At 66.3% G+C, this 55,499-nt stretch carries 54 protein-coding genes, 1 pseudogene and 1 riboswitch; of the genes and pseudogenes, 34 read left to right on the top strand and 21 right to left on the bottom strand.

All coding sequences use genetic code 11. The annotated features are described in order from the left end of the window. The first annotated feature begins 49 nt into the window (after positions 1-49). The 8 genes from SOM28_RS13185 (at position 50) to ruvB (ending at position 6,968) form a co-directional block, all read left to right on the top strand. Positions 50-715 carry a YbhB/YbcL family Raf kinase inhibitor-like protein gene (locus SOM28_RS13185; RefSeq protein ID WP_320468392.1) on the top strand — a complete coding sequence of 222 codons (666 nt, stop codon included), beginning with the start codon at positions 50-52 and terminating at the stop codon, positions 713-715. Positions 716-764: 49 nt separating this feature from the next. Next, on the top strand, positions 765-1,445 hold the full coding sequence (locus tag SOM28_RS13180) for a histidine phosphatase family protein (RefSeq protein ID WP_320468391.1): 681 nt from the start codon (positions 765-767) through the stop codon (positions 1,443-1,445). A 149-nt stretch (positions 1,446-1,594) separates the two neighbouring features. Beyond that, entirely contained in the window at positions 1,595-2,620 is a 1,026-nt protein-coding gene (gene dusB / locus SOM28_RS13175; protein ID WP_320468390.1) for a tRNA dihydrouridine synthase DusB, read from the top strand. Between the two features lie 94 nt (positions 2,621-2,714). After that, positions 2,715-2,948, top strand: coding sequence for a helix-turn-helix domain-containing protein (locus SOM28_RS13170; protein ID WP_005667930.1), 234 nt, complete (start codon positions 2,715-2,717; stop codon positions 2,946-2,948). 95 nt (positions 2,949-3,043) lie between these two features. Continuing rightward, positions 3,044-4,630: a bifunctional phosphoribosylaminoimidazolecarboxamide formyltransferase/IMP cyclohydrolase gene (gene purH, locus SOM28_RS13165; RefSeq protein ID WP_320468389.1), complete on the top strand. Its 1,587-nt coding sequence runs from the start codon at positions 3,044-3,046 to the stop codon at positions 4,628-4,630. Positions 4,631-4,748: 118 nt separating this feature from the next. Continuing rightward, positions 4,749-5,288, top strand: coding sequence for a crossover junction endodeoxyribonuclease RuvC (gene ruvC / locus SOM28_RS13160; RefSeq protein WP_123069998.1), 540 nt, complete (start codon positions 4,749-4,751; stop codon positions 5,286-5,288). 18 nt (positions 5,289-5,306) lie between these two features. Continuing rightward, positions 5,307-5,885 (top strand): Holliday junction branch migration protein RuvA, encoded by a 579-nt coding sequence (ruvA, locus tag SOM28_RS13155; RefSeq protein WP_123069999.1) that lies wholly within the window; start codon positions 5,307-5,309, stop codon positions 5,883-5,885. A 15-nt stretch (positions 5,886-5,900) separates the two neighbouring features. After that, on the top strand, positions 5,901-6,968 hold the full coding sequence (gene ruvB / locus SOM28_RS13150; protein WP_123070000.1) for a Holliday junction branch migration DNA helicase RuvB: 1,068 nt from the start codon (positions 5,901-5,903) through the stop codon (positions 6,966-6,968). Positions 6,969-6,977: 9 nt separating this feature from the next. On the opposite strand, the gene SOM28_RS13145 is transcribed toward ruvB, so the two are convergent. The 5 genes and pseudogenes from SOM28_RS13145 to SOM28_RS13125 form a co-directional block, all read right to left on the bottom strand. Next, on the bottom strand, positions 6,978-7,379 hold the full coding sequence (locus SOM28_RS13145; RefSeq protein WP_320468388.1) for a hypothetical protein: 402 nt from the start codon (positions 7,377-7,379) through the stop codon (positions 6,978-6,980). A 167-nt stretch (positions 7,380-7,546) separates the two neighbouring features. Then, positions 7,547-7,903 carry an AraC family transcriptional regulator gene (locus SOM28_RS13140; RefSeq protein ID WP_320468403.1) on the bottom strand — a complete coding sequence of 119 codons (357 nt, stop codon included), beginning with the start codon at positions 7,901-7,903 and terminating at the stop codon, positions 7,547-7,549. Positions 7,904-7,930: 27 nt separating this feature from the next. Then, positions 7,931-8,035 (bottom strand): annotated as a pseudogene (locus SOM28_RS13135) (AraC family transcriptional regulator N-terminal domain-containing protein); the annotation flags it as partial. 18 nt (positions 8,036-8,053) lie between these two features. Further along, positions 8,054-9,295, bottom strand: coding sequence for an RNA-guided endonuclease InsQ/TnpB family protein (locus SOM28_RS13130; protein WP_320468387.1), 1,242 nt, complete (start codon positions 9,293-9,295; stop codon positions 8,054-8,056). Between the two features lie 197 nt (positions 9,296-9,492). Then, a complete protein-coding gene (locus tag SOM28_RS13125) occupies positions 9,493-10,461 on the bottom strand; it encodes an IS1595 family transposase (RefSeq protein WP_320468386.1) in 969 nt (322 codons plus the stop codon). 182 nt (positions 10,462-10,643) lie between these two features. Here SOM28_RS13125 and SOM28_RS13120 point away from each other — a divergent pair, with 182 nt between their 5' ends. From SOM28_RS13120 to SOM28_RS13110, 3 genes are read left to right on the top strand one after another with little or no spacing between them, the layout of a single operon-like run. After that, positions 10,644-12,458: a CIA30 family protein gene (locus SOM28_RS13120; RefSeq protein WP_320468385.1), complete on the top strand. Its 1,815-nt coding sequence runs from the start codon at positions 10,644-10,646 to the stop codon at positions 12,456-12,458. Beyond that, a complete protein-coding gene (locus SOM28_RS13115) occupies positions 12,455-13,585 on the top strand; it encodes a sensor histidine kinase (protein WP_320468384.1) in 1,131 nt (376 codons plus the stop codon). Before SOM28_RS13120 ends, SOM28_RS13115 begins: the two co-directional genes overlap by 4 nt. Further along, the gene (locus SOM28_RS13110) at positions 13,582-14,187 is read left to right on the top strand and encodes a response regulator transcription factor (protein ID WP_123070004.1); all 606 of its coding nucleotides are present in this window, start codon (positions 13,582-13,584) and stop codon (positions 14,185-14,187) included. Before SOM28_RS13115 ends, SOM28_RS13110 begins: the two co-directional genes overlap by 4 nt. Here SOM28_RS13110 and SOM28_RS13105 read toward each other — a convergent pair. The 4 genes from SOM28_RS13105 to SOM28_RS13090 all read right to left on the bottom strand — a co-directional run bounded on the left by SOM28_RS13105 (position 14,182) and on the right by SOM28_RS13090 (position 15,950). After that, positions 14,182-14,649: a hypothetical protein gene (locus SOM28_RS13105; protein WP_320468383.1), complete on the bottom strand. Its 468-nt coding sequence runs from the start codon at positions 14,647-14,649 to the stop codon at positions 14,182-14,184. The two genes, SOM28_RS13110 and SOM28_RS13105, sit on opposite strands and share 6 nt — an antisense overlap. A gap of 168 nt (positions 14,650-14,817) precedes the next feature. After that, positions 14,818-15,159 (bottom strand): SMR family transporter, encoded by a 342-nt coding sequence (locus SOM28_RS13100; RefSeq protein ID WP_123070006.1) that lies wholly within the window; start codon positions 15,157-15,159, stop codon positions 14,818-14,820. Positions 15,160-15,198: 39 nt separating this feature from the next. Then, a complete protein-coding gene (locus SOM28_RS13095) occupies positions 15,199-15,648 on the bottom strand; it encodes a DUF2147 domain-containing protein (protein WP_320468382.1) in 450 nt (149 codons plus the stop codon). A gap of 104 nt (positions 15,649-15,752) precedes the next feature. Further along, positions 15,753-15,950, bottom strand: a complete 198-nt coding sequence (locus SOM28_RS13090) for a hypothetical protein (RefSeq protein ID WP_123070008.1) — start codon at positions 15,948-15,950, stop codon at positions 15,753-15,755. A 144-nt stretch (positions 15,951-16,094) separates the two neighbouring features. Here SOM28_RS13090 and SOM28_RS13085 point away from each other — a divergent pair, with 144 nt between their 5' ends. Beyond that, positions 16,095-17,576, top strand: coding sequence for an alanine/glycine:cation symporter family protein (locus SOM28_RS13085; RefSeq protein WP_320468381.1), 1,482 nt, complete (start codon positions 16,095-16,097; stop codon positions 17,574-17,576). Position 17,577: 1 nt separating this feature from the next. Here the strand turns inward: SOM28_RS13085 and SOM28_RS13080 are convergent, their stop codons facing one another. From SOM28_RS13080 to SOM28_RS13070, 3 genes are read right to left on the bottom strand one after another with little or no spacing between them, the layout of a single operon-like run. Further along, on the bottom strand, positions 17,578-19,986 hold the full coding sequence (locus SOM28_RS13080) for an ABC transporter permease (RefSeq protein ID WP_320468380.1): 2,409 nt from the start codon (positions 19,984-19,986) through the stop codon (positions 17,578-17,580). Between the two features lie 10 nt (positions 19,987-19,996). Then, positions 19,997-20,677 carry an ABC transporter ATP-binding protein gene (locus SOM28_RS13075; protein ID WP_123070011.1) on the bottom strand — a complete coding sequence of 227 codons (681 nt, stop codon included), beginning with the start codon at positions 20,675-20,677 and terminating at the stop codon, positions 19,997-19,999. A 40-nt stretch (positions 20,678-20,717) separates the two neighbouring features. After that, a complete protein-coding gene (locus SOM28_RS13070) occupies positions 20,718-22,001 on the bottom strand; it encodes an efflux RND transporter periplasmic adaptor subunit (protein ID WP_123070012.1) in 1,284 nt (427 codons plus the stop codon). 181 nt (positions 22,002-22,182) lie between these two features. On the opposite strand from SOM28_RS13070, the gene SOM28_RS13065 reads away from it, so the two are divergent. Further along, a complete protein-coding gene (locus tag SOM28_RS13065; RefSeq protein WP_320468379.1) occupies positions 22,183-23,517 on the top strand; it encodes a sigma-54-dependent transcriptional regulator in 1,335 nt (444 codons plus the stop codon). Further along, a complete protein-coding gene (locus tag SOM28_RS13060; RefSeq protein WP_320468378.1) occupies positions 23,507-24,718 on the top strand; it encodes a sensor histidine kinase in 1,212 nt (403 codons plus the stop codon). The genes SOM28_RS13065 and SOM28_RS13060 overlap by 11 nt, the downstream gene beginning before the upstream one ends. Here the strand turns inward: SOM28_RS13060 and SOM28_RS13055 are convergent. Beyond that, entirely contained in the window at positions 24,715-25,326 is a 612-nt protein-coding gene (locus SOM28_RS13055; RefSeq protein WP_320468377.1) for a TetR/AcrR family transcriptional regulator, read from the bottom strand. The two genes, SOM28_RS13060 and SOM28_RS13055, sit on opposite strands and share 4 nt — an antisense overlap. Before the next feature lie 129 nt (positions 25,327-25,455). Between SOM28_RS13055 and SOM28_RS13050 the strand changes: the two genes are divergently transcribed. Beyond that, entirely contained in the window at positions 25,456-26,481 is a 1,026-nt protein-coding gene (locus tag SOM28_RS13050; protein WP_320468376.1) for an MBL fold metallo-hydrolase, read from the top strand. A 46-nt stretch (positions 26,482-26,527) separates the two neighbouring features. Here the strand turns inward: SOM28_RS13050 and SOM28_RS13045 are convergent, their stop codons facing one another. Further along, positions 26,528-29,326: a valine--tRNA ligase gene (locus SOM28_RS13045; RefSeq protein WP_123070062.1), complete on the bottom strand. Its 2,799-nt coding sequence runs from the start codon at positions 29,324-29,326 to the stop codon at positions 26,528-26,530. Between the two features lie 673 nt (positions 29,327-29,999). Continuing rightward, positions 30,000-30,106: riboswitch (TPP riboswitch) on the top strand. Positions 30,107-30,180: 74 nt separating this feature from the next. Between SOM28_RS13045 and thiC the strand changes: the two genes are divergently transcribed. The 7 genes from thiC to SOM28_RS13010 are packed head-to-tail and all read left to right on the top strand — an operon-like array spanning position 30,181 to position 36,077. Further along, a complete protein-coding gene (thiC, locus tag SOM28_RS13040) occupies positions 30,181-32,106 on the top strand; it encodes a phosphomethylpyrimidine synthase ThiC (protein ID WP_123070018.1) in 1,926 nt (641 codons plus the stop codon). After that, positions 32,107-32,310 carry a sulfur carrier protein ThiS gene (gene thiS, locus SOM28_RS13035; RefSeq protein WP_123070019.1) on the top strand — a complete coding sequence of 68 codons (204 nt, stop codon included), beginning with the start codon at positions 32,107-32,109 and terminating at the stop codon, positions 32,308-32,310. 13 nt (positions 32,311-32,323) lie between these two features. Then, positions 32,324-33,127: a thiazole synthase gene (locus SOM28_RS13030; RefSeq protein WP_123070020.1), complete on the top strand. Its 804-nt coding sequence runs from the start codon at positions 32,324-32,326 to the stop codon at positions 33,125-33,127. Beyond that, positions 33,124-33,873 (top strand): bifunctional hydroxymethylpyrimidine kinase/phosphomethylpyrimidine kinase, encoded by a 750-nt coding sequence (gene thiD, locus SOM28_RS13025; protein WP_320468375.1) that lies wholly within the window; start codon positions 33,124-33,126, stop codon positions 33,871-33,873. Before SOM28_RS13030 ends, thiD begins: the two co-directional genes overlap by 4 nt. Before the next feature lie 20 nt (positions 33,874-33,893). After that, positions 33,894-34,508, top strand: a complete 615-nt coding sequence (thiE, locus tag SOM28_RS13020; RefSeq protein ID WP_320468374.1) for a thiamine phosphate synthase — start codon at positions 33,894-33,896, stop codon at positions 34,506-34,508. A gap of 38 nt (positions 34,509-34,546) precedes the next feature. Further along, positions 34,547-35,260 (top strand): ion channel, encoded by a 714-nt coding sequence (locus SOM28_RS13015; protein WP_123070023.1) that lies wholly within the window; start codon positions 34,547-34,549, stop codon positions 35,258-35,260. Position 35,261: 1 nt separating this feature from the next. Continuing rightward, positions 35,262-36,077 carry a transporter gene (locus SOM28_RS13010; protein ID WP_320468373.1) on the top strand — a complete coding sequence of 272 codons (816 nt, stop codon included), beginning with the start codon at positions 35,262-35,264 and terminating at the stop codon, positions 36,075-36,077. Positions 36,078-36,238: 161 nt separating this feature from the next. On the opposite strand, the gene SOM28_RS13005 is transcribed toward SOM28_RS13010, so the two are convergent. The 4 genes from SOM28_RS13005 to SOM28_RS12990 form a co-directional block, all read right to left on the bottom strand. Continuing rightward, positions 36,239-38,434, bottom strand: coding sequence for a xanthine dehydrogenase family protein molybdopterin-binding subunit (locus SOM28_RS13005; protein ID WP_320468372.1), 2,196 nt, complete (start codon positions 38,432-38,434; stop codon positions 36,239-36,241). Continuing rightward, on the bottom strand, positions 38,431-39,435 hold the full coding sequence (locus SOM28_RS13000; protein ID WP_320468371.1) for an FAD binding domain-containing protein: 1,005 nt from the start codon (positions 39,433-39,435) through the stop codon (positions 38,431-38,433). Before SOM28_RS13000 ends, SOM28_RS13005 begins: the two co-directional genes overlap by 4 nt. Continuing rightward, the gene (locus tag SOM28_RS12995) at positions 39,436-40,059 is read right to left on the bottom strand and encodes a (2Fe-2S)-binding protein (RefSeq protein ID WP_320468370.1); all 624 of its coding nucleotides are present in this window, start codon (positions 40,057-40,059) and stop codon (positions 39,436-39,438) included. Between the two features lie 270 nt (positions 40,060-40,329). Then, positions 40,330-41,202 (bottom strand): AraC family transcriptional regulator, encoded by an 873-nt coding sequence (locus SOM28_RS12990; RefSeq protein ID WP_320468369.1) that lies wholly within the window; start codon positions 41,200-41,202, stop codon positions 40,330-40,332. 149 nt (positions 41,203-41,351) lie between these two features. On the opposite strand from SOM28_RS12990, the gene SOM28_RS12985 reads away from it, so the two are divergent. The 7 genes from SOM28_RS12985 (at position 41,352) to SOM28_RS12955 (ending at position 48,197) form a co-directional block, all read left to right on the top strand. Continuing rightward, positions 41,352-41,957: a TetR/AcrR family transcriptional regulator gene (locus SOM28_RS12985; RefSeq protein ID WP_320468368.1), complete on the top strand. Its 606-nt coding sequence runs from the start codon at positions 41,352-41,354 to the stop codon at positions 41,955-41,957. A 95-nt stretch (positions 41,958-42,052) separates the two neighbouring features. Next, positions 42,053-42,742 carry a type 1 glutamine amidotransferase domain-containing protein gene (locus SOM28_RS12980; RefSeq protein ID WP_123070029.1) on the top strand — a complete coding sequence of 230 codons (690 nt, stop codon included), beginning with the start codon at positions 42,053-42,055 and terminating at the stop codon, positions 42,740-42,742. Positions 42,743-42,754: 12 nt separating this feature from the next. Beyond that, positions 42,755-43,903, top strand: coding sequence for an alkene reductase (locus tag SOM28_RS12975; protein ID WP_320468367.1), 1,149 nt, complete (start codon positions 42,755-42,757; stop codon positions 43,901-43,903). Beyond that, positions 43,900-44,640 carry an SDR family oxidoreductase gene (locus SOM28_RS12970; RefSeq protein WP_123070031.1) on the top strand — a complete coding sequence of 247 codons (741 nt, stop codon included), beginning with the start codon at positions 43,900-43,902 and terminating at the stop codon, positions 44,638-44,640. Before SOM28_RS12975 ends, SOM28_RS12970 begins: the two co-directional genes overlap by 4 nt. Before the next feature lie 77 nt (positions 44,641-44,717). Beyond that, a complete protein-coding gene (locus tag SOM28_RS12965) occupies positions 44,718-46,172 on the top strand; it encodes an aldehyde dehydrogenase family protein (RefSeq protein ID WP_320468366.1) in 1,455 nt (484 codons plus the stop codon). 54 nt (positions 46,173-46,226) lie between these two features. Then, positions 46,227-47,471 (top strand): MFS transporter, encoded by a 1,245-nt coding sequence (locus SOM28_RS12960; protein WP_320468365.1) that lies wholly within the window; start codon positions 46,227-46,229, stop codon positions 47,469-47,471. 39 nt (positions 47,472-47,510) lie between these two features. After that, entirely contained in the window at positions 47,511-48,197 is a 687-nt protein-coding gene (locus tag SOM28_RS12955; RefSeq protein WP_320468364.1) for a glutathione S-transferase, read from the top strand. Between the two features lie 67 nt (positions 48,198-48,264). Here SOM28_RS12955 and SOM28_RS12950 read toward each other — a convergent pair whose 3' ends face one another. Next, on the bottom strand, positions 48,265-48,618 hold the full coding sequence (locus SOM28_RS12950; protein ID WP_320468363.1) for a nuclear transport factor 2 family protein: 354 nt from the start codon (positions 48,616-48,618) through the stop codon (positions 48,265-48,267). A 116-nt stretch (positions 48,619-48,734) separates the two neighbouring features. On the opposite strand from SOM28_RS12950, the gene SOM28_RS12945 reads away from it, so the two are divergent. From SOM28_RS12945 to SOM28_RS12930, 4 genes are all read left to right on the top strand, one after another. Beyond that, a complete protein-coding gene (locus SOM28_RS12945) occupies positions 48,735-49,265 on the top strand; it encodes a GNAT family N-acetyltransferase (protein WP_320468362.1) in 531 nt (176 codons plus the stop codon). 137 nt (positions 49,266-49,402) lie between these two features. Continuing rightward, complete coding sequence (locus tag SOM28_RS12940) at positions 49,403-50,050, top strand: ANTAR domain-containing response regulator (RefSeq protein WP_320468361.1); 648 nt, start codon at positions 49,403-49,405, stop codon at positions 50,048-50,050. 79 nt (positions 50,051-50,129) lie between these two features. Next, entirely contained in the window at positions 50,130-51,236 is a 1,107-nt protein-coding gene (locus tag SOM28_RS12935; protein ID WP_123070066.1) for an S-(hydroxymethyl)glutathione dehydrogenase/class III alcohol dehydrogenase, read from the top strand. 200 nt (positions 51,237-51,436) lie between these two features. Continuing rightward, positions 51,437-52,276 (top strand): hypothetical protein, encoded by an 840-nt coding sequence (locus SOM28_RS12930; protein WP_123070035.1) that lies wholly within the window; start codon positions 51,437-51,439, stop codon positions 52,274-52,276. Positions 52,277-52,284: 8 nt separating this feature from the next. Here SOM28_RS12930 and scpC read toward each other — a convergent pair whose 3' ends face one another. Next, entirely contained in the window at positions 52,285-53,793 is a 1,509-nt protein-coding gene (gene scpC / locus SOM28_RS12925; RefSeq protein WP_320468360.1) for a succinyl-CoA:acetate CoA-transferase ScpC, read from the bottom strand. 52 nt (positions 53,794-53,845) lie between these two features. Further along, positions 53,846-54,787, bottom strand: a complete 942-nt coding sequence (locus tag SOM28_RS12920; protein WP_123070037.1) for a bestrophin family protein — start codon at positions 54,785-54,787, stop codon at positions 53,846-53,848. A 159-nt stretch (positions 54,788-54,946) separates the two neighbouring features. Between SOM28_RS12920 and hpaR the strand changes: the two genes are divergently transcribed. Continuing rightward, the gene (gene hpaR / locus SOM28_RS12915; protein ID WP_123070038.1) at positions 54,947-55,435 is read left to right on the top strand and encodes a homoprotocatechuate degradation operon regulator HpaR; all 489 of its coding nucleotides are present in this window, start codon (positions 54,947-54,949) and stop codon (positions 55,433-55,435) included. Positions 55,436-55,499 lie beyond the last annotated feature (64 nt).

Genomic DNA, 55,499 nt, shown 5'->3' with positions numbered 1-55,499 from the left:
TGGCGCCAAGGTCCAATTTAGTAGCCAGGTTAGTAGCCACGGAGGTCACATGCGAATCTGGAGCGACTCATTCACCGACGGGGCCGACATTCCCGCCGCCTGCGCGTTCGCGGTCAGCGATCCTGCTACCCACGTCAAGCTGTCGAGCAACCGCAATCCCCATATCGCCTGGGACGACGTGCCGGCCGGCACGCAGTCGCTGGTGCTGATCTGCCACGATCCCGACGTGCCGTCCGAAGGCAGCGACGTCAACAAGGAAGGCCGCATCGTACCGGCCGCCTTGCCGCGCGTCGATTTCTTCCACTGGACGCTGGCCGACATCCCGGTCTGCCTCAAGTCGCTGGCAGAAGGCATGTTTTCCGACATGGTCACGCCGCATGGCAAGCCCGGTCCCGAAGTCGCCTTCACCATCAAGAACGGCACCGAACACGAGTTGCGCCACGGGGTCAACGACTACACCGGCTGGTTCGCGAGCGAACCCGACATGGCGGGCGAATTCTATGGCTATGATGGCCCGTGCCCACCCTGGAACGACGAGCGCGTGCACCATTATGTGTTTACGCTGTATGCGCTCGACATCCCGCGCCTGCCGCTGGAGGGGCGTTTCACCGGCTCCGAGGCGCGCCTGGCAATCCAGGGACATATCCTCGATGAGGCGCGCATTTTCGGCACGTATTCGCTCAATCCCCAGGTCGCAGCCGACCTTTTAAAATAATCAAGCATCTGATTTTTTCACTGCCCCGAGGTTCGGGTGCAAGGACCTCATGACATTGAACGACGCGCCTGCTGGCACGACCACGATCCTCCTGATCCGCCACGGCGAGACCGCCTGGAATGCCGAGCGCCGGCTGCAGGGCCATCTCGATATCGCACTCAATGCCGAAGGCGAGCGCCAGGCCGCGGCGCTGGGTGCAGCGCTGGCCGGCGAACAGATCGACCTGGTCATTTCCAGCGACCTGGCGCGTGCGCGGCAGACGGCCGAGGCGGTCCATCTCGCCCGTGGCGCGCCCGATGCCGGCCGTGTCCAACGCGATCCCCAACTGCGCGAACGCTGCTATGGCGGCTTCGAAGGCTTGTTGTACAGCGAGATCGCGGCCCGCTTTCCGCTCGAGTTCGCAGCCTGGCAGGCGCGCAACGTCGATGCGGTCCTGCCTCTAGGCAAGAATCAGGGCGAGACCTTCCGCAGTTTCTTCGATCGGGCCACGCAGGCGATCCTGGGGCATGCGGCGCGCCATCCCGGCCAGACCCTGGCGCTGGTGGCGCACGGCGGTGTGCTCGAGTGCGCCTACCGGGCCGCCCTCGGCCTGCCGCTGGAAACGCCGCGCGACTTCAAGGTGCACAACGCCAGCATCAACCGTTTCGTGGTCGAACAGGGCAAGCTCAAGCTCGTCAGCTGGGGTGAAATTGACCACCTGCGCCAGGTGGCGCTGGACGACTTGCCGTGACCGCCATGTGAGTAAAACAGGCGCGACAACGCCTGTTTCAGCGGCCTGCCAATATCGCACGCGCAACAATCACATTAATTTTGCTGATAATTTGAGCAGCGCTTGGGGTAAAATAGCAGGTTCCCAAGAAACTTCTGAGTTTTTCTGCTGTGCAAATCGGTCCACATCACCTGCGTAATAACGTCTTTGTCGCCCCCATGGCTGGAGTGACGGACCGTCCGTTCCGGCAACTGTGCAAGCAGCTCGGCGCGGGCTATGCGGTGTCCGAAATGGCGGCGTCGAACCCGCGCCTGTGGGCCAGCGAGAAGACGTCGCGCCGCATCGACCATGCGGGCGAGATGGAGCCGAAGGCGGTGCAGATCGCCGGCGCCGATCCTAAAGACCTCGCCGATTGCGCGAAGTTCAATGTCGAGCGCGGCGCCCAGATCATCGACATCAATATGGGTTGCCCGGTCAAGAAGGTGTGCAATAGCTGGTGCGGTTCGGCCCTGTTGCAGCACGAAGACCTGGTCGAGCGCATCCTGCACGCCGTGGTCGAGGCGGTCGACGTGCCGGTCACCCTGAAGTTCCGCACCGGCTGGGATCGCGAAAACAGGAACGCGCTGCGCATCGCGCGCCTTGCCGAGCAGGCCGGCATCCAGATGCTGACCTTGCACGGCCGCACCCGCGCCGATGGCTACAAGGGCGAGGCCGAATACGACACCATCCGCGCCGTGAAGGAAGCCGTGAGCATCCCGCTGGTGGCCAATGGCGACATCACGACGCCCGAGAAGGCGAAGTTCGTGCTCGACTACACGGGCGCCGATGCGGTGATGATCGGCCGCGCGGCCCAGGGCCGTCCCTGGATCTGCCGCGAGATCGACCACTACCTGCGCACCGGCGAACACCTGCCGGCGCCGCTGGTGGACGAGGTGCGCGAATTGATGAACGAGCATTTGCCGGCCCATTACGCCTTCTATGGCGAATACGTCGGCGTGCGCACCGCGCGCAAGCACATCGGCTGGTATGTACAAGACCTGCCTGGCGGCGAGGAATTCCGGCAGCGCATGAACCTGCTGGAATCGACGGCCGAGCAACTGGCGGCGGTCGACGACTTTTTCAAATCGCAGCACAGGCATGGCGAGCGGTTACAATACCGCCCCTCGCATCCGGATGTCGACGCGATCGCGGCATAAGCACCAGGAATAAGCACCACACCACAAGAAGAACACGGGGACGCGCTGTGCGTGAGCGCAGCAATCATTAAACCAGGATGAAGCAGCAGAAGACATGAGCAAAGAAAGTATCCAGGAAGTCGTCCAGAAGAGTCTCGAAGACTATTTCAACGATCTGGGCGAACAAAAGCCGACCAACATCTACGACATGATGGTGTTGACCGTCGAAAAGCCCGTCCTCGAAGTGGTCATGTCGCGCGCCGACGGCAACCAGTCGCACGCCGCGCAGATGCTGGGCATTAACCGGAACACTTTGCGCAAGAAACTGCAGGAGCACGGGCTGCTCTAAGCGTGACCCACGTGGCCGCGCACCTAGCGCGCGGCCACGGCCGGATCCCCGATCCGCCTGCCCGCCGCCAGGAATTCTCAACCATAGGCCACACCATGATCAAACAAGCTCTCATTTCCGTATCCGACAAGACCGGCGTGCTCGATTTCGCACGTGCGCTCTCGGCGCTCGGCGTCAATATCCTGTCCACCGGCGGCACCGCCAAGCTGCTGCAGGATAATGGCGTGCCGGTGACCGAAGTCGCCGACTACACCGGTTTCCCGGAAATGCTGGATGGCCGCGTCAAGACCCTGCACCCGAAAGTGCACGGCGGCATCCTGGCGCGTCGTGACTTCCCCGAGCACGTCGCCAAGCTGGAAGAGCACGGTATTCCGCAGATCGACATGGTCGTGGTCAACCTGTATCCGTTCCAGCAAACCGTCGCCAAGCAGGAATGCTCGCTGGAAGACGCGATCGAGAACATCGACATCGGCGGCCCGACCATGCTGCGTTCGGCGGCCAAGAACCACCGCGACGTGGTCGTGATCGTCGACCCGGCGGACTACGGCGTGGTGCTGGCCGAAATGAAAGGCCAGGGCGAAGCCACCGGCCCGGTCAGCTATGAAACCAAATTCCGCCTGGCCAAGAAAGTGTTCGCGCACACCGCGCAATACGACGGCGCGATCACCAACTACCTGACCAGCCTGGGCGAAGACCGCGCGCACGCGACCCGCTCGAGCTTCCCGCAGACCCTGAACATGGGCTTCGAAAAAGTCCAGGACATGCGCTACGGCGAAAACCCGCACCAGGGCGCGGCCTTCTACCGCGATCCTGTAACGATCGACGGCGCGCTGGCCAACTACACCCAGCTGCAGGGCAAGGAACTGTCGTACAACAATATCGCCGATGCTGATGCGGCCTGGGAATGCGTCAAGTCGCTGGGCGGCATGCAACAGCCGGCCGGCTGCGTGATCGTCAAGCACGCCAACCCGTGCGGCGTGGCGATCGGCGTCGATGCGCTGGACGCCTATTCGCGCGCGCTGCAGACCGATCCGACCTCGGCTTTCGGCGGCATCATCGCCTTCAACGTCGAAGTCGACGGCAAGGCGGCCGAAGCACTGTCGAAGCTGTTCGTCGAAGTGCTGATCGCGCCATCGTTTACCGCGGAAGCACGCCAGATCATGGCGGCCAAGCAGAACGTGCGCCTGCTCGAGATCGCCCTCGGCGCCGGCCAGAACGCGTATGACGTCAAGCGCGTCGGCGGCGGCCTGCTGGCGCAGTCGCCGGATGCGAAAAACGTCGGCCTGGGCGACCTGCGCGTGGTCACCAAGAAGCAACCGACCCCGCAGCAACTGCAAGACATGATGTTCGCATGGCGCGTGGCCAAGTTCGTGAAATCGAACGCGATCGTGTTCTGCGCCAACGGCATGACGCTGGGCGTCGGCGCCGGCCAGATGAGCCGCATCGACTCGGCCCGCATCGCCTCGATCAAGGCCCAGAACGCCGGCCTTTCCTTGAGCGGTTCGGCCGTGGCGTCGGACGCTTTCTTCCCGTTCCGCGACGGCCTGGATGTGGTGGTCGATGCGGGCGCGACCTGCGTCATCCACCCGGGCGGCTCGATGCGCGACCAGGAAGTGATCGACGCCGCCGACGAGCGCGGCGTGGTGATGCTGTACACGGGCACCCGTCACTTCCGTCACTGATCTGGTGACACCATCGGGCCGGTGAAATTTGCCGGCCCGATGCGATCCAACCGTGGTGAACTGTGTTTTTGCACAGTATTTTTCCCACGAACACCCCCAGCCGGGGTAACATTCCATCATGATTATTCTCGGCATCGACCCGGGCCTGCGCACGACGGGGTTCGGCGTCATTGAAAAACACGGCGCCAAGCTGCGCTACATCGCTTCGGGCACCATCAAGACCGGGCTGGAGGGCGCTTTGCCGCCGCGGCTCAAGGTCATCCTGCACGGCGTCAGCGAAATCATCGCCACTTACCAGCCAGCCTGTTCCGCCATCGAAAAAGTCTTCGTCAACGTCAATCCGCAGTCGACGCTGCTGCTGGGCCAGGCCCGCGGCGCGGCGATCACGGCCCTGGTCAGCGCCGACCTCGACGTGGCCGAGTACACGGCGGTGCAAGTCAAGCAGGCCGTGGTCGGCACCGGCAAGGCGGCCAAGCCGCAGGTGCAGGACATGGTGGCGCGCCTGCTCAAGCTGCCGGGCCTGCCGGGCACCGATGCCGCCGACGCCCTGGGCGTCGCCATCTGCCATGCCCACAGCATCGACACCTTGTCGCTGCTAAATGGCTTGTCCCCTGCCGGTCAGGCGCTGCGCATGAAGAACAGCCGCCTCGTTTCATAAAATAGTTAAGGAAAACCGATGATCGGTCGCCTCTCTGGAACCCTGCTCGAAAAAGCGCCGCCGCACGTGCTGGTCGATTGCAATGGCGTCGGCTACGAAGTCGACGTGCCGATGAGCACCTTTTATAACTTGCCGCATACCGGCGAAAAAGTCGTGCTGTTCACCCACCTGGTGGTGCGGGAGGACGCGCACCTGCTGTTCGGTTTCGGCGCGGCTTCCGAGCGCGCGCTGTTTCGCCAGCTGATCAAGATCACCGGCATCGGCGCGCGCATGGCGCTGGCGATCTTGTCCGGCATGACGGTGGCCGAGCTGTCGCAGGCCGTCACGCTGCAGGAAACCGGGCGCCTGGTGAAGGTGCCGGGCATCGGCAAGAAGACCGCCGAACGCCTGCTACTCGAACTGAAAGGCAAGCTCGGCGCCGACATCGGCATGGTCGCGGGTGCGGCCCGTGACGACGCGCAGGTGGACGTGCTCAACGCGCTGGCCGCGCTGGGGTATTCTGACAAGGAAGCGCTCCTCGCGATCAAGAACATGCCGGCCGGCGCGAGCGTCTCGGACGGCATCAAGTTCGCGCTGAAGGCGCTGTCTAAAGGCTAATGTAGAAAACACGTCATGAGCATCCAGACCGACAGCTTTACCGAACAGCGCGTGATCGACGCCGCGCCGGCCTCGCCCAACGAAGAGGCGATCGAGCGCGCCCTGCGTCCCAAGCAGCTTGACGAATACGTCGGCCAGGTGAAGATCCGCGACCAGCTCGAGATCTTCATCAGCGCAGCGCGCAAGCGGCGCGAAGCGCTCGACCACACGCTGCTGTTCGGCCCACCGGGCCTGGGCAAGACCACGCTGGCCCACATCATCGCGCGCGAGATGGGCGTCAACCTGCGCCAGACTTCGGGCCCGGTGCTCGAGCGTCCGGGCGACCTGGCGGCGCTGCTCACCAATCTCGAGCCGAACGACGTGCTGTTCATCGACGAGATCCACCGCCTGTCGCCGGTGGTCGAAGAGATCCTGTACCCGGCGCTCGAGGACTACCAGATCGACATCATGATCGGCGAGGGCCCGGCCGCGCGTTCGGTCAAGCTCGACCTGCAGCCGTTCACCCTGGTCGGCGCCACCACCCGCGCCGGCATGCTGACCAATCCGCTGCGCGACCGCTTCGGCATCGTGGCGCGCCTGGAGTTCTATAACGTCGAGGAGCTGACCAGGATCGTGCTGCGCAGCGCCGCGCTGCTCGGCGCGCCGATCGACGAAGACGGCGCGCGCGAGGTGGCCAAGCGCGCGCGCGGCACGCCGCGTATCGCCAACCGCCTGCTGCGCCGCGTGCGCGATTACGCGGAAGTGAAGGGCAATGGCGAGATCGTGGCCGACATCGCCGACCGCGCACTCAAGATGCTCGACGTCGACAGCGTCGGCTTCGACGTCATGGACCGCAAGCTGCTGGAGGCGGTGCTGTTCAAGTTCGCCGGCGGCCCGGTCGGCATCGGCAACCTTGCGGCGGCGATCGGCGAGGCCGCCGACACCATCGAGGACGTGCTGGAACCGTATCTGATCCAGCAGGGCTATCTGCAGCGCACCCCGCGCGGACGGATCGCCACGCCGCTGGCCTACCAGCACTTCGGCGTCAGCGCGCCGCGCATCAGCCCGACGGGCGATTTGTGGGATAGCCTGCCGCCCGGCTGAATCGCGCGCTCAGGCCCCCGGCGCAGGATGACGGCGCCGCCGCTGCAACAGCGCGGCGAGGGAAGGCGCCGGCCGGTAGACCAGCGTCAGGTACAGCAGCACGGTCAAGCCGATGACGGCGCCGGCCAGCCACAGCACCGCGGGCGAGCTGCCGCGCCACAGCAGGGCAGCGCTGGCCACCGTCGGCACGCCCAGCAGGACCGCCGCCGCCGTGCGCAGCAGGGCCGAGCGGCGCAGGCGCTGGCCTGCCATCCCGACCATGATGAAACCGCTCGACGCCAGCACCACGCAGGCCAGGACCGCGCTGGCCCGGGCCGTATCCGGCGGCATGCCGCCGACGCGTATCAGTATGGCGGGTGAGATCAGCACCAGCACGCCGGCCACGAGGCTGGCGAGTCGAAGAAAGATCATGGCAAATCCTTGTAGGGTGAAAAGACGGCAAAGGCCGGATTCTTGGATAGCCATACGAAAAAGGTCCTGCCGGTGTGGCAGTGAAATCAAGATAGCACACAGGAAAACAAACTTGTCGTAATTGTTTCTTCGTGCGCGACGGTTTCTTTACATCTGCCGGGCTTCGATCACATGCTGTTTCCGCGCACGTGGGCGGCGATCCGCGCCGCATCGCGCGCGGGCGGCAGCCCGAACAGGCGCGCGTACTCGCGGCTGAACTGGGTCGCGCTTTCATAACCGACTTCGAAGGCGGCGCCCGTCACGCTGGCGCCCTGCGCCACCATGAGCATGCGCGCCTGCATCAGGCGCACCCGTTTCTGGTATTGGAGGGGGCTCAGGGCGGTGGCGGCCTTGAAGTGGCGGTGGAAGGACGATGGACTCATCGCCGCCTTCTCGGCCAGCGTCTCGACCCGCAAGGAAGTGGCGAATTCGCGCCGGATCCACCCGATCGCGCGCTGCACCCGCGCCAGTGCGCTGTCCGGCATGGCGATCGCGCGCAGCATGGCGCCGTGCGGTCCCTGCAACACCCGGTACAGGATCTCGCGTTCATACGCCGGCGCCAGCGCCGCGATGTCCTGCGGCTGGCGCATCAGGCGCAGCAGGCGCACCCAGGCATCCTTGACATCCTCCCCACCTCAAAGGACAGGGATTCCTACGGAACGGCGCGTTGCTCTGCGGGTCGCTTCGGTGGGTTCCTGCTTCACTGAGCAGCCTGACTGCACCAACTCTCCACAGGCTGAGACGCGATGTCCTCGCGCTAAAACAGTGATCGCTCCGACTACGTCGGCGTGATTTTCGTAGCCACAACCGACGCACAGGAATGACGCCTGAGTTTGCCGATTGTCTTTCGAAACGTGACCGCAGCACGGGCAAGTCTGGCTAGTATGATGCGGCGGCACGGCCACCAAGACGCCGCCGCACCACGCCATTTTATAGTCGAGCTGCCGCCGGAACTCGCCCCATCCTTGATCGAGGATGGCATGGTTCAGACTGCTTTTCTGGCGGACCTTCTTGCCCGGCTGGTCGATAGTGCCCCTGGTAGACCTGGATAGATTCCGTACCTGCAAATCCTCGATGCAGACGAGCGCGTGGTTTTTGCTAATCGCCGTCGTGGCTTTATGCAGGAAGTCTTTTCGGGCGTTGACGATGCAGGTGTGAATCTTCTGGACGCGAGCTTTCGCCTTTTTCCAGTTGTTGCTGAATTTGACCTTGCGGCTCATGCACCGCTGGTAGCGTGCCAGGCGTTGTTGATGCTTCTTGGAGCTGTTCAGCGGGGCAACGAAGTCGCCGTCGCTCGTTGTGGCGAACCGGGCGATACCGACATCTATGCCGATGGCCGTTGTCGCAACGGGCAGCGGCTGTTCGACTTCGCGTCGCGTCTGAATTGACGCGAACCACTTCCCACCTGACTGGCTGACAGTGACGTTACGGATCTCGCCCTGTACGTCACGACTGTTGCGGTAGCGTAGCCAGCCGAGTTTGGGTAAGGAAATGCGGCTGTTAGCCTGGTCGAGCTTGATCTGCTTCGGGTCAGGATAGTGGAAGCTCTCGCAGCTGCCTTTGCGCTTGAATCTGGGGAAGTCGGCCCGTTTCTCGAAAAAATTCTTGTACGCCCTGTTCACGTTCTTCAAGGCCTGTTGCAATGGATGGCAAGGCGCGTCTTTAAGCCACGGCGTTTCCGCACTATTTCGCCAACCGGTCAAGTGCTTAGCCATGGTGACGTAGCCGATATACTTGTTTCCAGCTTCGTGATTTTCTTTTTGCGTCGCCAACGCCTTGTTGTAGACGAACCGGCACGCGCCTGCGCAGCAGCGCATAGCGCGCACCTGCTCGCCATTGGGCATCAGTTCGTACTTGTAAGCCTGTAGGCGTTGCATGCTTCGATTTTGGTCATTCTACGAGCAGTAGTAACGACATCCGTCAATGAAGATGCTGCGTTTCCCTGTTGCACGTACGCTTGGTCTTCATAACAAAATATCGCGAGACAGTCTTAAAAATTTGCAAGTGTCTGCGTGGACTTTGAATCGGACGGGCAGCATCCGGACCAGGGCGGATGACATTGGCGCTGTCATCGTTATCTGTTGATGACCCCGACTGCAATACGCAGCAATTGCTCGACGGAAGTGACCCGCCCGCCATCGAGCGCCCAACGCCAGCCCAGGTAGTTGGGGAGCCAACGCGATGCAACGCCATGGAAGCGCGCCAGCCACTCCTTGAAACGCCGATGGTAGGCGTTCACATTTTGAACATGGATGGCGCCCTCGACACTGTTGCGGACCCGTTCGCCGGCGCTGAGATTGACGGCGTGGTGGGCGATGCCATGAGCACGGGCGAAGGCGGGATAGGCGGCGTTGGCGTCGGTGACCAGCAGCGCCTGGGGATCGAGTTTCGGCAGCAGGTGCTTGACCAGTTGGGCCACCTTCAGGGCGCCGCGACCGGTCACTGCGTCGATGGTTTGCCCGCTGCGGTCGCGCGCCACCAGAATACAGTCGAGGTGGTGCGAAATACCGTGTAGGGCGGCCCTGCCGCCACGCTTGCGCGACCGACGATCGAGCTTGCGTGATCCCTTCTGCGATTCGAGCAGGAACGTTTCGTCGGCCTCGACGATGCCGACCAGGCGCTCGGGCCGGTCGTCCTTGACCCGTTCGAGAAAGCGATGGCGCCAGCGGAAGGTGGTGTTGGGGTGCACGCCGACACGCTTGGCTGCAGAGCGGACTGTGCGGGAATCGAGCACCGTGTCCAGATAATCGAGCCACTTGGCCTTGTGCCTGAGCCGCGCCAGTGGCGTGCCGGTCAAGTCATTGAAAGTGCGGCCACATGCGCAACAGCGAAAGCGTTGCAGGTCGTTGGCGTGACCGTGGCGATGACAACGCTCGCAGGCGCAATCGGGGCAGCGCCGCCCCTTTGACCGGATCTCGCCGATAAGGGCCACTACCCGGTCGAGCCCGGCTGCCGGATGCAGGGCGGCGAGCACCTTCTGACGCTGCGGCTGGTTCACCAGCGCCAGCTGGGCGAACAGCTTCTCAAACTTCGGCGCTTTCATAGCGCGCTCCCGATCGATGGCGACCGGGATTGGACTGCGGATCAGCTCAGCAGTTCAATGCTCATCCATATTTAACGATGACAGCGCCATGACATTTGTCAGCCGGGATCGATGGCAAGCGATTCTATCGGGCCGGGCAGGGCAACGACATACTGGTTTCACACCAACCCCGTGAGGAAACCATGTCCGCTCCCGTCCTGAAAACAATCGCCGCCGTCGCCGGATTGTCGCTGTCCACCCTGGCGCTGGCCGCCGCCACCCTGGTCCAGGACGTGCGCGTCTTCGACGGCAAGACCGTGCACGAACGCCGGTCGGTGCTGTTCGACGGCGGCGTCATCGTCGACGCCGATTTCCGCGGTACGCCACCCGCAGGCAGCCGCATCGTCAGCGGCGCCGGCCGCACCCTGCTGCCGGGACTGATCGACGCGCACACCCACGCGTTCAGGCAGCTCGACCTGCCGCTGCTGTTCGGCGTCACCACGCAGGTCGACATGTTCACCGCCGTGCCGCTGATGCAGGAGGTCAAGGGCAGCATGGCGGCCGGCCGCAATGCGGGCAGGGCCGACATGTTCTCGGCCGGCACCCTGGCCACCGCCCCGAACGGCCACGGCACCCAGTACGGCCTTCCCATCCCGACCCTGAGCCGGCCGGACCAGGCGCGCGACTTCGTCGACGCGCGCATCGCCGAAGGCTCGGACTTCATCAAGATCGTGCTCGAAGCCGGAGGGCAGGGTACCAGCAAGATGAATTCACTCGACCTGGCGACCGCCAAAGCGCTGATCGAGGCCGCCCACCTGCGCGGCAAGCTGGCCGTGGTTCACGTCAGCAACGAGCGGGATGCGCGCGCCGCGCTGGAGGCCGGCGCCGACGGCCTGGTGCACCTGTTCCTGGGTGCCGCGCCCGATCGCCGGGCCGTCGACGGGCTGGCGCGGCTGGCCAGGACCAGGGGCGCTTTCGTGATCCCGACCTTCGCGGTCCTGGAAAGCATGGCCGGCGTGCGCGGCGACGACCTGCTCGCCGACGCCCGGCTGGCGGCACTGGTCGATCGGGAAGGCGCCGCCACGCTCAAGGCGCGCTATGGCGCGCAGGCGCGGCCCCAGGCGCTGGCGGCGCCGAAAGCCGTCACCGCCACATTGCGCAAGGCCGGCGTGCCGATCCTGGCCGGGACCGATGCGGGCAATGCCGGCACCCTGTATGGCATCAGCATGCACCGCGAACTGGCGGCGCTGGTCGAGGCGGGCCTGAGCCCGGCGGAGGCGCTGGCCGCCGCCACCAGCGCGCCGGCCGCGGCCTTCCGGCTGGGCCGGCGCGGCTGCATCGTCAAGGGCTGCAAGGCCGACCTGCTGCTGGTCGACGGCAATCCCGCGGCCGATATCAGGGCCACGCGCCACATCGTCGAGGTCTGGAAGGATGGCCAGAGCGCCAATGGCCTGCGCGATGCGCGGCGCCAGCGGGTGGCGCAGGAAGGCAGCGGCGCCATCCGCCAGGCGCTGCCGCCGGATGGCCGCATCAGCGACTTCAGTGAGGGCCGCCTGGGCAGCCCGTTCGGCAGCGGCTGGCTGCCGTCGACCGACCAGTTCGCGGGCGGCAAGTCGACCGTCAAACTCGAGGTGCTGCCGCCGCTGCCCGACGGACAAGTGCCGCTGGCGGTACGCGCCACGGTCGCGCCGGGCCTGCCGTTCGCCTGGTCCAGCGTGGCCTTCATGCCCGGCGCCCAGCCGATGCAGCCGGCCGACCTGAGCGCGGCGAAAATCCTGCGCTTCAAGGTGCGCGGCGACGGCAAGACCTATCAGGTGATGCTGATAGGCGCCGGCAACGCTCGGCCCAGCACCATGCCCTTCGTCGCCAAGGGTGAATGGGAAGAGGTGAGCGTGCCCTTGTCGGCCTTCGCCGGTATCGATCCGGCCGCCGTTGCCATGCTAGCATTCAGCGCCGGACCACAACCCGGCGACTACCGCTTCGAACTCGCCGACGTGCGCCTGCTGGAACAAGAATGATGACCGAGCCAACCATGATGACGACGCTCCGACACGCACTGGCGCGGCCCTGGATCCCGCCCGAATACGGCAGGCTGCAATACCTGTGGCTGCTGTCGCTCGGCTACCTGTTCTGGAAATTCGGCTACGTGACGCCCGGCGCGCTGGAGGCGGCCTTGCTGGCGCTGACGCTGGTGGTCTTCGTCGCGCTGTACTGCTTCAGCTTCTGGGCGCGCGGCTGGCAGGTTCACGCCTGCGTGGCGGCCGGCTGCCTGCTCGGCGCACTGTGGGCGCGCTGGAATCCGGGCGCCGCCTGCTTCTTCATCTTCGCCTGCGCCATGTGCGCCCGCATCCCGCGGCCGGGCCACGCCGTCGGCGGCATGCTGGCGGTGCTCGCCGGCGGGGTGGCGGCCTCGTTCCTGGTCTCGGGCCCGATGCAGATGGTGTTCCTGTTGCCGCTGCTGCTGGTTGGCCTGCCGGTGGGCCTGTCGACCCTGATGGACCAGCGCCTGCGTGACTCGCGCGCCCGCTTGACGCGCAAGCAGGAAGAAGTGGAGCACATGGCGCGCATCGCCGAGCGCGAACGGATCTCGCGCGACCTGCACGACCTGCTCGGCCATTCCCTGTCGACGATCGCGCTCAAGGCCGAACTGGCCGGCAAGCTGGCGCGGCGCGACCTGGATGCCTGCGAACGCGAGATCGCCGACATCGAAGCCAGTGCGCGCAATGCCCTGGCCGAGGTGCGCGCGGCGGTCACCGGCTACCGCGAGAGCGGCCTGGCCCAGGCCCTGGCCAGCGCCCGCGCCAGCCTGCTGGCCGCCGAGGTCGTGCTCGACGAGCGGGTCGAGCGTCTCGACCTGGCCCCGGCGGTGGAGCACGTGGTGGCGCTCGCGGTGCGCGAGGCGGTGACGAATATCGTGCGCCATGCCCGGGCGTCGCGCTGCACGCTGTCCCTGAGCCGCGAAGATGGCCACGCCGTGCTGCGCGTGCACGACGACGGCCGCCTGCGCGATACCGATGAGATAAGGCGTGGCAACGGGCTGGCCGGCATGCAGGAGCGGGTGGCGGCGCTCGGCGGGCGCATGAAGCTGGCCGCCGGCGATGGCCTGGCGCTCGAGCTGCAGGTACCGGTGGGAGCTGCGGCATGATCCGCGTCCTGATCGCCGAAGACCAGCAGCTGGTGCTGGGCGCCCTGAGCGCGCTGCTGCGGCTCGAGCCGGACATCGAGGTGGTGGCCGGCGCGCGCGATGGCCGCGAGGCGCTGGCCCTGTGTGAGCGCCTCGTTCCCGACATCGTGCTGACCGATATCGAGATGCCGCACATGACCGGCATCGAACTGGCGCAGGCACTGTCTTCGAGAAAGCTGGCCTGCCGCGTGGTGGTGGTGACGACCTTCGCCCGCAGCGGCTACCTGCGGCGCGCGATGGAGGCGGGCGTGCGCGGCTACCTGCTCAAGGATGCGCCGGTCGAGGCGCTGGCCGACGCCATCCGCGTCGTGCACGGTGGCGGGCGTGCGATCGCGCCCGAGCTGGCTTTGGCAAGCTGGAACGGCGGCAGCGATCCGCTGACCGAGCGCGAACGCCAGGTGCTGCGCCTGGCGGGGGAGGGCCGTTCCAGCGTCGAGATCGCGCGCCAGGTCCACCTGTCTGAGGGCACGGTGCGCAACTATCTGTCGGAAGCGATCAGCAAGTTGGGCGCAGGGAATCGCGTGGAAGCGTACCGGATGGCGCGCGATGCGGGTTGGCTATAGCGTTTGCGTGGTGCTGCGTTCGCGCTGCGCGTTGCGGCGCAGCGGAATCCACTGGATCGGTTTCGGCACTCGCCGGGAAGCTGCCTTGGACACGATCGGCTTCTGCGGCACATGGGTCAAGGGATAGATGAAGCTGAAATACAGCAGGATCGTCAGGATCAGCAGGAAGGTGCACAGATAGACCATCAGCATATTGCTGGCATGCCAGATCACGACGCCGCTGGCGCCGAAGGGCACCATCAGGAGCAGGGCGGCGAACGAGCGCAGCATCGCGTCGCGGTTCATGCGGTGGCCGGCCATCGCGACCAGGAAGAAGCCGCCCGAGCCGAGCGCCACGCCGACCAGCACGATATACGGCTCCATCCAGTCAGGAATGCCGTGCGCGGTCGAGGCCAGCAAGGCGGCTGGCAGCAGGATGCCGAACACGCCGCCAGCAAGGCTGAGCAGGCGAATCACGCGCATGGCCCGTCCGCGGAATACGGGGCGTGCGGCACGTGCTACGGAAGTCGGTTTCATTGCGCCAGTGAGGTTCCAAGGTGGGTTGGAAGTAACGTCCGGCAACACGTCTCGGTTGACGTGATGTTCGCATTAGCATAGCCGACATTGCCCGGCGCGTGAATCAAGCGTGTGCTAGTGCCCGACGCTCTTCGAAAACAGATTAATGACCATCACGCCGGCAATGATCAGGCCCAGGCCGGCGATGGCCGCCAAATCCAGGCTTTGCTTGAAATACAACCAGCTGACCAGGGAGATGAGCACGATGCCGACACCGGACCAGATCGCATAGGCGATGCCGGTGGGCAGCACGCGCAGGCTGAAGGTGAGCAGGTAGAACGACAGGGCGTAGCAGCCGACCGTGATCAGGCTGGGAACGGGACGGGTAAAACTGTCGGAGGCCTTGAGGGCGGTGGTGCCGATCACTTCGGCGACGATGGCGAAGCCGAGGAAGATATAGGCTTGATTGAGGGTCATCAGGAAGAAAAACGGCCCGTCGCCGGGCCGTGGTGAGATTTATTGTTCGCGCTGCCAGGTTTGGGTGCGGCCGAACATCGGGGCGCCGACATAGCCGCGCACTTCGAGCTTGCTGCCGTTGTCGGCCAGGCTGGCCTTGCTCTTGTAGGTCTTGCCGTTGGACGGATCGAGGATCTGGCCGCCGGTGTAGTCGTTGCCTTCCTTCTTGAGGCCCGAGAGGATCGTCATGCCGATGATCGGCTGGTCCTTGCGCGCGTCGCTGCATTTGACGCACTTGGGATTCTGGTCCTGGTCCGCCGGACGGAACAGTTTCTCGATCTTGCCGGTCAGGACGCCGCCTTCCTCGGTGATCCGCACCAGCGCCTTCGGCTTGCCGGTCTCGTCATCGATGGTTTTCCAGGTGCCGACCGGCGAGGCGCTTTGCGCGAACGCGGCGGCGGGCAGGGCGAACATGGCGGCGATCAGGCCGGCGCGCATCAGGTGTCGCATGGGGTGTCTCCAGTGTTGTTGTTGGTATCGCAGAGTGTAGCAAAGTCACCTCGCAACGGGAGGGGCCGGAATCAGAGGGTTTCCTCCAAAACCGGCGTTGACGTTCAAGGCGCGTTGCGCACGTCTTCCGGCGTGACCTGGTGGCGCCGTTCGGCCGGGCGGGTGAGCACGCGCATCGTCACGTCCAGCGGCACCCCGAGCTCGGCGAGCTGGCGCGCGGTGCTGGAACGGTTGTCGGCAGACGCTTCGTGGATCACGGCGTCGATGCGCAGGGAGGTTTTGTAGTCGCTTCGTCGGTCCATGGCCCGATCCTACCATGTCTTGACGCGCTGCCATTTCCTGCTGAGTCAGTGGCGAATCGCAGCCATTCTATTTTTTTTCGATGCAAGTTTTTCACGAATTGTTGTATCTTGTGGCATCTTTTTCCCAAGCCACAAGGACATTGCATGCTCGACCTGGTCAACGCTATCAACGGCATCATCTGGAGCCCCATCATGATCGCCCTGTGCCTCGGCGCCGGGCTGTATTTCTCCGTGCGTTCGCGCTTCCTGCAGTTGCGCCACGTGCGCGAGATGGTGCGCCTGATGCGTGAAGGGAAGAGTTCGGAGCAGGGCGTGTCCTCGTTCCAGGCGCTGGCCATGACCCTGGCCGGCCGCGTCGGCACCGGCAATATCGCGGGCGTCGCCACCGCGATCACCTTCGGCGGCCCGGGCGCGGTGTTCTGGATGTGGATGATGGCCTTCCTCGGCGCCAGCTCGGCCTTCGTCGAGTCGACCCTGGGCCAGGTGTACAAGGAACCGGTCGGCAACCAGTACCGCGGCGGTCCCGCCTTCTACATCGAGAAAGGCCTGGGCATGAAGCGCTACGCCTGGACCTTCGCCATCGCCACCCTGCTCGCGACCGGCTTGCTGCTGCCAGGCGTGCAGGCCAACTCGATCGCCGAGGGCTTGAGGACCGCGGCCGGTATCGACCCGCTGTACACCGGCATCGGCCTGGCCGTGCTGCTGGCCATCATCATCTTCGGTGGCGTGCGCCGCATCGCCAGCTTCGCCGAAGTCGTCGTGCCGTTCATGGCCGCCGCCTACATCCTGGTGGCGATCGTGGTCGTGGCGATGAACATCGGCGAGCTGCCGGGCGTGCTGCAGCTGATCTTCAGCTCGGCCTTCGGCCTGGACGCCGGCTTCGGCGCCATGCTCGGCCTGGCGATCCAGTGGGGCGTCAAGCGCGGCATCTACTCGAACGAGGCCGGCCAGGGTACCGGCCCGCATGCCTCCTCGGCGGCCGAAGTGAGCCATCCGGCCAAGCAGGGCCTGGTGCAAGGCTTCTCGGTCTACATCGACACCCTGTTCGTGTGCTCGGCGACCGCATTCATGCTGCTGATCACCGGCCAGTACAACGTCGAGACGCCGGAAGGCGCGCCGGTGTTCGTCGGCATCCAGGGCGTGGCCTCGGGGCCGGGCTATGTCCAGACCGCGCTCGAGAACGTGATGCCGGGCTTCGGCGCGCTGTTCGTGGCGATCGCGCTGCTGTTCTTCGCCTTCACCACCATCGTTGCCTACTACTACATCGCCGAGACCAATATCGCCTACATGGACCGCCACGGCCGCCATCCGTGGCTGCCCTTCGTGCTCAAGCTGTGCATCGTGTCGGCCACCATCTACGGCGCGGTCAAGACCGCGGACGTGGCCTGGGGCCTGGGCGACATCGGCGTCGGCCTGATGGCGTGGCTGAACATCGTCGCCATCGTGATGCTGCACAAGGTGGCATTCAAGTGCCTGCGCGACTACGAGGCGCAGAAGAAGGCCGGCAAGGATCCTGAGTTCGATCCGAAGGCGCTGGGCATCGAGAACGCGCACTACTGGGAGCAGCGCGCCGCCGCCAAGCGCGCGCCGCAAGCGCCTGTGCGCGACGACGCGCCTGTTAAATAAGTTACTCGCGCAGCGCCAGCACCGGGCGCATGCGCATCGCCGCCAGTGCGTGGCGCGTGGTGGCGCCCAGCGCCACCACGCAGGCCAGCAGCAGGCCCAGCGCCAGGGTCCAGCCGCCGACCGGGGCCCGGGTGGCGAAGCCGCCCAGGTACTGCTGGATCGCCAGCCAGGCCAGCGGCAGGCCGAGCAGGGCGCCGGCGCCGACCAGCAGGCCGATGTCGCGCGCCATCAGGCGGCCGATCGCGCCGCGGCTGGCGCCATACAGCTTGCGCAGGACGATCTCCTTTTCCCGCCGCTGCACGCTGTAGGCGGCCAGCACATAGATGCCGAAGGCCGCGATAGCGCTGGCGATGACGCTCGATGCCGCCAGCAATTGCGACAGGCGCAGGTCGTCGGCGTAGAACATGTCCGAGGTCACCTTCTGCATGCGCGTCACGCCCAGGGTCTCGTTCGGGAAGTGGCGCGGCCACAGCGCCTCGATGGCGCGCGCGGTCGCATCGGGGTTGGCGCGGGTGCGCACCGTGAACATGCCGACCCGGTCGTTCAGGACATAGGCGGTCGGCGCCTGCTCGTCGCGCGCCGAGCGATGGCGGATGTCGGGAGCGATGCCGACGATCTGCAGCGCGTCCCCGCCTGGCCCGGGCCTGAGAAGGGTCTTGCCGATCGCATCGTGCGGGCTGGCGAAGCCGAGCCGGCGCGCGGCGCTGGCATTGATCACGACCCGGTCGGGCTGCTTCGGCTTGTCGAGCGCCGCATCGAACAGGCGTCCCGCCACCGGTCTGACGCCGAACACGCCGAAGAATTCCGGGCTGACCGCATAGTTCTGCAGGTCGATCACCTCGCCGCCCTCGCGCCGCAGGCTGGTGATGTTGTGCCCGACGCTGAACGGCATGTGTGACAGGGCCACGCCGGCCACGTCGGGCAGGCGCGCGATCTCGTCGCGCAGGGCCCGGATGCGTGGGTCGCGCGCATCGTTAATGGCCGGGAACATCAAGAGCGGAGCCATGTCGAAACCGGGATCGAGCGCGCTGGCATGACGTGTCTGCCAGCTCACCGCCAGCGTCGTGGCCGTCAACCCCATGGCGGTCGCCAGTTGCACGATGGTCAGCGAGCGTCGCAGCCACAGGCCGCGCGCGGTCTCGCTGGCGCCGCGCCCGGCCAGCGCAGTGCCGGGGCGTACGCGCAATGCCGACCAGGTCGGATATGCGCCCGCCGCCAGGCCGAGCGACAGCCCGAGCGCCAGCGTGGCGGCCAGTGCGCCGGGGCTGAAGACGGCATCGAACTCCCGTTGCACCAGGTCGGAAAACACCGGCAGCAGCAACCAGGCCAGTAGCAGTCCAAGCAGGGTGGCGAGCAGGCAGATCAGCACCGATTCAGCCAGGAACTGGCGCGCCACGGCGGGCGCGGAAGCACCCAGCACCTTGCGCATCGCGATCTCGCGCTGGCGCGCCAGCGTACGCACGGTAGCGAGGTTCACGTAATTGGTCGCCGCCAGCAGGAGGATCAATCCCGCCACCACGGCCAGGCCCAGCATGCCCTGGCGGTTGCCATGCACGATCATCGCGCCATCCACGTCGGGCGCCAGATAGCCATCCGCGAGCGCGTCGAGCCGGTAATCGATCAGGTCGCGTCCGCCCAGGGCGGCTACCTGTTCGGCGAAAATGCGTCGCACCAGGCTCGATTCGCGCAGTTGGCGCCGGATGTTGTCGAGTACGCGTTCCGGGTCGGCACCGTCCAGCAGTTTCACATAGACGGCGCCGCCGCTGAAGCCCCATGAAGTCTCCAGTTCGCGGAGGACTTCGGCGGGCAGGAAGGGCCCGTCGAAGCCTGCCAGCGCTTCGTACGGTGTCGTCGTGGCCGCGGGCTGGTCTTCCAGCACCGCCGCCACGGTATAGGTGACGCCGTCTCCCTGCAGCGTGGCGCCGACCGCGTCGATGCGGCCGAACAGCTTGAGCGCCGTGGCGCGGCTCAGCGCCAGCGCCCCAGGTTTGGCGAGTGCCGCCTGCAGGTCGCCGGCCAGCACCCTTGGCGAGAAGATCTGCTGGAAGGCCGGATCGACCAGGGTCAGGTTGAAGGCTTTGACCTGGCTGCCGACGCGCGCATCCAGGGGACGCGACACGAAGGCCGTAGCGAGCACCGGCTGGCCGCTGGCCAGCGCTGCATCGCGCGCGGGCAGGCTCGCCATGGGATCCCATTTGGTCCCGAGCAGCTCCAGGTTCCAGCGTTGCAGCAGCCGGAATACCTGCTCATGCTGCGGCACGTGGCGGTCATACGAGAAGGAGTGGCGCACCAGCCCAAGCAGCAGGAAGCAGGCGGCGATGCCGGTCGCCAGCCCGAGGATCACGACCGCCGAATACGAGCGGTCCCGGGCCAGCAGTCGCCAGCCGATACGAAAGTCGCGCAGTAGCATGCCGATCTCCTCAAGCCGCCTGCAGCGCATCGACCACGATGCGCCCGTCCAGCAGGCGCACGGTGCGCGAGGCCTGGGCCGCGTGCGCGGGCGAGTGGGTGACCATCACCACCGTCGTGCCTTCTGCATTGATGGTGCGCAGCAGGCGCATCACCTCGTCGCCGTGGGCGGTGTCGAGGTTGCCGGTCGGTTCGTCGGCCAGCAGCACGGCCGGTCCGGCCACCAGCGCGCGCGCGATCGCTACCCGCTGCTGCTGGCCGCCCGAGAGCTGCGACGGCCGGTGCCTGCTGCGATGGGCCACGCCCAGGCGGTCCAGCATGGCCTGCACGCGGCGGCGCCGTTCGCTGCCCGATACGCCGGTGTACTCGAGCGCCAGCTCGACGTTCTCGAACACGCTCAATTCCTCGATCAGGTTGAAGCTCTGGAAGATGAAGCCGACCATGCCGCGCCGCAGGCCGTTCAGGCGCGCCTCGCTCCAGCCGGTGACGTCGTGGCCGTCGAACAGGAAGGTGCCGGAGGTCGGCACGTCGAGCAGGCCGAGCAGGCCAAGAAGGGTCGATTTGCCGCAGCCCGAAGGGCCGGTGATGGCGACGTATTCGCCGGCGCCGATCTCGAGGTCGATGCGGTCGAGGGCCGTGGTCTGGACTTCGCCCGCCACGTGGATCTTGCTGACGCCTGAAAGCTTGAGCATAAGGAGTTTCCTGTTTGATGGTTCGATGATAAACCCTGGTTCAGTCGGTAAGCCGCAGCCGCCTGGCCTCGCCGAAGCCGGCATAGCCGGACACGATGACCCGGTCGCCCGCGGCCAGGCCATGCAGCACCTCGACCTGGGTGTTGTTGCGCCGTCCCAGCTTCACGTCGCGCCGCTCGGCATGGCTGCCGTCGGCGGCCAGCGCGAACACCCAGGCGCCGCCGCCGTCGTTGGCGAATGCGCCGTTCGGCAGCAACAGGGCCCGGGCCGACTGGCCGAGCGTGAGCTGCACGTCCATGCTTTGCCCGGGGCTGATCACGTCCGGCTGGCGGCCGGTGAACACCAGTTCGGCGCTGAAGCGGCCTTCCCTGACCTGCGGGTAGACGGTGTTCACCCGCAGCGCATAGGCCTTGCCGTCCTGTGCGATGCGGCCCGGGCGGCCCGGATCGACGCGGCTCAGGTAGAACTCGTCGACCTGGGCGCTGAGCTTGAAGCGGTTCGGATCGTCGATGCGGCCGATGGCCTGGTCCTGGCGCACTGCCTGGCCGACCAGCAGGCGGAAGTCGGTCAGCACACCGTCGCTCGGCGCGCGCACCGCCAGCGCATCGACCGTCGCGGCCACCAGTTCCAGGCCCGAGGCCAGGCCGCGGATGGCCTGGTCCATCTGCTTCAGGGCGCGCTCGCGCACGCCCTGTTCGAGGCGCATGCCGCGGCTTTCCTCGTCGAGTGCACGCCGCGCCTGCGCCAGCTTGTCGCCCGACTCTTCCAGCGCCGCGGCGGAGATGAAGCCATCGCGTGCCAGCCGGGCATTGCGGGCGTGCTGCTTCTCGACTTGCCCGAATGCGAATTCGAGATCGTTCAGGCGGCGCTGGTGGTCGGTGCGCACCGCCTCTTGCGCCACCTGCAGGTTGGCCAGGTTCGAGATCTGCTGCGCGTGTTCGGCCTGGCGCGCCAGCAGATCCAGGTTGCGCTGCGGGTTCGACAGGCGAAACAGCAGGTCGCCTTTCTTGACCACCTGGCCGTCGCGGGCGAAGACTTCTTCGACGCGGCCCGACTCGACCGCATCGAGCATGATCGAATTGAGCGGCTCGGCCAGCGCGCGCACCACGATCTCGTCGCGGAACACGCCCGCTTCGACGCTGGCGATGCGCACGTCGCGCAGCTCGACCTCGAGGCCGCGCGGCAGCATCTGCCACAACAGCGCGCCGGCGGCAGCGATGGCGATAAAGGCCAGCGCAAGCTGCGCGGCGCGGCGGCCGCGCCGTGGCGGCAGCGTCACGTCCATGGCGGCGCCGGTCACGGCGGGTGGGGGTATCTGGTCCATACCGGTACTCTTTGCAAGCGGCGTGCCAGGCCGGTTCTGGGGCTTGCGGACGGCTTTTCGGCCTTCACCTGTCCGATTCCGGACAGGTCGGGTGTGCGGAGTTGGACAGGTGTCCGGGGCAGGCCGCACGGCGCCGTTTTGCGCTGCTAGAATGCCTGCTGGCCTCACCATCCCGACCTCCATGTCCCAATCCTCCGCGCGCATCCTGATCCTCGACGACGATCCCGACGTCGCCTGCGCCGCGCAGATGCTGCTGCGCCGGCGCCACGGCGCGGTGGCGACATTGGACGATCCCGCGCGGCTCGACGCCTTGCTGGCGGCCGGCGTGCCGGACGTGGTCCTGCTCGACCTGAACTTCACACCGGGACGCATCGACGGCGCCGAGGGCCTCGCGCTGCTCGACCGCCTGCGCGCCTTGCCGCAGGCGCCGGCCGTGATCGTGCTGACCGCCTACGCCGACGTGCCGCTGGCGGTGGAGGCGCTCAAGCGCGGCGCGGGCGACTTCATCACCAAGCCCTGGGACAATGCGCGCCTGCTGGCGGCGGTCGACGCCGCGCTGGCGCGGCGCGGCGCCAGCACCGACGGCGTCGACGCCAGCCTGATGGGCGACTCGCCGGCCATGCGCGAGGTGAAATCGATGATCGCCAGCGTGGCCCCGACCATGGCCAATGTGATGGTGCTGGGCGAGAACGGGGTGGGCAAGGAACTGGTGGCGCGCGCCATCCATGCCGCCTCGATGCGCGCAAAGGCCGCCTTCCTGGCGGTCGACATGGGCGCCGTGCCGGAAGCGACCTTCGAGAGCGAAATGTTCGGCCACCGGCGCGGCGCCTTCACCGACGCCAGGGCCGACCGCGCGGGCCGCTTCCAGGCCGCGCAGGGCGGCACCCTGTTCCTCGACGAGATCGGCAATCTGCCGCTGGCGGCACAGGCCAAGCTGCTGACGGTGCTGGAACGGCGCCAGGTGACGCCGGTCGGCGCCGACCGCGCCGAGCCGGTTGACGTGCGCATCGTCAGCGCCACCAACCTCGATGAAGCGCGCCTGTTCGACGCCGCGCTGTTTCGTACCGACCTGCTGTTCCGCCTGAACACGATCGTGATCCGCGTGCCGCCGCTGCGCGAACGTCGGGGCGATATTCCGGCGCTGCTGCATCATTACCTGTCGCTGTATGAAAGCCAGTATGCCCGGCCGGTGCGCGAGCTGGCGCCGGGCGCGCTCGATCGCCTGTGCGCCTGGGACTGGCCGGGCAATGTGCGGGCGCTGCGCCATGCCTGCGAGCGCGCCGTCATCCTCGGCAACCGTCCCGACTACCACGTCGATGACTTCGGCTTGACGGCGCCGCCGGCGGCGATGCCGGCGCCGGCGCCCGCAGGAGAGGAATTCAAGCTCGGCGCCCTGGAGCGCGACACCATCGCCGCCGCCATGGAGCAGGCCAGCGGAAACATTAGCATGGCCGCGCGCCTGCTGGGCCTGAGCCGCGCGGCGCTGTACCGCAAGCTGGGCAAGCATGGGATCTAGGGCCGGCATCTGGCTGGCCCTGGCCGGCATGCTGGCGCTGGCCTTCGGCGCCGGTACGCTGCACGAGTCGCCGCGCCTGCAGGTGAGCTGCGCGCTGGCGGCCTTTCCGCTGCTGGCGTTGCTGTGGTGGTGCGTGGAGCGGCTGGCCCGGGCGCGTCAGGCGGCGCCCGTCGTCCCGGAAACCGGCATCGAGCAGCGCGCGCTGCTCGACAACGCGCTGGCCTTCGAGGCGCGGCTCGAACATGCGCCGATCGCCTTGTTCTCCATCGACGCCGCCGACCGCGCGGCGCCGCTCAATGCCAGCGCGCGCAAGGTGGTCGCGCCCGGGCGGGCGCTCGACGCCGACGCGCTGTACCGCCAGCTGGCGGCGCTGGACACCAGGCGGCGCCTGATCGAGTTCGATACCGAGCGCGGCGTCGAACGGGCGCTGGTGGCGGTCTCGATGCTGACCCTGCACGGCGCCTCGCAGCGCCTCGTCGCGCTGATGCCGGTCGAGAGCGAGCTCGAAGCCGAGGCCCTGAAATCCTGGCGCCAGCTGGTGCACGTGCTGACCCACGAGATCATGAATTCGCTGACGCCGGTTGCTTCGCTGTCGCGCACCGCGCGTGACCTGTTGAGTGACGCATTGGACAAACCCGAGTCCGGCCTGCCATCCGATGTTGGCGCTGACCTGAAGACGGCGCTGGAGGCGATCAATCGCCGTGCCGACAGCCTGGTCGATTTCGTCGCCAGCTACCGCAGCCTGTCGAACGTACCGCCCGCGCGGCCCGAGCGCGTGGTGCTGGCGGATTTGTTCGAGTGCGTGAATGCGCTGGTGGGACCAGGCTGGCGCGCGCGCGGCGGGGACGTGACGTTTGCCGTCGAACCGGCCTCGCTGGAATTGATGGCCGATCCCGGCCAGCTGGAGCAGGCGCTGATCAACCTGCTCAAGAATGCCTTCGAGGCCACGCAGCCCGGCGGCCACGCCCGGGTCGATGCACGCCTGGTGCGCGGCAGCCGCCTGCGCATCGAGGTCGCCGACGACGGCGCGGGCATTCCCGAGGCCTCGGTACCGCACATCTTCACGCCGTTCTACACGACGAAAAAGCAGGGCGGAGGCATCGGGCTGGCGATGGTGCGCCATCTGGTCCATGAAAACGGCGGCACCGTGCGCTACGCCCGGTCGGTGGGCAAGGGCGCCCGCTTCGTGATCAGTTTTTAGCCGGCCGCGAAATACGACAGGAACATCGACACCGCGGCGTCGATGACCATTTCCTGTTGTTCCGGAGCCAGCGGCGCGGCCCCCATCGCGATCTGCGGCCAGAAGGCAAAGGTCTTGACCTGGCCCTGCAGCAGGGTCGCGGCAAACGCCGGATCGCCGGCCTTGAGTTTGCCGTCGGCCTGCGCCGCGCGGATCCAGGCCGTGACGCCTTCTTCGCGCTCGCCCAGGCGGGCAATCACCGGCAAGGTGCGCTCCGGCGCGTGAATCGCTTCGCCGATCGCCACCCGCGCCAGGGCGATGAATTCCGGATCGGCCAACGTCCGCATCTTCAGCGTCATCAATTCGACCAGCTGTTCGCGCAAGCTCCGGTCGGGCCGGTAGCCCAGTTCGAGCTGGCCGGCGCTGCTTTCGAACATCTGCATCACCGTTTCGGCGAACAGTTCTTCCTTGCTGGCGAAGTGGTTGTAGACGGTGCGCTTCGACACTTCGGCAAGCGCCGCAATGGCATCCATGCTGGCGGTTTCATAGCCGTGGACGCGAAACTGCTCGGCAGCGGCAGCCAAGATGGCGCTGCGTTTTCGGTCGGTCAGGCGGGTCGGCGTGTGCATACGCGAATTCTACACTCAGTAGTTTACTTTCTCAAATTTAGATACTACACTGTGTAGTGTACTTTACGACTATTCATTCCTATCATGCGCCTACTATTCGGCACTATCCTACTTGGAGCAATCGCTATCATGGCTGCCTGCACCTCCTTCGCCAGCACCACTACCGCACCCGCTTCGCCGCAATTCCACGACGGGAAATACCGCAATCCGGTCGAGATGCACAAGATGAGCTTTGGCGAGATGGCCAAGCTCTGGTGGATTTTCATGTTCGACAAGCCCAAGGGCACGATTCCCGAACAGGCGGTGCCGGTGCGCGCCCTGAGCCAGGCGGCGCTGCTGGCGGCGCCCGATAACACCTTGTACCGCCTTGGCCACTCGACCATGCTGATCAAGCTCGGCGGCGAGTTCTATCTGACCGATCCGGTGTTCTCCGAGCGCGCCTCGCCCGTGCAATGGGCCGGCCCGGCGCGCTTCCATGCGCCGCCGATCTCGATCGACGAATTGCCGCCGATCAAGGCCGTGATCCTGTCGCACGACCACTACGATCACCTCGACCACGCCTCGGTGAAGGCGCTGGCGGCCAAGACCACGCTGTTCCTGACGCCGCTGGGCGTGGGCGACCGCTTGATCGACTGGGGCGTGGACCGCGCCAAGGTGCGCCAGTTCGACTGGTGGCAGGGCACGGAGGTGGGCGGCGTGCGCATCACCGCCACCCCGGCCCAGCATTTCTCCGGCCGTGGCCTGCACGATGCGGGCAAGACCCTGTGGGCCTCGTGGGTGATCCAGCACGACGAGCTGCGCCTGTTCTTCAGCGGCGACACCGGCTACTTCAAGGGCTTCAAGGAGATCGGCGACAGGTTCGGCCCGTTCGACGTCGCGCTGCTGGAAACCGGCGCCTACGACAAGCGCTGGCCCGACGTCCACATGCAGCCCGAGGAAACCATGCAGGCCTTCCTCGACCTGAACGCCGGCTGGCTGTTCCCGGTACATAACGGCACCTTCGACCTGGGGATGCACCGCTGGCAGGATCCGTTCGACCGCATCGCGCAGCTGGCGGACGACAAGGGCGTCAAGCTGACCACGCCCGAGATGGGCGAGGCGCTGGACCTGAAGCAGCCGCATGCCGGCGGGCGCTGGTGGCAGAACCTGAAATAAAAAAACGCGGCCGAGGCCGCGTTTCTTGTTTGGGGCAAACGCCGGATCAAGCAGCCGGCAGCTTCTCCAACTGCTCCTGCATCTTGGCCAGGGTGGCCGAGAAGTTCGCCACGCGTTCCTGCTCCTGCGCCACCACGGCGGCCGGCGCGCGAGCCACGAAGCTCTCGTTCGACAGCTTGCCGTTGGCCTTGGCGATCTCGCCGGAGACGCGCGCGATCTCCTTCGACAGGCGCTCGCGTTCTGCGGCGACATCGATCTCGACCTTCAGCATCAGCTTGGTGGTGCCGACGATCGACACCGCGGCCGGCGATTCCGGCAGCGCATCGACGATCTGCACTTCGGCGAGCTTACCCAGCAGCTGGATGTACGGTGCGAACACCGCCATCCTGGCGCGATCGGCTTCATTGCCCGGCTCGACGATCAGCGGCACGCGCACCGATGGCGACAGCGACATCTCGCCGCGCAGGTTGCGGGTGGCGTCGGTCAGCGCCTTGAACTGCTCCATCCAGGCTTCGGCTTCTTCGTCAACCAGCGAGGTGTCGGCCAGCGGATAGGGCTGCAGCATGATGGTTTCACCGGTCTTGCCGGCCAGCGGCGCGATGCTCTGCCACAGCGCTTCGGTCACGAACGGAATGATCGGATGCGCCAGGCGCAGGATCACTTCCAGCACGCGCAGCAGCGTGTGGCGGGTGGCGCGCTGCTGCGCTTCCGTGCCTTGCTGGACGCGCACCTTGGCGACTTCCAGGTACCAGTCGCAGTACTCGTCCCACACGAACTTGTAGATGCTGCTGGCGATATTGTCGAAGCGGTAGTCGGCGAAGCCTTTTGCGATGTCGAGCTCGACGCGGTTCATCAGCGAGATGATCCAGCGGTCGGCCGGGGACAGGTCTTCGGCAGCCGGAGCGCCGCAGTCCTTGCCCTCGGTATTCATCATCACGAAGCGGGTCGCGTTCCACAGCTTGTTGCAGAAGTTGCGATAACCCTCGGCGCGGCCCAGGTCGAAGTTGATGTTGCGGCCCAGCGAAGCGTAGCTCGCCATGGTGAAACGCACGGCGTCGGTGCCGAAGGCCGCGATCCCGTCCGGGAATTCCTTGCGCGTGGCCTTGGCGATCTTCTCGGCCGCGCGCGGGTCCATCAGGCCGGTGGTGCGCTTGGCCACCAGGCTATCGAGATCTATTCCATCAATCAGGTCGATCGGGTCGAGCGTATTGCCCTTCGACTTCGACATTTTCTGGCCCTGCGAGTCGCGCACCAGGCCGTGCACGTACACGGTCTCGAACGGCACCTTGCCGGTGAAGTGGGCGGTCATCATGACCATCCGCGCCACCCAGAAGAAGATGATGTCGAAGCCGGTGACCAGCACCGACGAGGGCAGGAACATCTTCATGTCCGGCGTTTCTTCGGGCCAGCCCATGGTCGAGAAGGGCACCAGCGCCGACGAGAACCAGGTGTCGAGCACGTCGTCGTCGCGGCGCAGCGCACCGGTGATGCCTTGGGCGGCGGCCTTGGCCTGGGCTTCTTCTTCGTCGCGCGCGACGACGATGCTGCCGTCTTCGGCGAACCAGGCCGGGATGCGGTGGCCCCACCACAGCTGGCGCGAGATGCACCAGTCCTGGATATTGCCCAGCCACTGGTTGTAGGTGGTGCTCCAGTTCTCGGGCACGAACTTGATCTCGCCGCTGGCGACTTTTTCCAGCGCCACGTCGGTGATCGACTTGCCTGGATTGAAGGTGCCTTCCGGGGCCGGCTTGGTCATGGCGACGAACCACTGGTCGGTCAGCATCGGCTCGATCACGACATTGGTGCGGTCGCCGCGCGGAACCATCAGCTTGTGCGGCTTGATCTGTTCCATCAGGCCCAGCGCTTCCAGGTCGGCGACGATCTGCTTGCGCGCGGCGAAGCGGTCGAGGCCCTGGTATTGCGCAGGCGCGTTCTCGTTGATCTTCGCGTCCAGCGTGAAGATATTGATCGGCTCCAGGCCGGCGCGCTGGCCGACGGCGTAGTCGTTGAAGTCGTGGGCCGGGGTGATCTTGACGCAGCCGGTGCCGAATTCCTTGTCGACGTAGCTGTCGGCGATGATCGGGATCTCGCGCCCGGTCAGCGGCAGCTTGATCAGTTTTCCGTGCAGGTGGGTGTAACGCTCGTCGGTCGGGTCGACCGCAACCGCGACGTCGCCCAGCATGGTTTCGGGACGGGTGGTGGCGACCGTCAGGTGGCCGCTGCCGTCGACCAGCGGGTACTGGATGTACCACATCGAGCCGTCTTCTTCCTGCGAATCGACTTCGAGGTCCGACACAGCCGTGCCCAGCACCGGATCCCAGTTGACCAGGCGCTTGCCGCGGTAGATCAGGCCCTGCTCGTACAGGCGCACGAAGACTTCGACCACCGACTTCGAGCGGGTCTCGTCCATCGTGAAGTATTCGCGCTTCCAGTCGGGCGAGGCGCCCAGGCGGCGCATCTGGCCGGTGATGGTGTCGCCCGACTTTTCCTTCCACTCCCAGACTTTTTCCAGGAAGGCGTCGCGGCCGAGGTCGTGGCGCGAGATCTTCTGGGCGTCGAGCTGGCGCTCGACCACGATCTGCGTGGCGATACCGGCGTGGTCGGTGCCCGGCACCCAGGCGGTGTTGTAGCCGCGCATGCGGTAGTAGCGGGTCAGGCCGTCCATGACGGTCTGGTTGAACGCGTGGCCCATGTGCAAGGTGCCGGTGACGTTCGGCGGCGGCAGCTGGATGCTGAACGATGGCTTGCCCTCGTCCATGGTGGCGGTGAAGTAACCGCGTTTTTCCCACTCGGCGCGCCAGAACTGTTCAATATCGGCTGGCTCGAAAGACTTGGCTAATTCCATGATGTGCTGGTAGGTGAAATTTTTGGCGAAAGAACCATTATAGGTCACCTTACATCGCCAGCCTATCCCGGCGGCATCGCTCGATATTGGCGCGCTCTGCCGCCGCCCTGTTGTCTATTTGTAAATACCATATGATTTTGTATGAATGGATGTCCAATCGTACCCAATGCTGGCGACCCAGGCGAATCGTATGCGGTATTTCCATAGGAGAACTGGCGCTAAGAAAGCGGAACTATACCTCCATCGAGGGTGTCTGATGCTGTGTATGTTGGCTACAAAGCGCGCCATCGCATGATTCATTTTCACCGCGAAAACCAAGCGAGCGAGATGGAAGACTTCCTATGTACTTGGCATGCAACCAGCGAAGATTGGAGTATGAAACATGGCTCGCCACCCTCGCTCTTGCAGCGAAAACGGCGCTACCCGTGGCGAGTCTGGCGGTGACGTCAGACACTGCCGCCGATAATCATCGGCGGGAGGCGGGAAAGTAACGCCTGTCAGATACGAGAACGGTTAGCAAGACGACTCGGGGCAGGAAGAGGACGTTGGACACATTTGTTCACATCTTTGATAGCAGCCTCCGATGCTCTAACAACATCGCCTTCATTTTCTGCCCATCGAAAAACGATTGGGCTATAATCGGCCCGTTGTCATGGAGCCCAGGCTCCGTGACGGCAAACGCTAGGGGTCCTGCACGTCGCATCAACGGCGCGTGGGTGAGAAATACCCTCCGAACCTGATCTGGATAATGCCAGCGAAGGGAAGCAGCCGAATCGATGCAAGCGTGCGCACATCCGCGTCCGCCTTGCAGCACCCGGCACCTCCTTTGCTGGCTCCGCAAGCAAGGGAGCCACATGAACGCACCTCTGAAGTCATCCCGGGTATTCGATGCCGCCACCGCCACGGTGGACCACGCGGCCATCAACCCGCTACCCAATTCGCGCAAGGTCTATATCGAAGGCAGCCGGCCCGACATCCGCGTGCCGATGCGCGAAATCAGCCAGTCGCCCACACCGGACAGCTTCGGCGGCGAGCCGAATCCGCCCCTGTTCGTCTACGACACCTCCGGCCCGTACACCGAGCCGGGCGCGGCGATCGACATCCGCAGCGGCCTGGCGCCGATGCGCCAGGCATGGATCGCCGAACGCGGCGATACCGTGCAGCTGGACGGCCCGACCTCGCACTACGGCCAGGCGCGGCTGAACGATCCGCAGCTGGCCGCGCTGCGCTTCAACCTGCAGCGGGCGCCGCGCCGCGCCCATGGCGGGCGCAACGTCACCCAGATGCACTACGCGCGCGCCGGGATCATCACGCCCGAGATGGAATTCATCGCCCTGCGTGAAAACATGCAGCGCAAGGAATACATCGCCTCGCTGGAGTCGTCCGGCCCGATGGGCCAGCGGGTTGCGGCGCTGCTGGGCCGCCAGCATCCGGGCCAGTCCTTCGGCGCCAGCATCCCGGCCGAGATCACCCCCGAATTCGTGCGCTCGGAAGTGGCGCGCGGCCGCGCCGTGATCCCCGCCAACATCAACCACCCGGAACTGGAGCCGATGATCATCGGCCGCAACTTCCTGGTGAAGGTCAACGCCAATATCGGCAACTCGGCCGTCACCTCGTCGATCGGCGAGGAAGTGGAAAAGATGACCTGGGCCATCCGCTGGGGCGCCGACACGGTGATGGACCTCTCGACCGGCAAGCATATCCACGAGACGCGCGAATGGATCCTGCGTAACAGCCCGGTGCCGATCGGCACGGTGCCGATCTACCAGGCGCTGGAAAAGGTCAATGGCAAGGCCGAGGAACTGAGCTGGGAGATCTTCCGCGACACGCTGATCGAGCAGGCCGAGCAGGGTGTCGACTACTTCACCATCCACGCCGGCGTACTGCTGCGCTATGTGCCGATGACGGCAAACCGCCTGACGGGCATCGTCTCGCGTGGCGGCTCGATCATGGCCAAGTGGTGCCTGGCTCACCACCGCGAATCGTTCCTGTACACGCACTTCGAGGACATCTGCGACATCATGAAGGCCTATGACGTCTCGTTCAGCCTGGGCGACGGCCTGCGGCCCGGCTCGATCTACGACGCCAACGACGAAGCCCAGCTGGCCGAACTGAAGACGCTGGGCGAGCTGACCCAGATCGCCTGGAAGCACGACGTGCAGACCATCATCGAGGGCCCCGGCCACGTGCCGCTGCACCTGATCAAGGAAAACATGGACCTGCAGCTGGAGCAGTGCCACGAGGCGCCGTTCTACACGCTGGGACCGCTCACCACCGACATCGCGCCGGGCTACGACCACATCACCTCGGGTATCGGCGCCGCCAATATCGGCTGGTACGGCACCGCCATGCTGTGCTACGTGACGCCCAAGGAGCACCTGGGCTTGCCCGACAAGAACGACGTCAAGGACGGCATCATCACGTACAAGATCGCGGCGCACGCGGCCGACCTGGCCAAGGGCCATCCCGGCGCCCAGTTGCGCGACAACGCCTTGTCGAAGGCGCGCTTCGAGTTCCGCTGGGAAGACCAGTTCAACCTGGGGCTCGACCCGGACAAGGCGCGCGAATTCCACGACGAGACCCTGCCCAAGGATTCGGCCAAAGTCGCCCACTTCTGCTCGATGTGCGGCCCGCATTTCTGCTCGATGAAGATCACCCAGGAGGTGCGCGAATATGCCGCCGCCAGGGGCGTGCAGGGAGAGACCGCGCTAACGCACGGCATGCAGGAAAAGGCGATCGAGTTCGTGAAAAACGGCGCCCAGCTGTACCGGGAGGTGTGAATGACGCCGATCGAAGTGAATGGGGCCCCATGCACGGTGCCGCAGGGGCAAACCCTGTTCGGCCTGCTGGAACAGCTGGGCCTGAGCGGACAGGGGATGGCGCTGGCGGTCAACCGCGAGGTGGTGCCGCGCCAGCAATGGCTGCACCGGCGCCTGCATGAGCAGGACCGGGTCGATATCGTGCGCGCCATCGGTGGCGGCTGACAGGAGACAAGACATGAATGCATTGAACGACATCAAACAGGACGTGCTGACCATCGCCGGCCGCGCTTACCAATCCCGCCTGCTGGTCGGCAGCGGCAAGTACCGCGACCTGGAACAGACCCGCGAAGCCACGCTGGCGGCCGGCGCCGAGATCATCACGGTGGCGATCCGCCGCGTGAACATCGGCCAGGATCCGAACGCGCCGAGCCTGCTGGACGTGCTGCCGCCGAACGAGTTCACCATCCTGCCGAATACGGCCGGCTGCTACACCGCCAGGGATGCGATCTACACCTTGCAGATGGCGCGTGAGCTGCTGGGCGGGCACAAGCTGGTCAAGCTCGAAGTGCTTGGCGACCAGAAGACGCTGTTCCCGCACATGCCCGAGACCCTGGTCGCGGCCGAGGCGCTGGTGAAGGACGGCTTCGACGTCATGGTCTATTGCAGCGACGACCCGATCCAGGCCCGCATCCTGCAGGAGATCGGCTGCGTGGCGGTGATGCCGCTGGCGTCGCTGATCGGCTCCGGCATGGGCATCCTCAATCCGTGGAACCTGTCCCTGATCATCGAGCAGGCCACGGTGCCGGTGCTGGTCGACGCCGGCGTCGGCACGGCGTCGGACGCCGCGATCGCGATGGAGCTGGGCTGCGACGGCGTGTTGATGAATACCGCGATCGCCGCGGCAGGCGATCCGGTGCGCATGGCGCGCGCCATGAAGCATGCGGTGCTGGCGGGGCGCGATGCCTATCTCGCCGGCCGCATGCCGAAGCGCTTCGCGGCCTCGCCTTCGTCCCCGGTCGAAGGAAAGATCACGGGATGACGCCCTGCGTGCTGGTGTTCGCCGGGCTCGATCCCGGCGGCGGCGCCGGCCTGGCCGCCGACATCCTGGCGATCGCGGCGCAGGGTGCGCACCCGCTGCCGGTGGCCACCGCCATCACGGCGCAGGACAACAACCGCGTCCATGCGGCGAGCCCGGTCGATGCCGACTGGATCGCGCGCCAGGCGGCGCCGCTGCTGGCGGCCTTCGACATCGGGGCGGTCAAGCTGGGCATCCCCGGCAACGCCGCCAATGCGGCGGCGATCGCGGACGTCATCCGGACCTTGCGCGCGCGCCGGCCCACCTTGCCGGTGGTGCTCGATCCGGTGCTGGCCAGCGGCTATGGCGATGCGCTGGGGCAGGGCGACGCTATCAAAGCGCTGCGCGAACTGCTGGCGCTGGCGACGATCGTGCTGCCCAACCTGCCCGAGCGCGAGGCGCTTGGGGCGCATGGTGGCCGCCAGATGCTGGTGACCGGAGGCCACGCGGCGGGTGACACCGTCGTCAACCGCTGGCTGGTCGACGGCGTCGAGGCGCGCGCCTGGCACTGGCCACGCCTGCCCCACGGCTACCACGGCAGCGGCTGCACCCTGGCCGCGGCGCTGGCGGCGCGGCTGGCGCTGGGCGAGCGCATGGAGGCGGCGCTCGACGCGGCCCAGGCCTATACCCACCACACGCTGGCGCAGTCGTATGCGCTGGCGCCAGGGCAGCGCATCCCGCGCCGCCTGCTTCAATTGACAAACAACTGACAACCTGAAAGGAGTTCGACATGCGCGGCTTGTACCTCGTTACCCCGAACTGGGACGATACGGAAAAACTGATCGCCGCGACCGACGCCGCCCTTGGCGCCGGCGCCGCGCTGGTCCAGTACCGCCACAAGGAAGCCGGTCCCGACCTGCGCAAGGAGCAGGCGGCGGCACTGCTCGCGCTGTGCCGCCGCCATGGCCGGCCGCTCGTCATCAACGACCACGTCGACCTGTGCCAGGCGATCGACGCCGACGGCGTGCACCTGGGCCATACCGACGCCGGCATCCGGGAGGCGCGTGCGCTGCTGGGCCAGGACAAGATCGTCGGCGCCTCCTGCTACGGCGAGTTGGCCCTGGCGCGCACGGCGGTCGACGCCGGCGCCAGCTATATCGCCTTCGGCGGCTTCTATCCGTCGCCGGTCAAGAAATACACCTTCGTGACGCCGCCCGAGATGCTGGACCAGGCGCGCGCCGAGTTCGACCTGCCCATCGTCGTCATCGGCGGCATGACGCCGAGCAACGCCGCGCCGCTGGTGGCGCGCGGGATCGACCTGGTGGCGGCGATCACCAGCGTCTATGGCTCGCGCGATCCCGCCGAGGCGGCGCGCGCGTTCGGCGCGCTGTTCCCGCCCGCCTGAACTTACAATGGGCGCATCGCGATCACCGTCGTCCATCCATGCGCCCATTGCTCCTGTTCGCCCATACCCGCCGCCACCCGTCCGCCATCCTGTTCCTGGTCCAGCTGGTCGGCATGCTGGCCTATCCCTTCATCGAGGGCACGCCGGCCGGCCAGGTGGGCTTCAATGTCTTCGGCATCGTGGTGCTGGCCTTCACCATCCGCATGGTGCGGCGCACGCCGGGCGAGGTGCGGGTCAGCTGGGCGCTGGCGGTGCCGATCATCGCGCTGCTGCTGGCGCAGATCCTGTTCGGGATGCGCGAACTGCTGGCCTGGTCGTCGGGGCTCGAGGCGCTGTTCTATTTCTATGCGGCCGGTAGCCTGATCGCCTACATGATGGACGATGAGCTGGCCACCACCGACGAGCTGTTCGCGGCCGGCGCCACCTTTACCCTGATTGCATGGGGTTTCACCCACCTGTACGTGCTGCTGCAGGAAGTCCATCCCGGCACCTTCGCCGCCGCCATCAATGCGGCCGCGCCGCGCACCTGGACCGAACTGAACTACCTGAGCTTCGCGCTGCTGTCGAGCACCGGCATCGGCGACGTGATCCCGCTGACCGTCCACGCGCGGGCGCTGGCCAGCGTCGAGATGCTGATCGGGCTGATGTACCTGGCGGTGGTGGTGGCGCGGCTGATCGCTTTCACCACGCGTAACCGGATCGCGGTCGGGCGGGCGCGCAAGCGCCGCATGGAAGACTGGGAGAGGGACTAGCATGAATACTTTCTCGACCCGTGCCAGCCTGTTCGTTCAGGCGACTTTCCTGGGCCTGGCTTGCAGCGTCCAATTGGCCCACGCCGGTGACGACGATGCCATCAGTCCCGACCGCCCCAACGTTGCCAACTCCAGCCAGGTCGTCGGCCATGGCCGCGTGCAGGTCGAGATTGGCGCCAACTGGGATCGCCAGCGCGATGACGACCTGCACGTGCGCACCTTGAGTACGCCGGCGTTGCTGCGTATCGGGCTGGGCGACACGACCGAACTGCGGGTCGAGACCGACGGCCGCAATATCGAACACACGCGCGATCCGGCGACCGGTGCACGCACCACGAGTGCGGGCTGGAACGCCACGTCGATCGGCTTCAAGTGGCACTTTGCCGAAGGGGCGGGCGCGCATCCGGCGCTGGGGCTGATCGGTCAAGTGGCGCTGCCGACTGGCAGCACGGCGCTGCGCGGCAGGGGCCTGCTGCCGCAGTTGGCGCTGGCGGCCGAGTGGGAGTTGCCGAAAGACTGGTCGTTGGCCGTGACGCAGGGCGCAGGCAGCGATCTGGATGACAATGGCGCACGTTACGGCTATGGCATCCTGGCGGCGTCACTGGGCAAGAAATTCAATGAGCGCGCCCAGGGATTCCTGGAAGTGGCGGCGCCGCAGATCGCGTCGGCCTCGCACGGCGGCAAGCAGGTGCAGGTCGACGCCGGCGTGAGTTGGCTGTTGAACAAGGACTGCCAGATCGACGCGATGGTGGTGCGCGGGCTGAACAGAAACACGCCGGATCTGAGCCTGGCGTTCGGGCTTTCAGTGCGCCGTTGAGATCAGGCAGTGAGCGGCGACATCGCTGCACACTTTTCTACAAGAAAGTCGCGTAATGCGCTCACCTTCGAGTGCATGAGTTTGCGCCGACCATCACGCCGTCAGCGCCAATCCCTGAGCACCACCCGCGTCGGGCTCCCCGCGGCGCGATTGCCTTGCTTTCATAACAGGTCCTCGATTCGGATCGGCAGCGAGCGCAGGCGGCGGCCGGTGGCGTGGAACACGGCGTTCGAGATGGCGGCGGCCATGCCGACCACGCCGATCTCGCCCACGCCCTTGACGCCGGCGCTGTTCACCAGCCGGTCTTCCTCGGCCACCATGATGGCCTCGACGCTGGCGATGTCGGCGTTCACCGGCACCAGATAGTCGGCCAGGTTGGCGTTGATGTAGCTGGCGTTGCGGGCATCGACCTCGCTCTGTTCGTGCAGGGCCGAGCCGATGCCCCAGATCATGCCGCCGACCAGCTGGCCGTGCGCGGTGCGCGCGTTGATGATGCGGCCGCAAGCGAAGGCCCCTACCGCGCGCGCCACCCGGATCTCGCGCGTCAGCGCATGCACCCGGACTTCGACGAACTGGGCGCCGAGCGCGAACTGCACCCTGTCGGCCAGGCCGGCGCCGCCGGATGGCAGCGCCTTGCCGCGGTACAGGTCGCGCATGCTCTCGGGCGCGTTGCCGTGGGCGCGGCTCTCGCCAAGTTCCTCGACCACGCCCGCCCCGGACCTGGCCAGCGCCGCCAGCACCCCGGCACGATCGTCGTCCTTCATGCCGAGCCGCTTGCGGATCGCCGCGCAGGCGGCCATGATGGCTGGCGCCATGCTGGCGGTGGCGGACGAACCGCCGCTGACCACGGCCGGCGGCAGTTCGGTGTCGCCGAGCGTGACCGTCACCCTGTCGAATGCGACGCCCAGTTCGTCGGCAGCCACCTGCGCCATCATGGTGTACATGCCCTGGCCCAGCTCATGTCCCGCGGCCGCGACGTGCACGCGGCCGTTCGCATCCAGGCGCACCCGCACCGAGCAGTTGCCGGCCAGCGCAGGATAGAAGGCGCTGGCGCAGCCCTGGCCGACCAGCCAATCGCCATCGCGCAGCAGGCCCGTCTGCCGCGGCCGGTCCTTCCAGCCGAAGGCGCGCGCGCCTTCGTCGAAGCAGCGCATCAGCGAGCGGCTGGTGTAGGGCAGGCCGCCGACCGGATCGATACTGGTGTCGTTCGCGCGCCGCAGCTCGACCGGGTCCATGCCGAGCGCGTACGACAGCTCGTCGAGCGCGGTCTCGAGCGCGAAGGCGTACGGCATCTCGCCGGGTGCGCGCATGAAGCCGGGCGTCGAGCGGTCGGCCGCGACCGCGTTGACCTGGCCGGCGATGTTCTTGCAGGCATACAGGCGGGCCGTCATCGACAGGGCGCCCATGGCCAGCGTATCGGCGCGCGAGGTCAGTTCCCAGCCCTCGAGCCCGAGCGCCTGCAGGCGGCCGTCGCGGGTGGCGCCGAGCCGCACCCGGTGGCGCGTCTCGGCGCGGTAGCCCGACACGGTGAAGCCCTGTTCGCGCGTGGCCACCAGCTTGACGGCGCGGCCGGTGCGGCGCGCGGCCAGCGCCACCAGGGCGGTGCGCTGGGTCAGGAAGCCCTTGGCCCCGAAAGCGCCGCCGACATAGGTGCTGACGACGCGGATGTGCTCGGGATCGATGCCGAGCTGGCCGGCCAGGCCGAACTTGACGTTGTTGACGTACTGGCTCGGCTCATGCACGGTCAGGCGCTCGCCCTCCCACACGCACTGGGTCGCGAACAGCTCGATCGGGTTCTGGTGCTGGGCCGGGGTGGCGTAGCGCGCATCGACCTGCACCGGCGCCGCGGCCCAGGCGGCATCGAAGTCGCCGGCCTTGACCGCCATCGGCGTCAGCGCCTGGGCCGTGACGCCGGGGCCGTCGATGGCGGCGCCGGGCGCGCCTTGTTCGCGGTAGCTGACCACGATCTTCTGCGCCGCCTCGCGCGCCGCTTCATAGGTGTCGGCGACCACCAGCGCCACCGGCTGCCCCCAGTAGGCGATCCTGGGCGAGCCGAGGGGCCTGAACGAATCGGACAGGTAGCCGCCTGCGAAGATCGCCGGCGCCTGGCGCACCGCGTCGCCGACCGTCCCGTGGGTCAGGATGTCGATCACGCCGGGCACGCGCCAGGCGGCGGCGAGGTCGAAGCCGGCGATCGTCCCGAGGGCGATGCGGCTCGTGTGCAGGCAGGCGTGGGCGGTGCGCGCGAGCCGCACATCGCTCGGGTAGCGCGCCGCGCCGGTGACCTTGGCGCGGCCTTCGTAGCGTGGCGCCGCCGTGGCCAGCGCGGCGTTGTGGGAGGTGACGTTGCGGGTCATGCGGTGGTCTCCATCGAAGCCAGTTGCATCAGGGCCCGCACCAGGGTGGCCTGGCCGAGTGCGATCTTGAAGCCGTTGTGCGCGCGCGGGACGGCGCCGGCAAAGGCGGCCCGGGCCGCGACCTGCGCCGCGGCGGCGTCGAGCCGGAGGCCGCGCAGCGCGTCTTCGGCCGCCTGCGCGCGCCACGGCACGCTGGCCACGCCGCCGAGCGCGATGCGCACGTCGCGCACCACGCCATCGGCGAGGTCGAGGGCGACCGCCGCCGACGCCAGCGCGAACTCGTACGACTGGCGGTCGCGGATCTTGAGGTAGAGCGAGCACCGGGCCCAGGGCCGCGCCGGTACGATGAATTCGACGATGATCTCGCCCGGCCGCAGGCCGGTCTCCAGGTGCGGCGTGGCGCCGGGGCGCAGGTGCAGCGCCGCGAACGGGATCGTGCGGCTGCCGCGCGGGCCGGCGATCGCGACCGAGGCCTCGAGGGCGACCAGCGCCTGCGCGAAGTCGCCCGGATAGGTCGCGATGCAGGCCTGGCTGGCGCCCAGCACCGCATGCCCGCGGTTGGCGCCCTCGAGGGCCGCGCAGCCGCTGCCCGGCGTGCGCCGGTTGCAGGCGCTCCAGGACGGATCGCGAAAATAAGGGCAGCGGGTGCGCTGCAGCACGTTGCCGCCCAGGCTGGCCATATTGCGCAACTGCGCGCTGGCGGCCAGCGCCAGGCTCTGGGCGATCACGGGGTAGCCGGCCTTGACGTCAGGGTGGGCGGCCACTTCCGCCATCCTGGCGAAGGCGCCCAGGCGCAGCGCCCCGGGGTCGCTGCGCACCTGGCCGAACTGCGCGCGCAGGGCGCCCAGGTCGATCAGGCGCTGCGGCTGCAGCACGCCGAGCTTCATCAGGTCGAGCAGGGTGGTGCCGCCGGCCAGGAAGGCGCTGGGCACGGTCGCATCGCGCGCGGCCAGGGCTGCCTCGGCCAGCGATGGCGGACGAATATGAGCGAAGGTGCGCATTCAGGTCTCCATCCGGGGAGCAGCCTGTACGATCGCGGCCACGATGTTCGGATAGGCGGCGCAGCGGCACAGGTTGCCGCTCATGCTCTCGCGGATCGCCTCGGGATTCCCGGCCTGGCCCTCGCGCACGCAGCCGATGGCCGACATGATCTGCCCTGGCGTGCAGTAACCGCACTGGAAGGCGTCATGCTCGATGAAGGCCTGCTGCATCGGATGCAGCGCGCCGTCGGGCCCGCCCACGCCTTCGATGGTCGTCACTTCGCGCCCGGCGAGCGAGACCGCCAGCGTCAGGCACGATAGTTCACGCCGGCCATCGACCAGCACCGTGCAGGCGCCGCACTGGCCGTGGTCGCAGCCTTTCTTGGCGCCGGTCAGGTCCAGGTGCTCGCGCAAGGTGTCGAGCAGGGTGGTGCGCGGATCGACCGCCACCTGCCTGCTTGCGCCATTGATGCGCAGCGTCAGTGGCACGACCGCGGAGGAGGGCGGGGCGGCGCTGGCGCCGATGGCCGGCGCCGCCGCCGCTTCGCGCGCGATGAGCGGCAGGGCCCCGCCCAGGGCCGAGCCGATGAGGAAGCGGCGGCGGTTGCCGACGCTGGCCGATTGCTTGCTGGTGTCGTCGTTCATACTCGATCCATGCTGGCCGCTTCCGTTCCACGGCGCCAGGGCGCGCGCGACGAGCCTGCCGGCCAGCTGCGGCTCGTCGCTGGCCTTGGGGACTCCGGAAGCAGTGTCGTTGCGAAGGAATTGCTGGCGCCGCACTACGCCTCACAGTAGACACGCAGCGCCGCACCCGGGATATGCAATTCCGATCAGAGTGACGTCGAATCCGCTCAGCCGACAGGCAGCGTCAAGGTCGTGCATGCTCCCAGCGCCTGGGCGCCGGTCCGGCAACGATCACGCGGCCTGCTGCCGCAAGGCCGCCAGGTCCTGGCTCGGCGACACGCCGTATAGCTTGCGGTAGTCGCGGTTGAACTGCGACAGGCTGTCATAGCCGACGTCGTGTGCGACGACGCCGATGCCCTCGGCGGCGAGCACGCGGCGCCGCGCCAGGTGCAGGCGCACGTGCTTCTGGAATTGCAGCGGGGAGACCGTGGTGATGCTGCGAAAATGCCGGTGCAGGCTCGGTGGGCTCATGTTCACCAGGTTGGCCAGCTCGGCAATGCGCAGGGGATGCGCGAAATTCTCGCGGATCCATCGGGTGGCCCGCCCGATGCGCCCGACATCGCCTTCGGGCCAGGCCAGCTGACGCAGCACGCCGGCGAATGGCCCCTGCAGCAGGCGCCAGATGATCTCGCGGCGGATCAGGGGCGCCAGGACCGGGATGTCTTCAGGATAATCGGCCAGCTCGAGCAAACGTACCAGCGGGTCGGCCAGTCTGGGGTCGAACTGGCTGGTCTCGAACAGCATGGTATGGGGGGCGTCCGCAGTCGGCCCACCGTGTTCTTCCAGTAGATCGAGCAGGATCGCCCGGTCGATCTCGACGCTCACGGACAGATAGGGTGTGGCACCGCTCGCTTCGAGGATACGCGAGGTCACCGGCAGGTCCACCCCGGCGATCAGCGACTCGCCGGCGCGGTAGCGCACCAGTTCACTGCCGATCATGGCTTCCTTCATGCCCTGCATGATGACGCTGTAGACCGGTCGCATCACTGTCGTAATGGGTTCGGTCGGACTGACGAAGCGCGAGACCAGCACACCGTCGATCGGCGTGTAGTGACCGTAACGCAAGGCCTGGCGTTCTACCAGGCGCGCCAGAATGTCTGACATGGGTTGGGGCTCCTTTGAAGTCGGCGCCCGACCAGTAAGCGGGCGGTTTCAGTATGCCGGGGCGGTGAACGACAACGATTCTACAATAGGGCTCGACATGCGCTAAAAAAACACTAGACGACCGGTCTAATCCGTTGTATGATTCACCCATGGCTAAAGCACTGACAACTGAAACCTCCGATGTACGCGACAATATTGTCGCGGTGGGGCAACGCATCATGGCGGGGAAGGGGTTCTCGGCCGTGGGCCTGAACGAGATCCTGGCCACCGCCGGGGTCCCGAAAGGATCGTTCTACCATTACTTCGGTTCGAAAGACGCGTTCGGCGAAGCCTTGCTGGCGAAGTACTTCGAGGATTACCTGGCCGAGATGGACGTTACGCTGCGTCAGCCGGACAAGACCCCGGCCCAGCGGCTGGTGGCATATTTCGACCAATGGCGCGCCAACCAGTCCTTCGAGGATTGCCAGGGCAAGTGCCTGGCGGTGAAGCTGGGCGCCGAGGTGGCCGACCTGTCCGAGCCGATGCGCCTGACCCTGAAGCAGGGCACCGCCGGCATCGTGGCGCGCCTGGCCGAGGCGATCGAGCAGGGCGTGGCCGAAGGCTCGCTGAAGGCCGAGGGCAGCGCGGCGCAGGCGGCCGCAAGCCTGTACCAGCTCTGGCTGGGCGCGAGCATCATGGTCAAGATCGTGCGCGATACGGCGCCGTTCGACGCGGCGATGGCGACCACGCAGCAGTTGCTTCACATGCCCTGCTGAGCGGGGCAAGAACGAACGCTTCCCCGGAGGCGTTTTTTTTGAAACACTAACTAGACGACTGGTCTACTTCAAATCAACTACCAAGGAGCCTCACCATGAAAAACGTCCTCATCGTACTGACCTCGCATGACACCCTGGGCAGCACCGGCCGCAAGACCGGTTTCTGGCTCGAAGAGCTGGCAGCACCCTACTACGCGCTGAAAGAAGCGGGCGTGAACATCGTGCTGGCTTCGCCCGCCGGTGGCCAGCCGCCGCTCGACCCGAAAAGCAATGAGCCGGGCTTCCAGACCGATGAAACGCGCCGCTTCGAAGCCGACGCCGAGGCCACCGCGCAACTGGCCAATACCGTGCGCCTGGACAGCGTCTCGCAAGCGGACTTCGACGCCGTGTTCTACCCGGGCGGCCACGGCCCGCTGTGGGACCTGGCCGAAGACAGGAACTCGATCGCCCTGATCGAGGCATTCATTGGCGCCGACAAGCCGGTCGCGCTGGTGTGCCACGCACCGGGCGTGCTGCGCCACGTGAAGAACGCCGACGGCACCCCGCTGGTGCAGGGCAAGCGCGTCACGGGCTTCACCAACACCGAGGAAGCCGCCGTCGAACTGACCGACGTCGTGCCGTTCCTGGTCGAAGACGAACTCAAGGCAAAAGGCGGGATCTTCTCGCGCACCGACGACTGGGGTTCCTACGTTGTCGCCGATGGCCTGCTGATCACCGGCCAGAACCCGGGTTCGTCAGCCGCCACCGCAGCCAGGCTGCTCGCCGCCTTGTCCCACGCCGCCTGAAAGGGGAAGATCGTGTCGAACCATCCATCCCTTTTCGCACCGCTGCAACTTGGCGGGCGCCTGCTGAAGAACCGTATCGTGCTGCCGCCGCTGACGCGCCAGCGCGCCGCGCAACCGGGCGATGTCGCCACCGACCTGATGGCCGCGTATTACCGCCAGCGCGCCGGTGCGGGCCTGATCGTCACCGAAGGCACGCAGATCGAACCGCGTGGCAAGGGATATGCGTGGACGCCAGGCATCCACGATGCGGCCCAGATCGCCGGCTGGCGCAAGGTCACCGAGGCGGTGCACGCCGAGGGCGGCGTGATCTACGCCCAGCTGTGGCATGTGGGGCGCGTGTCGCACCACGCACTGCAGCCCGGCGGTGGCGCGCCGGTCGCCCCGTCGGCGATCCAGGCCCATAAGGTCAAGGCCTTCATCGAGACCGGTCCCGGCGCCGGCATGCTGGTCGAGCCGCCGGTGCCGCGCGCGCTGAGCGTCGCCGAGATCGGCGAGATCGTCGCCCTGTATGCGCAGGCGGCCCGCAATGCCCTGGTCGCCGGCTTCGACGGCGTCGAGATCCACGCCGCCAACGGCTACCTGGTCAACCAGTTCATCTCGGCCCATGCCAACCAGCGCACCGACGAATACGGCGGCTCGCTCGCCAACCGGCTGCGTTTCCTGAACGAGATCGTGCAGGCGGTGGCCGCGGTGGTGGGCCCCGAGCGGCTCGGTGTGCGTTTCACGCCCTTGTTTGCGGGCACCGACGAAGACCGCGTCTATATCGGCCTGGTCGAGGACGATCCGCACACGACCTACCTGGAAGCGATTGCCGTGCTCGAACGCGCCGGCGTCGGTTACCTGTCGATCGCCGAAGCCGACTGGGACAACGCGCCCGACCTGCCGCCGGAATTCCGGCGCGCCGTACGCGACACCTTCAGCGGAAAAATCCTGTATGCGGGCCGCTACACCGCCGAGCGCGGCGCACGGCTGGTCGAGGAAGGCCTGGCCGACCTGATCGCCTTCGGCCGGCCGTTCATCGCCAATCCGGATCTGCCGCAGCGCATCGCCAATGGCTGGCCGCTCAATCCACTCGACGCGAGCACGCTGTACGGCGGCGCCGAAGCCGGCCTGACCGACTACCCCACTTACGCACACAGCACGCAAGGAGAAGCAGCATGAGCCAGGGCATTGAAGGAAAAGTCATCCTGATCACGGGTGGCGGCACGGGGATCGGCGCCGAAGCGGCGCGGCTGCTGGCCGAACGGGGCGCCAGGGTGGCGATCGCCGCGCGGCGCAAGGACAAGCTCGATGGCGTGGTCGCCCGGATCGCCGCCGCCGGCGGCGCGGCCCGCGCCTACCAGCTCGACGTTACCGACAAGCGCCAGGTCGAGGCCGTGGTTGCCGCCGTCGTCGCCGACTTCGGCCGGATCGATGTCGTGGTCAACAACGCTGGCCTGATGCCGATTCGTCCGATGGCAGAGGTCAACACCGACGAATGGGACGCGATGATCGACGTGAACATCAAGGGCACGCTGTACGGCATCGCCGCCGCCTTGCCGCGCTTCCTGGCGCAGGGCAGCGGACACGTCATCAATCTCAGTTCGGTGGCGGGCCTGAAGGTGTTCTCGCCCGGCGGCACGGTGTACTCGGGCACCAAGTTCGCGGTGCGCGCCATCTCGGAAGGCTTGCGCCATGAAGTCGGCGCCGCGGTGCGGGTCACCTCGATCGAGCCGGGAGCCGTCGAGAGCGACCTGAAACACACCACGTCGGGCGGCGCCACCGAGGCCGTCCTCGACTTCTACCGGCAAGCCATCCCGGCCGCCTCGGTCGCCCGGGCGATCGCTTTCGCGATCGAGCAGCCGCACGACGTCGACATCAACGAAATCGTCCTGCGCCCGACGGCGCAGGAATTCTGAAGCGGGAGCCAATTCGCTCCGGCGCCTTGCCGCCAACCGACGACAGGGCTTTGCATCCACCTGAAAGGAGATTCATCATGCGCGACACCATCAACAACAGCAATCCGACCGCGACCTTCAGCGGCCCTTACTACCTGAGCATCGCCGGCAAGCTGGTGAGCACCGAAGCCGGTTTCGACGTGTTCAACCCGGCCACCGGCAGCGTGCTGGCACAGGCGCCGGCGGCCACCGCCGACCAGCTCGACGAGGCCATCGCCGCGGCCAAGAAGGCCTTCAAGCACTGGTCGCGGCTGGAACACGCCGAGCGCAAGGCCTATCTGATCGCCTATGCCGACGCGCTGCAGGAACACCGCGACGAACTGGCGCGCCTGCTCACGCTCGAACAGGGCAAGCCGCTGCGCACCATGGCCGAGCCGGAAGTCGACCAGTCGATCTCGTGGATCCGCCAGATTGCCGACCGTCCGATCCCGGTCGAGATCATCGAGGAAACCGACAGCCACATCGTCGAACTGCACCACACCCCGCTCGGCGTGGTCGGCGCCATCACGCCATGGAACTTCCCGGTGCTGCTGGCCCTGTGGAAGGTCGCGCCGGCCCTCATCACCGGCAACACCATGGTGGTCAAGCCATCGCCGTTCACCCCATTGACCTCGCTGCGCTTCGGCCAGATCGCGCAATCGGTGCTGCCGCCGGGCGTGCTGTCGGTGGTCTCGGGCGGCAATGAGCTGGGCCCCCAGATGACGGCGCACCCCGACATCGCCAAGATCAGCTTCACCGGCTCGACCGAGACCGGCAAGCACGTGATCCGTTCCGCGGCCGGCACCCTGAAGCGCCTGACGATGGAATTGGGCGGCAACGATGCGGCCATCGTGCTGCCGGACGCCGACTGGGAATCGATCATCCCCCAACTGTACTGGGGCGCCATCGGCAACTCCGGCCAGTGGTGCGTCGGCGTCAAGCGCCTGTACGTGCACAGCGCGTTCCAGCAGCAATTCGTGAAGGCCTTCGTCGACTACGCCGTGCGCCAGAAAATGGGCGATGGCCTGGACCCTGAAGTGACCGTCGGTCCGGTGCAGAACAAGATGCAGTTCGAGAAGGTCAAGACCTTCCTGGACGACATCAAGGTCAAGGGCTACAAGATCGCCCTGGGCGGCGATATCGACGCGAGCCGTCCCGGCTACTTCATCCCGGTGACCGTGATCGACAATCCGCCCGAGGAATCGATGATCGTGCAGGAAGAACAGTTCGGTCCGATCGTGCCGATCATCGCCTACGACGACGTCGACGACGTGATCGAGCGCGCCAACGACAGCCCGTTCGGCCTCGGTGGCTCGGTGTGGGGCCGCGATACCAAGGCTGCCGTCGCGGTGGCGAACCGCCTCGAAACCGGCATGGTCTGGGTGAACGAGATCCATACCCAGGGCGTGGACATCCCGTTCGGTGGACACAAGCAGTCGGGTCTCGGTACCGAGCACGGACTGGAAGGCCGCCAGCTGTTCACCAATCCGAAGACCGTCCTGATCCACAAGTAATACGCCAGCGCGGTCCGGCATGGTCCGGACCGCCGTTTCCTGGAGCCGCTATCCATGAATACCTCCGCCAAAGCACGGCCCGGGCTGCGTCCCGCGGCAGCCTTGCCTGCCGCGCCGCTGACGATGAGCGTGGCCATCCTCTGTGTCGTGCTCGTGGCGCTGCAGTTGCGGCCCGGGATTGTCTCGGCCGGTCCGCTGCTGCCGTCGATCATCGATGCGTTCGGCCTGTCGTATCTGCAGGCGTCGCTCCTGACCGCGATTCCGACCCTGATGATGGGGCTGTTGGCCTTGCCGGCACCGCGGCTGGAAGCGCGTTTCGGGCGCGACCGCGTGATTATCGGCGCGCTGGCCGTGCTCGTCGTCGCCACCTTCGCGCGTTCCTTTGCCGACTCCGTGCCCGTCCTGTTCCTGGCCACCGCCGGCATCGGCGCGGGCATTGCCGTTGCGGGCGTCCTGATCGCCAGCTTCGTCAAGGCGACTTTTCCCGGTCAGGCGGCCATTTTCATGAGCCTGTACGCCACGTCGCTGGCGCTGGGCAGTACCTTGTCGGCAGCCGCCACCGGCCCAATCTCCAGCGCCGCGGGCTGGCGTTACGCGGCGGGCGCCTGGGCGCTGCCGGCGCTCCTTGGTCTGCTGGCCTGGATCGTCGTTGCACGGCGTGCACCGGGACGCGACGTCGCGTCCGACCGGCCCCGCGTGCGCATGCCGTGGACCAGGCGCAGCGCCTGGCTGATCGCGATCTTCTTCGCGTGTAACAACTTCGTGTTCTACGCCTTCATCGCGTGGCTGGCGCCGATGCAGGTCGAGGCCGGACGCAGCGCCGCCAGCGCCGGCCTGGTGCTGGCCAGTTTTACCGTTGCCTTCATGCTGGCCAATCCGCTGTTCGGCGTCCTGAGCCGGCATCATGACCGGCGCCTGCCGCTGTCCATCAGCGCCGCCATCGCCTTGCTCGGGATCATCTTCATGCAGCTCGGCTGGGAGGCGCATCTGGTCGCCGCAATCATCGCCTTCGGCACCGGCGGTGCATTCTCCCTGGCGCTGACGCTCCCACTGGACCACACGACGACGCCGGAAGAAACCAGTAGCTGGAATGCGTTCGTCATGCTGGTCAGTTACACGATTGCCGCTGCCGGGCCGATGGCGGTTGGCCGGCTGCGCGATGCGAGCGGTGATTTCGGCTCGTCGCTGTGGATGATCATGGCGGTGAGCGGCCTGATGCTGGCAACGACGCCCTTTCTACGTCCGCCCGATACCGGCAAGGCCATCGTTTGCAACGCCGATCCACGTCTTCCCACGTAACCCCCTTTTTCAACGTTGTTCTACATCCAGGAGCATGCCATGACAATCAGCACAACAAACCACGGACCTGCCATGACGGTCTATGACTTTCCGGTCGGTCCTTATCCGACGCGCGTTCGCATTGCGATCGCAGAAAAAAAACTGCAGGAGACAGTGCGGTATGAATTTGTCGATTTGTACAAGGGCGAACACAAACGGCCGGAATTCATCGAGCAAAAGAATTACTCGGGAACGCTGCCGGTCCTCGAACTGGCGGATGGCACGCTGATTGCCGAAAGTACGGCGATTACCCAGTATCTGGACACGCTGGATGGCTCCCCCAGCCTGACCGGCACCACGCCGCTGGAACAGGGGATCATTCACATGATGAGCAAGCGGGCCGAAATCGAGCTGCTCGACGCCATCAGTGTTTACTTCCATCACGCTACGCCAGGCCTGGGCCCATTGGTGGAGCTGTACCAGAATCCGGAATGGGGTTTCCGTCAACGCGACAAGGCGCTGCGCGGCATGCGCTATTTTGACGAGGTGCTCCAGCGCCAGCCTTTCGTCGCAGGCGACAAATTCACGATGGCCGACATCACCGTGATCGGTGGCCTGGTGTTTGCTGCCATCGTCAATCTGGAGATTCCGCCTGAATGCCAGGCCTTGCTTGCATGGTATGAACGGATGAAAAAGCGCGAGAGTGTGGCCAGCCAACCGGCGTTTGCTGCTTCAGCGAGCGAGTGATCGTCGGCAGGTCGACGTCCAGCTGCGCTGCCGACAGGCGAAGGTTATCGAAGGCGCTGGGCCGGTCTCAAACGTCGACGGGCACGACGAAGGCGCGCAGCTCTGCCATCTTGCCTTCGCGGAAGCGCCAGACGTCGCTGTAGGCGTTCTGCACCGGCTTGCCTTGCTCGTCCTTCGATTCGATGTCGCCCAGGGCGACCACGAGATCGCCTTCCGCGACCAGCTCGCGCACGGTGAACCTGGGTGGCTCGGCATAGCCATCCACCATCCAGGCGCGCACTGCCTCCTTGCCGTGCAGGGTCTCGCCGCCGACCGTCGACCAGACGAGATCGTCGGTGCAGCACGCCAGGAATCCTTCATTGTCGCCGCGGGTCACTGCGGCATTTGCCTTCAGCAAAACATCCTTGTTCGATTCAGACATGGCCGTCTCCGTGGTTAAGGATGAAAATGTACCGATTGTCGGCAATGCCTGGCGCTCGGCAATGGATCGATTCCTCCCTGCTAGAATTGTTTTCCGACAGTAACCGAGAGTATTCCATGATGCATGCAGCTGCCGCATTCTCGATCAGACCGTTCACGGCCGAAGAGTGGCCAGCCTACCGCGCAATCCGCCTGCGCGCGCTGGCCGATGCACCTGATGCCTTCGGCAGCACCCTGGCCGCCGAAGAGGCGCTGGCGCCCGAGGCCTGGGCCGCACGCCTGGCGCGCTCGACCACGTCAGGCATCGACCGCGCGCTGGCGGCCGAGATGAATGGCGCCTTGGTCGGCCTGGCCTGGGCCAAGGAGGATGCCGACGATCGCGCCATCGTCAACCTGTTCCAGATGTGGGTGGCGCCCGAGGCGCGGGGGCAGGGCGTGGCCGGCGCGCTGCTCGACGAAGCGTTGCGCTGGGCCACGGAGCGCGGCGCACAGGCGATGCAGCTGGGCGTCACCTGCACCAATGCCGAAGCGCTGCGCCTCTATGCGCGCGCCGGTTTCGTCGAGGCCGGCGTGCGCGAACCCTTGCGGCCGGGCTCGGACCTGATGGAGCAGCGCATGCGGCTCACGCTGGCGCCGCCTGCGCCGTAATCCGCGTTCCGGCCACGCTCCATGAATCTGACATTGTGTCATTTCTCACTGGCGTGTTCACAATCTTGCGTGCTATATTTTTTTCATGCTCCAGCACGTCAGCGGCGCTGACGTCCCATGTATAGACAGGAGAAAGCATGAACCCACAACCACCAGTGCGCCGCCTGGTACTGATCGTCGACGACGATGCGCTGCTGCGCGAATACCTGGCCGAAGTGCTGCAGCACGCCGGCCACGACACCCTCGGCGCCGGCACCGCGGCCGAGGCCTTGCGCACGATCGAGGAACGCGGGCACGGAATCGCCCTGGTCCTGCTCGACATCGAGATGCCCGGCATGTCCGGCCTGGCGCTGGCGCGCCTGCTGCGCGAAGAGACCACCATCCCCTTCATGTTCCTGTCCGCCAGCGACGATGCGGAGACGGCGCGCGCCGCCGCCGATGCCGGCGCGGTGGGCTACCTGGTCAAGCCGGTCGACGGCGCCCAGTTGCTGCCGGCCTTCGAGGCGGCGCTGGCGCGCGGCGACGATATCCGGCGCCTGCGCCGCAGCGAGGAGAGCCTGACCTCGGCGCTGGCGGCGGGGCGCGAGACCAGCATCGCGGTCGGCGTGCTGATGGCGCGCTTCCACATCGACCGCCACCAGGCTTTCGACGTGCTGCGCGACGAAGCGCGCTCGCAGCGGCGCAAGATGGGCGAAGTGGCCGAACAAATCCTCGCCGCCGAGGAAACGCTGGGCAGCCTGCATGGGGCGATCGGCGAACGATTGCGGGGCCACGGGCGGACGTGATTGCACAAGCTTGTTATCATGTCACCTTTGCGGCGCGCTCATGGACGCGCGGTTTTTCTTCAAGCAACGGGAATACGACATGAAAACGAAGGCAGCAATTGCATGGAAGGCGGGCCATCCGCTCACGATCGAAGAGGTCGAACTCGAAGGTCCGAAGGCGGGCGAAGTGCTGGTCGAGGTCAAGGCCACCGGCATCTGCCACACCGACTATTACACGCTGTCGGGCGCCGATCCCGAAGGCATCTTCCCGGCCATCCTGGGCCATGAAGGCGCCGGCGTGGTGGTCGATGTCGGTCCCGGCGTGACGAGTTTGCGCAAGGACGATCATGTGATTCCGCTGTACACGCCGGAATGCCGCCAGTGCAAATTCTGCCTGTCGCAGAAGACCAACCTGTGCCAGGCGATCCGCTCGACCCAGGGCCGCGGCCTGATGCCGGATGCGACCTCCCGTTTTTCGCTGGACGGCCAGCCGATCTATCACTACATGGGCACCTCGACCTTCTCGAACTACATCGTGGTTCCCGAGATCGCCCTGGCCAAGGTGCGTAATGACGCGCCATTCGACAAGATCTGCTACATCGGTTGCGGCGTCACCACCGGCATCGGCGCCGTGATCTTCACCGCCAAGGTCGAAGCGGGCGCCAACGTGGTCGTGTTCGGCCTGGGCGGCATCGGCCTGAACGTGATCCAGGCGGCCAGGATGGTGGGCGCCGACAAGATCATCGGCGTCGACCTGAACCCGGAACGCGAAGCGATGGCGCGCAAGTTCGGCATGACCCATTTCATCAACCCGACCAAGGTCGAGAACGTCGTCGACAGCATCATCCAGCTGACCGACGGCGGCGCCGACTACAGCTTCGAGTGCGTGGGCAACGTCAACACCATGCGCCAGGCGCTGGAGTGCTGCCACAAGGGTTGGGGCCAGTCGATCATCATCGGCGTGGCGGCGGCCGGCCAGGAGATTTCCACCCGTCCGTTCCAGCTGGTGACCGGCCGCGAATGGAAAGGTTCGGCCTTCGGCGGCGCACGTGGCCGTACCGACGTGCCGAAGATCGTCGACTGGTATATGGAAAACAAGATCAATATCGACGACCTGATCACCCATCACCTGCCGCTGGACCGCATCAACGAAGGCTTCGATTTGATGAAGTCGGGCGAGTCGATCCGCTCGGTCGTGGTGTATTAAACGATTCCGGCGGGCCGCCCGGCCTGCCGCATATGCATCGTTCCAGCGCGGCCTTCAGGCCGCGTTGTCATTCCGGCGACCGTTTTGCCGCCTGTTCCGCGATTTCGACCGTCTGTCGCAGCGCGCTGGGCGGCGCATGTCGGATTGTCTACAGTGTTTCCATCGCCGGCTGCGTCCGGCCCATCACTGGAGACCGACCCATGTCACGCACCGCATCGTCCCACTGGAAACTGGCGCTTCCGCTTCTCGGCCTGGCCGCCATGGCCGCTTTCGCGGTGCCGACCCAGGCGGCGGCCGACGGCAAGGCGCGCGTGGTGCGCGTGGCGGCCGCAGACGAGCCGTATGCCCTGGTACGCGGCACCTCCGGCAGCTTCGACATCAGCGGCAGCAGCGACGACTGGGACGATGTGCGCGCCGCCCAGCGTGCCATCGACGGCGAATTCATCTGGTTCCGCGACGGCGGCCGCAGCTACGTGATCCAGGATCCCGAGACCCTCAAGCGGGCGCGCGCCGCCTGGGCGCCGCTCGACCGGCTGGGCGAGCTGATGAAGGTCCACGGCAAGGAGATGGAAAAGCACGGCAAGAAGATGGAAGTGCTGGGCCGCGACATGGAGCGCGCCGCGGCCAAGCCGGCGAACCTGCCGAGCGAGCGCGACATGCGCGAAGTCGACGACGGCATGCAGGCGCTGAGCAAGCACATGGACCTGCTGAGCCGGCAGATGGCCGCGGCGCGCGACGATGCCGAACGCCGGATCATCCAGCAGAAGATGGCCGAGACCGGCAAGCGCATGTCGGACGCCGGCGAGCGCATCGGCGAAGCCTATAACGGCCCGCAGGCGCGCCAGCAGCGCGCTTCGATGGAAGACATCGGCCGCCAGATGGAAATCGCCAACCAGCCGATGGAAAAGCTGGGCAAGCGCATGGGCGAGCTGGGCAAGGAAATGGAGCGCGAGAGCAAGGCCGCCGACAAGACGGTGCGCGCCCTGATCAGGGACGCGCGCGCGAAAGGACTGGCCAAGCCGGTGCCGACTGCGAGCTGAACGCTTGCTTAAGCCAGCATCGATCCCGTCTCGCGATACCGCACGTGCCACGAATACGCTTTCTCCAGCACGTGCGGCGTGTGGCCGCCGCGCCCGTTCGCTTCCTCGACGTAGTCGCGCAGCATCTGCTTGTACGGCTCGGCCACGCAGTAGTCGATGATGCGCTGGGCCCGTTCGCGCGGGGCCAGGCCGCGCAGGTCGGCCAGGCCGACCTCGGTCACCACGATGTCGACGTCATGCTCGGTATGGTCGACGTGCGAAACCATCGGCACGATGCTCGAGATCTTGCCGCCCTTGGCCACCGACTTGGTCGCGAACACCGATAGATAGGCGTTGCGCGCGAAGTCGCCCGAGCCGCCGATGCCGTTCATCATATGGGTGCCGCCCACGTGGGTCGAGTTGATATTGCCGTAGATGTCGAACTCGAGCGCCGTGTTGATGGCGATGAGCCCCAGGCGCCGGATGACTTCGGGATGGTTGCTCACTTCCTGCGGACGCAGGACCAGGCGGTCCTTGTATTTTTCCAGATCGGCGAACACCTGCCGGCCCTTTTCCTCGGACAGGGTGATCGACGAACCCGAGGCGAAATCGAGCTTGCCGGCATCGAACAGGTCGAAGGTCGAATCCTGCAGCACTTCGGAGTACATGGTGAGGCCCTGGAACGGGCCGTCGATCAGGCCGGCCAGTACGGCGTTGGCGATGGTGCCGATACCGGCCTGGATCGGCATCAGCCGTTCGCTCAGGCGGCCGGCGGCGATTTCGGCGTTGAAGAAATCGGTGAGGTGGCCGGCGATGGCGGCGGTGTCGTCGTCCGGCGGCTGGATGGTCGAGGCGCTGTCGTGCTTCTCGGTCATCACGATGGCCACGATCTTCTCGGGCGGGATGACGATCGCCGTGGCGCCGATGCGGTCGCTGACGTTCATGAGGGGCATCGGCTCGCGCTGCGGGCGGTGCTTGGGGATGAAGATGTCGTGCAGGCCTTCGAGCGCCGGCGACTGCGAGAGGTTGATCTCGACGATCACCTTGTCGGCCAGGATCGCGAAGCTGGCGCTGTTGCCGACCGAAGTGGTCGGGATGATGGCGCCCGTCTCGGTGATCGCGATCGCTTCGATGATGGCGACGTCCACCGGCGCCAGCTGGCGCGTGCGCAGCAGCTCGACGGTCTCGGACAGGTGCTGGTCGGTGAACATGACTTCGCCGCGGTTGATCGCGGCGCGCAAAGTAGGGTCGGTCTGGAAGGGCATGCGGCGCGCCAGCGCGCCGGCCTGGGTCAGCGCCGCGTCGGTTTCGCCGCCGAGCGAGGCGCCGGTGATCAGCGTGATCGCCAGCGGCGCGCTGCGTGCGCGTTCGGCCAGCGCCAGGGGCACCGCCTTGGCGTCGCCGGCGCGGGTGAAGCCGCTGGTGCCGACGGTCATGCCGTCCTGGATCCATTCGGCGGCGCGTTCGGCGCTGGTGATGCGCTCGCGTAGCTGCGGCAGGCGGACGCGGTCGTGGGCAAGGTGGTGATCGTGGTGCATGCTTTCTCCTCAGGTTCGGACTTGGTGTGGCTTTGCTTTTCTCGATGGTTTGTCAGGTCAGGCAGTAGTGGACCGGCTGCAGCGGCGGCGGCACGTGCTCATCGCGCAGCGCATTGCGCAGGTCGATCTCGATGGCGCGGCAGATGGCGTCCAGCGGCAGGTCGTTGGGTTCGGTGCCGAACGGCTCTTCCAGCTCGTCGCCCAGCGCGTCCAGGCCGAAGAAGGTGTAGGCCACGATGGCGACCACGAACGGGGTCATGAAGCCGATCGAGTCGACCAGGCCGAAGGGCAGCAGGAAGCAGTAGATATGGGCGGTGCGGTGCAGCAGCAGCGTGTACGAATAGGGAACCGGCGTGTTCTTGATGCGCTCGCACGATGCGGCGGCGGCGGTCAGCGCCGACAGGGTGTTGTCGATATTGGCCGCCAGGCAGGCTTCGATGCGCCCCTCCTTGATGCAGCGTTGCAGGTCGGCGCCCATTTGGCGCATCAGGCTGTCGGGCTTGTTGTGGGCGCGCGCCATGTCTTCGGCTTCGTCCGGCAGCAGGAAGGTGGCCAGGTAGGGCGAGCCGGGCTGGTCGCGCAAGTGATCGCGCAGCGCGTGGACGAAGGCAATCGCGCGGTAGATGACGCGAACCCGTGTATCCTGCAAGCCATTGCTTGCAAGTGCAGGCCGTGGATCGTCGATCAGGCTCGTGGCCTGGCGCGCCAGGTTACGGCAGCGCAGCACCAGTTCGCCCCACAGCTTGCGGCCTTCCCAGAAGCGGTCGTAGGCGGAGTTGTTGCGAAAGCCGAGGAAGATCGCGATCGGCAGCCCGATCAGCGTGAAGGGGATCGTGGTGAGGGTGATCTTGAGGTCCCACAGGTCGCCGTGCGACCAGGTGACCAGGGTGGCCACCGCAATATTGACCAGCAGGGTAGGCAGGATGCGGGGCAGGACCGAGCCGCGCAACAGGAGGAACAGCTTGAGCCCGGAAGGGCGCTCTCGGATAATCACGGTACCGACCGCATTCGCAAAAAAATAGACGGAGTCAAGGAAAACTCACTAATATATTCGCAGTTAATCACTAATATCTTAGTCAGTCAAGCGATTGCGCTTGCGCTTGTACTCACGCGATTATCTTGATGTAGACCATTTAATAACTCGGAGCACGCATTGGCCCGCCGTATCACTCACCGCAACCTGCCCCAGCTTTTCCTGAAAGCGCGCGAATCGTTGATGTCGCATTTTCGTCCCATCCTCAACCACTTCGGCGTGACCGAGCAGCAATGGCGGATCCTGCGCGTGCTGGACGAGCACGAGCAGCTGGAGCCGCGCGAGATGTGCGACCTGTGCCAGATCCTGAGCCCGAGCATGACCGGTGTGCTGTCGCGGATGGAGGAACTGGGCCTGGTCGAACGCCAGCGCGTGGCGGCTGACCAGCGCCGCATCTGGGTGCGGCTGGCGCCGAAGGGGGACAAGCTGATCGACGAGATCGCACCGCTGATCGAGCAGCAGTACACCTTGATCGAGGCGGCGTATGGCAGCGGGGTGGTCGATGACCTGTCGCGGGCGCTGGAGGGATTCATTGCGGCGCAGGCGACGCCGGTGCAGAGGGTGGAATTGCCGGCGACGACGAAGGCGGTCAATAGCCGTCGGCCTTGAATAGCCGTCGGCCGTGAACCATTAAGTTAGCTTGTAAACGTCATTCCCGCGGAGGCGGGAATCC

This window comes from Massilia sp. CFBP9026, assembly GCF_034045165.1.
In the GTDB taxonomy this organism is placed as follows: Bacteria; Pseudomonadota; Gammaproteobacteria; order Burkholderiales; family Burkholderiaceae_D; genus Telluria; species Telluria arenae.
This window is presented reverse-complemented; position numbering and strand designations above follow the sequence as displayed.

Coding starts and splice junctions, on each gene's coding strand:
- SOM28_RS13185 (WP_320468392.1), top strand. CDS start 50: ATGCGAATCTGGAGCGACTCATTCACCGACGGGGCCGACATTCCCGCC.
- SOM28_RS13180 (WP_320468391.1), top strand. CDS start 765: ATGACATTGAACGACGCGCCTGCTGGCACGACCACGATCCTCCTGATC.
- SOM28_RS13170 (WP_005667930.1), top strand. CDS start 2,715: ATGAGCAAAGAAAGTATCCAGGAAGTCGTCCAGAAGAGTCTCGAAGAC.
- purH (WP_320468389.1), top strand. CDS start 3,044: ATGATCAAACAAGCTCTCATTTCCGTATCCGACAAGACCGGCGTGCTC.
- ruvC (WP_123069998.1), top strand. CDS start 4,749: ATGATTATTCTCGGCATCGACCCGGGCCTGCGCACGACGGGGTTCGGC.
- ruvA (WP_123069999.1), top strand. CDS start 5,307: ATGATCGGTCGCCTCTCTGGAACCCTGCTCGAAAAAGCGCCGCCGCAC.
- ruvB (WP_123070000.1), top strand. CDS start 5,901: ATGAGCATCCAGACCGACAGCTTTACCGAACAGCGCGTGATCGACGCC.
- SOM28_RS13145 (WP_320468388.1), bottom strand. CDS start 7,379: ATGATCTTTCTTCGACTCGCCAGCCTCGTGGCCGGCGTGCTGGTGCTG.
- SOM28_RS13140 (WP_320468403.1), bottom strand. CDS start 7,903: ATGCCGGACAGCGCACTGGCGCGGGTGCAGCGCGCGATCGGGTGGATC.
- SOM28_RS13130 (WP_320468387.1), bottom strand. CDS start 9,295: ATGCAACGCCTACAGGCTTACAAGTACGAACTGATGCCCAATGGCGAG.
- SOM28_RS13125 (WP_320468386.1), bottom strand. CDS start 10,461: ATGAAAGCGCCGAAGTTTGAGAAGCTGTTCGCCCAGCTGGCGCTGGTG.
- SOM28_RS13120 (WP_320468385.1), top strand. CDS start 10,644: ATGTCCGCTCCCGTCCTGAAAACAATCGCCGCCGTCGCCGGATTGTCG.
- SOM28_RS13115 (WP_320468384.1), top strand. CDS start 12,455: ATGATGACCGAGCCAACCATGATGACGACGCTCCGACACGCACTGGCG.
- SOM28_RS13110 (WP_123070004.1), top strand. CDS start 13,582: ATGATCCGCGTCCTGATCGCCGAAGACCAGCAGCTGGTGCTGGGCGCC.
- SOM28_RS13105 (WP_320468383.1), bottom strand. CDS start 14,649: ATGCGCGTGATTCGCCTGCTCAGCCTTGCTGGCGGCGTGTTCGGCATC.
- SOM28_RS13100 (WP_123070006.1), bottom strand. CDS start 15,159: ATGACCCTCAATCAAGCCTATATCTTCCTCGGCTTCGCCATCGTCGCC.
- SOM28_RS13095 (WP_320468382.1), bottom strand. CDS start 15,648: ATGCGACACCTGATGCGCGCCGGCCTGATCGCCGCCATGTTCGCCCTG.
- SOM28_RS13090 (WP_123070008.1), bottom strand. CDS start 15,950: ATGGACCGACGAAGCGACTACAAAACCTCCCTGCGCATCGACGCCGTG.
- SOM28_RS13085 (WP_320468381.1), top strand. CDS start 16,095: ATGCTCGACCTGGTCAACGCTATCAACGGCATCATCTGGAGCCCCATC.
- SOM28_RS13080 (WP_320468380.1), bottom strand. CDS start 19,986: ATGCTACTGCGCGACTTTCGTATCGGCTGGCGACTGCTGGCCCGGGAC.
- SOM28_RS13075 (WP_123070011.1), bottom strand. CDS start 20,677: ATGCTCAAGCTTTCAGGCGTCAGCAAGATCCACGTGGCGGGCGAAGTC.
- SOM28_RS13070 (WP_123070012.1), bottom strand. CDS start 22,001: ATGGACCAGATACCCCCACCCGCCGTGACCGGCGCCGCCATGGACGTG.
- SOM28_RS13065 (WP_320468379.1), top strand. CDS start 22,183: ATGTCCCAATCCTCCGCGCGCATCCTGATCCTCGACGACGATCCCGAC.
- SOM28_RS13060 (WP_320468378.1), top strand. CDS start 23,507: ATGGGATCTAGGGCCGGCATCTGGCTGGCCCTGGCCGGCATGCTGGCG.
- SOM28_RS13055 (WP_320468377.1), bottom strand. CDS start 25,326: ATGCACACGCCGACCCGCCTGACCGACCGAAAACGCAGCGCCATCTTG.
- SOM28_RS13050 (WP_320468376.1), top strand. CDS start 25,456: ATGGCTGCCTGCACCTCCTTCGCCAGCACCACTACCGCACCCGCTTCG.
- SOM28_RS13045 (WP_123070062.1), bottom strand. CDS start 29,326: ATGGAATTAGCCAAGTCTTTCGAGCCAGCCGATATTGAACAGTTCTGG.
- thiC (WP_123070018.1), top strand. CDS start 30,181: ATGAACGCACCTCTGAAGTCATCCCGGGTATTCGATGCCGCCACCGCC.
- thiS (WP_123070019.1), top strand. CDS start 32,107: ATGACGCCGATCGAAGTGAATGGGGCCCCATGCACGGTGCCGCAGGGG.
- SOM28_RS13030 (WP_123070020.1), top strand. CDS start 32,324: ATGAATGCATTGAACGACATCAAACAGGACGTGCTGACCATCGCCGGC.
- thiD (WP_320468375.1), top strand. CDS start 33,124: ATGACGCCCTGCGTGCTGGTGTTCGCCGGGCTCGATCCCGGCGGCGGC.
- thiE (WP_320468374.1), top strand. CDS start 33,894: ATGCGCGGCTTGTACCTCGTTACCCCGAACTGGGACGATACGGAAAAA.
- SOM28_RS13015 (WP_123070023.1), top strand. CDS start 34,547: ATGCGCCCATTGCTCCTGTTCGCCCATACCCGCCGCCACCCGTCCGCC.
- SOM28_RS13010 (WP_320468373.1), top strand. CDS start 35,262: ATGAATACTTTCTCGACCCGTGCCAGCCTGTTCGTTCAGGCGACTTTC.
- SOM28_RS13005 (WP_320468372.1), bottom strand. CDS start 38,434: ATGACCCGCAACGTCACCTCCCACAACGCCGCGCTGGCCACGGCGGCG.
- SOM28_RS13000 (WP_320468371.1), bottom strand. CDS start 39,435: ATGCGCACCTTCGCTCATATTCGTCCGCCATCGCTGGCCGAGGCAGCC.
- SOM28_RS12995 (WP_320468370.1), bottom strand. CDS start 40,059: ATGAACGACGACACCAGCAAGCAATCGGCCAGCGTCGGCAACCGCCGC.
- SOM28_RS12990 (WP_320468369.1), bottom strand. CDS start 41,202: ATGTCAGACATTCTGGCGCGCCTGGTAGAACGCCAGGCCTTGCGTTAC.
- SOM28_RS12985 (WP_320468368.1), top strand. CDS start 41,352: ATGGCTAAAGCACTGACAACTGAAACCTCCGATGTACGCGACAATATT.
- SOM28_RS12980 (WP_123070029.1), top strand. CDS start 42,053: ATGAAAAACGTCCTCATCGTACTGACCTCGCATGACACCCTGGGCAGC.
- SOM28_RS12970 (WP_123070031.1), top strand. CDS start 43,900: ATGAGCCAGGGCATTGAAGGAAAAGTCATCCTGATCACGGGTGGCGGC.
- SOM28_RS12965 (WP_320468366.1), top strand. CDS start 44,718: ATGCGCGACACCATCAACAACAGCAATCCGACCGCGACCTTCAGCGGC.
- SOM28_RS12960 (WP_320468365.1), top strand. CDS start 46,227: ATGAATACCTCCGCCAAAGCACGGCCCGGGCTGCGTCCCGCGGCAGCC.
- SOM28_RS12955 (WP_320468364.1), top strand. CDS start 47,511: ATGACAATCAGCACAACAAACCACGGACCTGCCATGACGGTCTATGAC.
- SOM28_RS12950 (WP_320468363.1), bottom strand. CDS start 48,618: ATGTCTGAATCGAACAAGGATGTTTTGCTGAAGGCAAATGCCGCAGTG.
- SOM28_RS12945 (WP_320468362.1), top strand. CDS start 48,735: ATGATGCATGCAGCTGCCGCATTCTCGATCAGACCGTTCACGGCCGAA.
- SOM28_RS12940 (WP_320468361.1), top strand. CDS start 49,403: ATGAACCCACAACCACCAGTGCGCCGCCTGGTACTGATCGTCGACGAC.
- SOM28_RS12935 (WP_123070066.1), top strand. CDS start 50,130: ATGAAAACGAAGGCAGCAATTGCATGGAAGGCGGGCCATCCGCTCACG.
- SOM28_RS12930 (WP_123070035.1), top strand. CDS start 51,437: ATGTCACGCACCGCATCGTCCCACTGGAAACTGGCGCTTCCGCTTCTC.
- scpC (WP_320468360.1), bottom strand. CDS start 53,793: ATGCACCACGATCACCACCTTGCCCACGACCGCGTCCGCCTGCCGCAG.